This window comes from Geomesophilobacter sediminis, from assembly GCF_016458275.1.
In the GTDB taxonomy this organism is placed as follows: domain Bacteria; phylum Desulfobacterota; class Desulfuromonadia; order Geobacterales; family Geobacteraceae; genus Geomesophilobacter; species Geomesophilobacter sediminis.
In genome coordinates this window covers 1-56,697 of sequence record NZ_JAEMHM010000016.1, presented here as the reverse complement: position 1 = coordinate 56,697, position 56,697 = coordinate 1, and the positions used below count along the sequence as shown (strand labels likewise).

51 protein-coding genes, 1 tRNA gene and 1 other RNA gene (1 of these 53 only partly in view) are annotated in these 56,697 nt (G+C 63.2%); 11 read left to right on the top strand and 42 right to left on the bottom strand.

The window, feature by feature from the left end:
* The 18 genes from murC to JFN93_RS18235 all read right to left on the bottom strand — a co-directional run.
* Positions 1-563, bottom strand: the 5' portion of a protein-coding gene (gene murC, locus JFN93_RS18320) for a UDP-N-acetylmuramate--L-alanine ligase (protein WP_199385583.1). 820 nt of this gene lie to the left of the window's left edge; only the first 563 of its 1,383 coding nucleotides appear in the window; its start codon is at positions 561-563; its stop codon lies off the left edge, out of view.
* 147 nt (positions 564-710) lie between these two features.
* Positions 711-1,793, bottom strand: a complete 1,083-nt coding sequence (gene murG, locus JFN93_RS18315; RefSeq protein WP_199385582.1) for an undecaprenyldiphospho-muramoylpentapeptide beta-N-acetylglucosaminyltransferase — start codon at positions 1,791-1,793, stop codon at positions 711-713.
* Positions 1,790-2,860 carry a putative lipid II flippase FtsW gene (gene ftsW / locus JFN93_RS18310; RefSeq protein ID WP_199385644.1) on the bottom strand — a complete coding sequence of 357 codons (1,071 nt, stop codon included), beginning with the start codon at positions 2,858-2,860 and terminating at the stop codon, positions 1,790-1,792. The genes murG and ftsW overlap by 4 nt, the downstream gene beginning before the upstream one ends.
* 32 nt (positions 2,861-2,892) lie before the next feature.
* Positions 2,893-4,254 (bottom strand): UDP-N-acetylmuramoyl-L-alanine--D-glutamate ligase, encoded by a 1,362-nt coding sequence (gene murD, locus JFN93_RS18305; RefSeq protein WP_199385581.1) that lies wholly within the window; start codon positions 4,252-4,254, stop codon positions 2,893-2,895.
* 209 nt (positions 4,255-4,463) lie between these two features.
* A complete protein-coding gene (mraY, locus tag JFN93_RS18300) occupies positions 4,464-5,540 on the bottom strand; it encodes a phospho-N-acetylmuramoyl-pentapeptide-transferase (RefSeq protein WP_199385580.1) in 1,077 nt (358 codons plus the stop codon).
* Positions 5,540-6,928, bottom strand: a complete 1,389-nt coding sequence (locus JFN93_RS18295) for a UDP-N-acetylmuramoyl-tripeptide--D-alanyl-D-alanine ligase (RefSeq protein ID WP_199385579.1) — start codon at positions 6,926-6,928, stop codon at positions 5,540-5,542. Before JFN93_RS18295 ends, mraY begins: the two co-directional genes overlap by 1 nt.
* A gap of 121 nt (positions 6,929-7,049) precedes the next feature.
* Positions 7,050-8,567 (bottom strand): UDP-N-acetylmuramoyl-L-alanyl-D-glutamate--2,6-diaminopimelate ligase, encoded by a 1,518-nt coding sequence (locus tag JFN93_RS18290; RefSeq protein WP_199385578.1) that lies wholly within the window; start codon positions 8,565-8,567, stop codon positions 7,050-7,052.
* Between the two features lie 15 nt (positions 8,568-8,582).
* Positions 8,583-10,553, bottom strand: coding sequence for a penicillin-binding protein (locus tag JFN93_RS18285; protein WP_199385577.1), 1,971 nt, complete (start codon positions 10,551-10,553; stop codon positions 8,583-8,585).
* A complete protein-coding gene (gene ftsL / locus JFN93_RS18280) occupies positions 10,550-10,891 on the bottom strand; it encodes a cell division protein FtsL (RefSeq protein ID WP_199385576.1) in 342 nt (113 codons plus the stop codon). The genes JFN93_RS18285 and ftsL overlap by 4 nt, the downstream gene beginning before the upstream one ends.
* Before the next feature lie 11 nt (positions 10,892-10,902).
* Complete coding sequence (gene rsmH, locus JFN93_RS18275) at positions 10,903-11,841, bottom strand: 16S rRNA (cytosine(1402)-N(4))-methyltransferase RsmH (protein WP_199385575.1); 939 nt, start codon at positions 11,839-11,841, stop codon at positions 10,903-10,905.
* Positions 11,842-12,324: a division/cell wall cluster transcriptional repressor MraZ gene (gene mraZ / locus JFN93_RS18270; RefSeq protein ID WP_199385574.1), complete on the bottom strand. Its 483-nt coding sequence runs from the start codon at positions 12,322-12,324 to the stop codon at positions 11,842-11,844.
* Between the two features lie 257 nt (positions 12,325-12,581).
* Complete coding sequence (locus JFN93_RS18265) at positions 12,582-12,905, bottom strand: hypothetical protein (RefSeq protein ID WP_199385573.1); 324 nt, start codon at positions 12,903-12,905, stop codon at positions 12,582-12,584.
* Between the two features lie 38 nt (positions 12,906-12,943).
* Positions 12,944-13,498: a hypothetical protein gene (locus JFN93_RS18260; RefSeq protein WP_199385572.1), complete on the bottom strand. Its 555-nt coding sequence runs from the start codon at positions 13,496-13,498 to the stop codon at positions 12,944-12,946.
* A gap of 206 nt (positions 13,499-13,704) precedes the next feature.
* An RNA gene (gene rnpB, locus JFN93_RS18255) (RNase P RNA component class A) lies at positions 13,705-14,109 on the bottom strand.
* A gap of 97 nt (positions 14,110-14,206) precedes the next feature.
* A complete protein-coding gene (locus JFN93_RS18250; RefSeq protein WP_199385571.1) occupies positions 14,207-14,923 on the bottom strand; it encodes a zinc ribbon domain-containing protein in 717 nt (238 codons plus the stop codon).
* Between the two features lie 42 nt (positions 14,924-14,965).
* Positions 14,966-16,084: a Nif3-like dinuclear metal center hexameric protein gene (locus tag JFN93_RS18245; RefSeq protein WP_199385570.1), complete on the bottom strand. Its 1,119-nt coding sequence runs from the start codon at positions 16,082-16,084 to the stop codon at positions 14,966-14,968.
* 121 nt (positions 16,085-16,205) lie between these two features.
* A tRNA-Ile gene (locus JFN93_RS18240) sits at positions 16,206-16,282 on the bottom strand.
* A gap of 57 nt (positions 16,283-16,339) precedes the next feature.
* A complete protein-coding gene (locus JFN93_RS18235) occupies positions 16,340-17,470 on the bottom strand; it encodes a THUMP domain-containing class I SAM-dependent RNA methyltransferase (RefSeq protein ID WP_199385569.1) in 1,131 nt (376 codons plus the stop codon).
* 230 nt (positions 17,471-17,700) lie between these two features.
* Between JFN93_RS18235 and sucC the strand changes: the two genes are divergently transcribed.
* Both sucC and sucD read left to right on the top strand, forming a co-directional pair.
* Positions 17,701-18,870 (top strand): ADP-forming succinate--CoA ligase subunit beta, encoded by a 1,170-nt coding sequence (gene sucC / locus JFN93_RS18230; RefSeq protein ID WP_199385568.1) that lies wholly within the window; start codon positions 17,701-17,703, stop codon positions 18,868-18,870.
* Between the two features lie 18 nt (positions 18,871-18,888).
* Positions 18,889-19,764, top strand: coding sequence for a succinate--CoA ligase subunit alpha (gene sucD / locus JFN93_RS18225; RefSeq protein ID WP_199385567.1), 876 nt, complete (start codon positions 18,889-18,891; stop codon positions 19,762-19,764).
* Between the two features lie 102 nt (positions 19,765-19,866).
* Here the strand turns inward: sucD and JFN93_RS18220 are convergent, their stop codons facing one another.
* Positions 19,867-20,403, bottom strand: coding sequence for a DUF4337 domain-containing protein (locus JFN93_RS18220; RefSeq protein ID WP_199385566.1), 537 nt, complete (start codon positions 20,401-20,403; stop codon positions 19,867-19,869).
* 216 nt (positions 20,404-20,619) lie between these two features.
* Here JFN93_RS18220 and JFN93_RS18215 point away from each other — a divergent pair, with 216 nt between their 5' ends.
* Positions 20,620-21,897, top strand: a complete 1,278-nt coding sequence (locus JFN93_RS18215; protein ID WP_199385565.1) for a diguanylate cyclase — start codon at positions 20,620-20,622, stop codon at positions 21,895-21,897.
* A 225-nt stretch (positions 21,898-22,122) separates the two neighbouring features.
* Here JFN93_RS18215 and JFN93_RS18210 read toward each other — a convergent pair whose 3' ends face one another.
* The 5 genes from JFN93_RS18210 to JFN93_RS18190 form a co-directional block, all read right to left on the bottom strand.
* Positions 22,123-22,857 carry an outer membrane protein assembly factor BamD gene (locus JFN93_RS18210; RefSeq protein ID WP_199385564.1) on the bottom strand — a complete coding sequence of 245 codons (735 nt, stop codon included), beginning with the start codon at positions 22,855-22,857 and terminating at the stop codon, positions 22,123-22,125.
* A 182-nt stretch (positions 22,858-23,039) separates the two neighbouring features.
* Positions 23,040-24,845 carry a translational GTPase TypA gene (gene typA, locus JFN93_RS18205; RefSeq protein WP_199385563.1) on the bottom strand — a complete coding sequence of 602 codons (1,806 nt, stop codon included), beginning with the start codon at positions 24,843-24,845 and terminating at the stop codon, positions 23,040-23,042.
* Positions 24,846-24,949: 104 nt separating this feature from the next.
* Complete coding sequence (locus JFN93_RS18200; protein ID WP_199385562.1) at positions 24,950-25,681, bottom strand: tetratricopeptide repeat protein; 732 nt, start codon at positions 25,679-25,681, stop codon at positions 24,950-24,952.
* Between the two features lie 60 nt (positions 25,682-25,741).
* The gene (locus JFN93_RS18195) at positions 25,742-27,214 is read right to left on the bottom strand and encodes a lytic transglycosylase domain-containing protein (protein ID WP_199385561.1); all 1,473 of its coding nucleotides are present in this window, start codon (positions 27,212-27,214) and stop codon (positions 25,742-25,744) included.
* A 514-nt stretch (positions 27,215-27,728) separates the two neighbouring features.
* Complete coding sequence (locus tag JFN93_RS18190) at positions 27,729-28,868, bottom strand: DUF362 domain-containing protein (RefSeq protein WP_199385560.1); 1,140 nt, start codon at positions 28,866-28,868, stop codon at positions 27,729-27,731.
* Between the two features lie 138 nt (positions 28,869-29,006).
* Here JFN93_RS18190 and JFN93_RS18185 point away from each other — a divergent pair, with 138 nt between their 5' ends.
* The 3 genes from JFN93_RS18185 (at position 29,007) to JFN93_RS18175 (ending at position 31,578) form a co-directional block, all read left to right on the top strand.
* Positions 29,007-29,906: a tyrosine recombinase XerC gene (locus JFN93_RS18185; protein ID WP_199385559.1), complete on the top strand. Its 900-nt coding sequence runs from the start codon at positions 29,007-29,009 to the stop codon at positions 29,904-29,906.
* A gap of 114 nt (positions 29,907-30,020) precedes the next feature.
* On the top strand, positions 30,021-31,283 hold the full coding sequence (locus tag JFN93_RS18180) for a ChaN family lipoprotein (RefSeq protein WP_199385558.1): 1,263 nt from the start codon (positions 30,021-30,023) through the stop codon (positions 31,281-31,283).
* A 112-nt stretch (positions 31,284-31,395) separates the two neighbouring features.
* On the top strand, positions 31,396-31,578 hold the full coding sequence (locus tag JFN93_RS18175) for a methyl-accepting chemotaxis protein (protein WP_199385557.1): 183 nt from the start codon (positions 31,396-31,398) through the stop codon (positions 31,576-31,578).
* 239 nt (positions 31,579-31,817) lie between these two features.
* Here JFN93_RS18175 and JFN93_RS18170 read toward each other — a convergent pair whose 3' ends face one another.
* Positions 31,818-33,413: an acetyl-CoA hydrolase/transferase C-terminal domain-containing protein gene (locus JFN93_RS18170; RefSeq protein ID WP_199385556.1), complete on the bottom strand. Its 1,596-nt coding sequence runs from the start codon at positions 33,411-33,413 to the stop codon at positions 31,818-31,820.
* Between the two features lie 575 nt (positions 33,414-33,988).
* A complete protein-coding gene (locus JFN93_RS18165; RefSeq protein ID WP_199385555.1) occupies positions 33,989-36,085 on the bottom strand; it encodes a methyl-accepting chemotaxis protein in 2,097 nt (698 codons plus the stop codon).
* Between the two features lie 207 nt (positions 36,086-36,292).
* Between JFN93_RS18165 and JFN93_RS18160 the strand changes: the two genes are divergently transcribed.
* Entirely contained in the window at positions 36,293-36,763 is a 471-nt protein-coding gene (locus JFN93_RS18160; RefSeq protein WP_199385554.1) for a PAS domain-containing protein, read from the top strand.
* An 86-nt stretch (positions 36,764-36,849) separates the two neighbouring features.
* On the opposite strand, the gene bfr is transcribed toward JFN93_RS18160, so the two are convergent.
* The 13 genes from bfr to JFN93_RS18095 form a co-directional block, all read right to left on the bottom strand.
* Positions 36,850-37,323 carry a bacterioferritin gene (gene bfr / locus JFN93_RS18155; RefSeq protein ID WP_199385553.1) on the bottom strand — a complete coding sequence of 158 codons (474 nt, stop codon included), beginning with the start codon at positions 37,321-37,323 and terminating at the stop codon, positions 36,850-36,852.
* Positions 37,324-37,503: 180 nt separating this feature from the next.
* A complete protein-coding gene (gene gspN / locus JFN93_RS18150; RefSeq protein WP_199385552.1) occupies positions 37,504-38,340 on the bottom strand; it encodes a type II secretion system protein GspN in 837 nt (278 codons plus the stop codon).
* Positions 38,337-38,882 (bottom strand): general secretion pathway protein GspM, encoded by a 546-nt coding sequence (locus tag JFN93_RS18145; protein ID WP_199385551.1) that lies wholly within the window; start codon positions 38,880-38,882, stop codon positions 38,337-38,339. Before JFN93_RS18145 ends, gspN begins: the two co-directional genes overlap by 4 nt.
* Complete coding sequence (gspL, locus tag JFN93_RS18140; RefSeq protein ID WP_199385550.1) at positions 38,879-40,150, bottom strand: type II secretion system protein GspL; 1,272 nt, start codon at positions 40,148-40,150, stop codon at positions 38,879-38,881. Before gspL ends, JFN93_RS18145 begins: the two co-directional genes overlap by 4 nt.
* Entirely contained in the window at positions 40,151-41,074 is a 924-nt protein-coding gene (gene gspK / locus JFN93_RS18135; RefSeq protein ID WP_199385549.1) for a type II secretion system minor pseudopilin GspK, read from the bottom strand.
* Entirely contained in the window at positions 41,074-41,910 is an 837-nt protein-coding gene (locus JFN93_RS18130; RefSeq protein WP_199385548.1) for a type II secretion system protein GspJ, read from the bottom strand. Before JFN93_RS18130 ends, gspK begins: the two co-directional genes overlap by 1 nt.
* Entirely contained in the window at positions 41,894-42,235 is a 342-nt protein-coding gene (locus JFN93_RS18125) for a prepilin-type N-terminal cleavage/methylation domain-containing protein (protein WP_199385547.1), read from the bottom strand. The genes JFN93_RS18130 and JFN93_RS18125 overlap by 17 nt, the downstream gene beginning before the upstream one ends.
* On the bottom strand, positions 42,232-42,789 hold the full coding sequence (locus JFN93_RS18120; RefSeq protein ID WP_199385643.1) for a type II secretion system protein: 558 nt from the start codon (positions 42,787-42,789) through the stop codon (positions 42,232-42,234). Before JFN93_RS18120 ends, JFN93_RS18125 begins: the two co-directional genes overlap by 4 nt.
* Before the next feature lie 127 nt (positions 42,790-42,916).
* Positions 42,917-43,360 (bottom strand): type II secretion system major pseudopilin GspG, encoded by a 444-nt coding sequence (gene gspG, locus JFN93_RS18115; RefSeq protein WP_199385546.1) that lies wholly within the window; start codon positions 43,358-43,360, stop codon positions 42,917-42,919.
* A 47-nt stretch (positions 43,361-43,407) separates the two neighbouring features.
* Positions 43,408-44,610, bottom strand: a complete 1,203-nt coding sequence (gspF, locus tag JFN93_RS18110) for a type II secretion system inner membrane protein GspF (protein ID WP_199385545.1) — start codon at positions 44,608-44,610, stop codon at positions 43,408-43,410.
* Positions 44,591-46,150 carry a type II secretion system ATPase GspE gene (gene gspE / locus JFN93_RS18105; RefSeq protein WP_199385544.1) on the bottom strand — a complete coding sequence of 520 codons (1,560 nt, stop codon included), beginning with the start codon at positions 46,148-46,150 and terminating at the stop codon, positions 44,591-44,593. The genes gspF and gspE overlap by 20 nt, the downstream gene beginning before the upstream one ends.
* Positions 46,151-46,219: 69 nt before the next feature.
* Positions 46,220-48,139: a type II secretion system secretin GspD gene (gene gspD / locus JFN93_RS18100; RefSeq protein ID WP_407931891.1), complete on the bottom strand. Its 1,920-nt coding sequence runs from the start codon at positions 48,137-48,139 to the stop codon at positions 46,220-46,222.
* A gap of 120 nt (positions 48,140-48,259) precedes the next feature.
* The gene (locus JFN93_RS18095; protein WP_199385543.1) at positions 48,260-49,141 is read right to left on the bottom strand and encodes a type II secretion system protein N; all 882 of its coding nucleotides are present in this window, start codon (positions 49,139-49,141) and stop codon (positions 48,260-48,262) included.
* A 189-nt stretch (positions 49,142-49,330) separates the two neighbouring features.
* On the opposite strand from JFN93_RS18095, the gene mqnB reads away from it, so the two are divergent.
* The 4 genes from mqnB (at position 49,331) to JFN93_RS18075 (ending at position 53,748) form a co-directional block, all read left to right on the top strand.
* Positions 49,331-50,065, top strand: coding sequence for a futalosine hydrolase (mqnB, locus tag JFN93_RS18090; protein ID WP_199385542.1), 735 nt, complete (start codon positions 49,331-49,333; stop codon positions 50,063-50,065).
* 20 nt (positions 50,066-50,085) lie between these two features.
* A complete protein-coding gene (locus JFN93_RS18085) occupies positions 50,086-50,946 on the top strand; it encodes a 1,4-dihydroxy-6-naphthoate synthase (RefSeq protein ID WP_199385541.1) in 861 nt (286 codons plus the stop codon).
* Positions 50,947-51,027: 81 nt separating this feature from the next.
* Positions 51,028-53,196 (top strand): PAS domain S-box protein, encoded by a 2,169-nt coding sequence (locus JFN93_RS18080; RefSeq protein ID WP_199385540.1) that lies wholly within the window; start codon positions 51,028-51,030, stop codon positions 53,194-53,196.
* Positions 53,197-53,271: 75 nt separating this feature from the next.
* Complete coding sequence (locus JFN93_RS18075) at positions 53,272-53,748, top strand: septal ring lytic transglycosylase RlpA family protein (RefSeq protein WP_199385539.1); 477 nt, start codon at positions 53,272-53,274, stop codon at positions 53,746-53,748.
* Between the two features lie 150 nt (positions 53,749-53,898).
* On the opposite strand, the gene JFN93_RS18070 is transcribed toward JFN93_RS18075, so the two are convergent.
* From JFN93_RS18070 to JFN93_RS18060, 3 genes are all read right to left on the bottom strand, one after another.
* Positions 53,899-54,711, bottom strand: coding sequence for a J domain-containing protein (locus tag JFN93_RS18070; RefSeq protein WP_199385538.1), 813 nt, complete (start codon positions 54,709-54,711; stop codon positions 53,899-53,901).
* On the bottom strand, positions 54,708-55,634 hold the full coding sequence (locus JFN93_RS18065; RefSeq protein ID WP_199385537.1) for a hypothetical protein: 927 nt from the start codon (positions 55,632-55,634) through the stop codon (positions 54,708-54,710). Before JFN93_RS18065 ends, JFN93_RS18070 begins: the two co-directional genes overlap by 4 nt.
* A gap of 267 nt (positions 55,635-55,901) precedes the next feature.
* Positions 55,902-56,489: a chromate transporter gene (locus JFN93_RS18060; protein ID WP_199385536.1), complete on the bottom strand. Its 588-nt coding sequence runs from the start codon at positions 56,487-56,489 to the stop codon at positions 55,902-55,904.
* Positions 56,490-56,697: the final 208 nt, after the last annotated feature.

Below are 56,697 nucleotides of genomic sequence, written 5' to 3'. Positions count from 1 at the left end.
AAGTCGAGGTGGTCGGCGTCGATGTTGGTGACCACGGCGATGGTCGGCGAAAGGAGGAGGAACGAGCCATCCGACTCGTCCGCCTCGGCCACCAGGAACTGCCCCTGTCCGAGCCGCGCGTTGGTCCCCAGGGAGTTGAGGCGTCCGCCGATCACGATGGTCGGGTCGATCCCCCCCTTGGAAAGAAGGGTCGCGACCATGGAGGTGGTGGTGGTCTTGCCGTGGGTCCCCGCCACGGCGATGCCGTACTTCATGCGCATCAGCTCGGCGAGCATCTCGGCGCGGGGGATGACCGGGATCAGCCGTTCATGCGCCTCGACCACCTCCGGGTTGTCGTCGTGCACCGCGGAGGAGATGACCACGACCGAAACCTGGGCCACGTTTTCCTTGGCGTGACCAATGAAGATCTCGCCCCCCAGGGCGGCGAGGCGCTCGGTGATCTCGGAGCCGCGCAGGTCGCTGCCGGACACCTTGTAGCCGAGGTTCAGCAGCACCTCGGCGATCCCGCTCATGCCGATCCCGCCGATCCCGACAAAATGAATCTTTTCTATTTTTCCGTACACTGTGTACTCCTTAGCTTTTTACGTGTTCCATCCGACAGCGCGGCGGTCGGGGGGGCCCCATCCTCACCCTGCCCGTTGCCCCAGCGCTCTGGCGCGCCTCCCTTGAAGGAGCGGAACGCGGGAGACCTTTTTGGGTGAGGGCAAACCTTAAAGGTCGGCGCGGACCATTTCGGTCACGATCACCTGAGCCGCGTCGAGATGGGCCAGCGAGCGGGCGTTCCGCTCGACCTCGGCCAATGCCTCGGGATTTGCCTTGAGCCGCAGGATCTCCCCGGCCAGCACTTCCCCGTTCAGCTCCTCCTCGAGGATCATGAAGCCGGCCTTCTTGTTCACCAGCGCTTCGGCGTTCTTTCTCTGGTGGTCGTCCGCGGCGTAGGGGTACGGGATGAAGATGCACCCCTTGCCGCAGGCGGTCACCTCGGCGATGGTGGTCGCCCCGGCGCGGCAGATGACCAGGTCGGCGGCGCCGTAGGCGGCGGCCATATCCTCGATGAAGGGGGCCACGTTCGCCTTCACCCCCTGTGCCTGGTATCCCGCGCGGATCTCCTCGCAGTCCTTCTCCCCGGTCTGGTGCGTGATCACCAGCCGGTCCCGTACCGCGGCCAGGTGGGGGAGCGCCTCCAGCATGGTCAGGTTGATCCGGTGCGCACCGGCGGAGCCGCCGAACACCAGGATCCGGAACTCGTCCCCCACCTTGCGCTGCCGCTCCTGGAAGCGCCAGAGGATCTCCTTGCGGATCGGGTTCCCGGTCAGAAGGGTCCGCCCTTCCGGGAAGAGCGCCGCCGACTCGGCCATGGAGATGAAGATCCGCTGGGAGAAACGGCTCAGGATCTTGTTGGCCAGCCCGGGAATCGCGTTTTGCTCGTGGATGAAGATCTTCTTGATCCCCATGCCGCGGGCGGCGAGGAGCAGCGGTGCGGAGGCGTAGCCGCCGACCCCCAGCACGATGTCGGGCTGGAACTCCTTGAGGATCTTGCGTGACTGGGCGTAGCCGTTCAAAAGGAGCATCGCGCTCTTGAACTGTCCCCAGGTCCCGCGCCCCTTGATCCCGGCCCCGGTGATCACCCCCAGCTCGTAGCCGAGCTTGGGGAGCAGCCGTGCCTCGATCCCACGTTCGGTCCCCACGAAAAGGACCTTGTTCTCGGAGTTGGTTGCCAGGAATTCGTCGGCGACGGCGATTCCCGGGAAGAGATGGCCGCCGGTTCCCCCGCCTGCGATGATCATTTTCATGCCGGATTCCCCCTCATCCTGGTCGAAACGTTGAGGAGGACCCCCACCGCGGTGAGGGTGATGATCAGCGAGCTCCCACCGTAGCTCAGAAACGGCAGGGCGAGCCCCTTGGTGGGGACCATGCCGGTAACGACGGACATGTTGACGAACGCTTCGATGCCGATCAGGACCGCGATTCCGAACGCGAGAAAGCGACCGAAGTTGTCTTCGGCCGCTATGGCGACCCGGATGGAGCGCTGCACGAGAAGGAGGAACATGGCCGCGATGACCAAAACACCTATGAATCCGAGTTCTTCCCCGCACACCGAGAGGATGAAGTCGGTATGGGCCTCGGGGAGGTAGAAAAGCTTCTGTTTCCCCTCGCCCAGCCCCTGTCCGAAGAAACCGCCGGTCCCCAAGGCCAGCCAGGACTGGATGATCTGGAACCCGGAGTCGGTGGGATCCTGCCACGGGTCCAAGAACGCGGTGATCCTTCGCATTCGATAGGCCGCGGTGGCTACCATGAAGCAGACGCCAGGCAAAAGAACCGCCCCCATGCCCAGGATGTACTGGAGCCGGGTGCCGGCGGCGAAGAGCATGATGATGGCAACGCTCACCATGGTGAGGGCGGCGCCCATGTCGTGCTGCTTGAGCAGGATCGCGATGAACACCCCCAGGATCAAAAGGTAGGGGAAGAATCCGGACATGAACTGCCGGAGCTTCTCCTGGCGCTTGTCCAGGGAGTAGGCCATGTAGATGATCAGCGCCACCTTGGCGAGTTCGGAAGGCTGGAAGTTGAAGCCGGGGAGCCGGATCCAGCGCGACGCGCCCTTGGCGGTCCCGCCGATCCCCGGGATGAACACCAGGATCAGCAGGAAGAAACAGGTGAAAAAGAGCGGAACCGCCACCCGACGCCAGTGGTGGTAGTCGATGCGCATGCAGATGCCCATGGTGGTGAAGCCGACCAGGGCGTAGATGGACTGCCGTTTCAGGAAGTAGAAGCCGTCGTGGAATTTCTTCGCCGCCATCACCGAGGAGGCGGAGTAGACCATGACCACACCGAAGCAGGTGAGGATCACCGCCATCATGAGCACGATGATGTCATACCCCTGCAGTCGCTTCACGCATCCCCCTTGGCGGCCAGGCCGTGTACCAGGGTCTTGAAGCGCTCGGCGCGCTCCTCGTAGTTCTTGAACATGTCGAAGCTGGAACAGGCAGGGGAGAAGAGGACCACGTGCCCGGGGGTGGTTACCTTGGAGGCGATGGCGACGGCTTCCTCGAGGCTTTCGGCGAGGTGGGTCTCGGTGAGATCACCCAGCGCCTCGTTCATCCGAGCCTTGGCCTCCCCGATCAGGATCAGGTGCCCTACCCGCTCACGAACCAGCGGTGCAAGCGGCGCATAGGAACCACCCTTGTCCTTGCCGCCGGCAATCAGGGTGATCCCGGACTCGAAGCTTTCCAGCGACTTCACCACGCTGCCGACGTTGGTTCCCTTGCTGTCCTCGTACCAGGCGACCCCGTTGTGGGTAGCCACGAACTCCATCCGGTGCGGCAGCCCCTTGAAGGACTTCACCGCCTGGTAGGCGCAGTCGCCCTCGGCGCGCAAAAGGAGCGTCGCGGCGAGGCTCGCCATGATGTTGTCGAGGTTGTGCACCCCGCGCAGCTTGAAATCCGCGGTCGCGAACCGGAACACCTTGCCGCTGTGGGCGAAGGTGATGAAACCGTCGCGATAGAAGATCCCCTCGTCGAGCTCCTTAAGGCGGCTCATCGGGAAGATCCTGGCCTTGATCCTGGCGGCGCATTCGGCGACCAGCGGATCGTCGATGTTGAGGACGGCGAAATCCTCGGCGGTCTGGTTTTCGAAGATGCGCAGCTTCGCGTCGATGTATTCCTGGAAGTTCGCGTAGCGGTCCAGGTGATCCTCGGTGAGATTGAGGAGCACCGCCACATTGGGACGGAATTTCTCCACCCCTTCCAACTGGAAGGACGAGAGCTCCACCACGACCCGCTCGACCCGCTCGCCGCTGGCGGCCAGCTCGATAAGCGGATTGCCGATGTTGCCGCCGACGAAGGTATCGAAGCCGCAGGCCTTGAAGATCGTGCCGGTAAGGGTGGTCGTGGTCGTCTTGCCGTTGGTGCCGGTGATGGCGACCATGGGGGCGTCGATGAACCAGGAGGCAAGCTCCACTTCGCTCACCACGCGGCGTCCCTGGGCACGGGCCATCTCCAAGGGTTTGATGTCCATCGGGACCCCCGGGCTCACCACGATCAGGTCGGCCATGAGGAAGGACTGGGGTACGTGCCGCCCGAGTTCGTAGTTGATCTCCAGGTCTGCAAGTTCGGCGAGGGCCTCGGCAAGATCGCGTTCCTCACGCATGTCGGTGACGGTCACCTCAGCGCCGCGCTCGGCCAGAAAGCGCGTCACCGCTACCCCGGTCCGCGCCAGCCCGACCACCATGATTTTTGTGCCCTTGAGTTCCATCTCGTTATCCTTTCGTCAGCCCGGAAGGTTGCCGGGTCCGGATTTTGTCCGCCCGAAGGTGGACTGAGCAATATACCGGAAACAGCCGACGATTTCTTGCCAAAAAATCCTAAGAAACTTTCCTTTATGGCGTTCCCGCAAATCCTTCGTGGCGCTGGCCCTCACCCGGCCTTCGGCCACCCTCTCCCGGAGGGCGAGGGGAAAAAGGGTTACCTCATCTTCAGGGTCGAGATCGCCACCAGGGCGAGGATGATGGTGATGATCCAGAAGCGGACGATGATCTTCGGCTCCGCCACCCCCTTCAGTTCGAAGTGGTGGTGGATCGGGGCCATCCGAAAGATCCTCTTGCCGCGGTACTTGTAGGAGCCGACCTGGAAGATGACCGACAGGGCCTCGACGACGAAGACGCCGCCCACGATCACGAGGAGGATCTCCTGCTTGGTCAATACCGCCAGCGTGCCGAGCCCCCCCCCCAGGGAAAGGGAACCGACGTCGCCCATGAAGACCTCGGCCGGGTACGAGTTGTACCAGAGAAAGCCGAGCCCGGCCCCGACCAGGGCGCCGCACAGGATGGCGAGTTCGCCGGCGCCGGGAACGTTCGGGATCTGGAGGTAGGCGGAGAGCTTCGCGTTACCGGCGATGTAGCTGAAAAGCATGTAGGTCGCCGCGTTGATGGCGACCGGCCCGATGGCGAGACCGTCCAGGCCGTCGGTGAGGTTCACCGCATTGCTCGCCCCGACGATGACCAGGGTGGCAAACGGAATGAAGAAGATCCCGAGGTCCGGATGGATCCTCTTGAAGAACGGGAAAAAGAGTTCGGTAGAGAAGCCCGGAAGCATGTAGAGGAAGGTCGCGGCCGACGCCCCCAGCAGGATCTGCCAGAACATCTTCTGGCGGGGCGAAAGCCCCTTCGGGTTCTTTTCCACCACCTTCTTGTAGTCGTCCACGAAACCGATCGCGCCGTAGCCCACGATGATGAAGAGGAGCGCCCAGATGAAGCGGTTGCTCAGGTCGGCCCAAAGCAGCGTCGGCACCACGGTGCAAAGGAGGATGAGCACTCCACCCATGGTCGGGGTCCCCGACTTCTTCAGGTGCGATTCCGGCCCGTCGGTCCGGATCACCTGCCGTGCCTGCAGCCCTTCCAGCTTCCGGATCACCCACGGCCCCACGATGAAGGCGAGGACGAGCGCGGTGATCATCGCGTAGATGGTACGGAAGGTCAGGTACTTGAAGACGTTGAAGAGTTTGTAGCTCGATGCGAGCGGGTACAGGAGGTGGTACAGCATCAGTTGGTTCCTCCGAAGGCTTCCCGGACCGCACGGGCCACCCGCTCCATCTGCATGCCCCGCGATCCTTTTACGAATATGCAATCCCCCTGGCGCAGCCAGGAGAGAAGGTCCTTGCAAAGCTCATCGTGGTCCTGGACCAGGATCACGTTTTCCGGAGCGAGTCCCCCTTCGAGCGCCCCCCGGCGGACCTGCTCCGCCTGCGCCCCGATCAGGTAGAGACGCTCGACCGACTTCGCGGCCACCTTGCCCAGGTCGCGGTGGGCCAGTTCACTCCCCTCGCCCAGTTCCAGCATGTCCCCCAGTGCGGCGCAAAGCCGTCCGGGAATCCCCATCTCCTTCAGGGTCCCCAGCCCGGCCGCCATGGAAGCGGGGTTGGCATTGTAACTGTCGTCGACCAGGACAATGCCGGATACGTCCTCGACCTGGAAACGCTTGTCGTAGGGGACGAACTCCTCGAGTCCGCGCTGGATCTGCTCGGCGGAAATCCCCAGGGCGTGCGCCGCGGCCGCGGCAGCAAGCGCATTGTAGACGTTGTGCTTGCCGAAGGCCTTGAGCTTCACCGGGATTTCCCGGTCCGGAAGACGCAGGGTGAAGCTTTCCCCCTTGGTCCCCAGGCTCCGGACCGAGGCGCTGCTCACCTCCGCACCGCGCAGGCCGAAGCTCAGGCTCTGCACGTCCAGCGGGATGGGGAGCCGGGAAATCCGCGGGTCGTCCACGTTGTAAACCGCCCAGGCCCTCGGCGCCAGGCGCAGGAAGAGCTCCCCCTTCGCCTTGGCGACCCCTTCCACGCTGCCTAAGGTTTCCAGGTGGGCGGGAAAGGCGTTGGTGATGATCCCGACGTCGGGACCGGCGATCTCGGCCAGCCGGTCGATCTCGCCGAAGGCGCTCATGCCGAGTTCCACGACCGCCCAGCGGTGCCGATGGGTGAGCCCGAGCAGGGTCAGCGGCAGGCCGATCAGGTTGTTCAGGTTCCCCAGGGTCTTGAGCCCCTGGCCGGAGAGCGCCATGATGCAGGAGAGCATCTCCTTGGTTGTGGTCTTGCCGTTGCTGCCGGTGACGGCAACCACCGGGATCCGGAACCGGCGGCGGTGCCAGCCGGCCAGGTCACCCAGGGCCTTGAGGGTGTCGGCGACGGCGACGGCGGAAGAGCCGTTGGGCAGGGCATGGGCACCCAGCCAGCGCTCCTCGACCAGGAAGAGACGCCCCCCCTGGCCGGCAACCTGGGGCACGAAGTCGTGGCCGTCGAAGCGATCGCCAACCAGGGCGACAAAAAGCTCACCTTTCCCGACCTTGCGGGAATCGGTGGAAACGCCGGCCGCCCGGGCGACGGGATCGCCGATGATCCTCCCGCCGGTCGCCTGCGCTATGTCGCTTACGCTGAACATGATGTCTATCCTTGAAAACGGTGCAAAGCCTGGGGCGGCTTTCGGTGCCGTTGGTGCGTTTCATTGCAGTATTTCCGACCGATCGGACCGATCCGACCGGATCGGACGGTCGGTCAGATCCTTACCGCTTGGCGGCCAGGGCTGCGGCGGCTTCCTCGCGGTCGTCGAAGTGGTGCTTGACGGTGCCGAGGATCTGGTAGTCCTCGTGGCCTTTGCCGGCCAGGACGACGATGTCGCCGGAACGGGCGGCCTGGATCGCGGCGCGGATCGCGGCGCGACGGTCGTCGATGGCGACCCACCCCTTTCCTTCGAAGCCGTCGGCGATTTCCTCGGGCGCGTACTCCTTGAGGCCGAGCGGCTCGATGCCGCGGCGGATGTCCTCGATGATCGCGTGGGGCTCCTCGGTGCGCGGGTTGTCGGAGGTCACCACCGCCAGGTCACTCATCCGGGCGGCGATCGCACCCATCACCGGGCGCTTGCCGCGGTCGCGGTCGCCGCCGCAGCCAAACACGGTGATGATCCGGCCGGTCTTCAGCTCGGTCACCATGTTGAGCACGTTTTCCAGCGCATCGCCGGTGTGGGCGTAGTCGACGAGGACGGTGATGTCGCGGTCGTTGTCGACCCGCTCCACCCGTCCGGGGACCTTCTTATGCCCTTCGATGCCGCAGCGGATCGCCTCCACCGGAAGCTCAAGGGCGATGCCGGCACCTACCGCAGCCATAATGTTGTAAAGGTTGAACCGCCCCAGGAGGTCCGACTTGAGCGAAATCTCCCCGGCCGGGGTCTTGAGCGTGCAGCGGATGCCGTCAACGGTGAAATCGACGGTACCGACCGTGATGTCGGCATTGCCGTCGATCGCGTAGGTCAACACGGGTACGGTGCAACCGGCCACGAAGCGGGACCCGTAGGGATCATCGAGATTGACCACCGCGCGGCGGCGCGGCTTGGCCTGGTCCGGTGCCAGGAGCTCGCTGAAGAAGCGCAGCTTGCTCTGGAAGTAGTTTTCCATGTCGCCGTGGTAGTCCAGGTGGTCCCGGGTAAGGTTGGTGAAGACGGCGACGTCGTAGCGGCAGCCGTCGACCCGGCGCTGCTCCAGGGAATGCGAGGATACCTCCATCACCACCCCCTTCGCCCCGAGGTCGGCGAGCGCGCGGAGGGTCTGCTGCAGGTCGACCGACTCCGGGGTCGTGTTCGGGGCGGGGAACGCCTCATCGCCAAAGCGGTAGCTGATCGTCCCGAGCACCGCCGCCGGAATGCCGGCGCAGGCGAGGATCCCCTCGACCAGGTAGGTCGTGGTGGTCTTGCCGTTGGTCCCGGTGATCCCCACGACCGGGATGCCGGCGGTCGGCCTGCCGTAGAAGCAGTCGGCGGCAAGCGACATGGCGCGGCGCCCGTCGGCGACGGTGATGACCGTAGCCCCGGCAACGGCACAGGGGCGATCCGCCACGACGGCGACCGCCCCCTTACCAACCGCTGCCTCAACGAACGCAAGCCCGTCGCTCTTCTCCCCCTTCAGGGCAAAGAAGAGACCGCCGGGCTTCACCATTCGCGAGTCGTAGTAAAGTCCTTCTATTTCCAGCTGCCGCTCGCCACGAACGTCGACCGGGTCCAGACAGCTCAAAAGTTCGCTCAACTGCATGCGTCCTCCTTGGACTTAAGCGGACGGGACGAACCGCACCCAGACCTGGTCCTGGGTACTGATCCGGCTCCCCGGCGGCGGGTGCTGCTCCACGGCCCGGCCGCTGCCCTGGAGTTTAACATTGAGGCCACTTTTTTCCATGACGCGCAGCACCTGCCGCATGCTCATTCCCCTGAAATTCGGCATAGTTCCTGTTTCGACCCCGTCGACACTCCCTCCCTCTTCCATCACCGGCTGCGGGGGGGGCGCCTCCTCCCGCGGTCCCTGCTGGACCTTTTTCCGGATCCCCTTTTCCGGGGGAACTTTCAGGTAGCAAAGGGCCTGTTGTGCGATGGCACTGAAGGCCGGTGCCGCGACCACCCCGCCGTAGGGGCTGGTCTTCGGCTCATCCACCACGACGAGGATGGTGAGCCGCGGTTTCTCCAGCGGAACAAACCCGACGAAGGAGGCGGTCCGCTTGCTTGCCGAGTAGCCGTGGGTGGCGGCATCGACCTTCTGGGCGGTGCCGGTCTTGCCCGCAACCCGGTATCCTTCGACCGCCGCGTTGGTCCCGGTCCCCCCCTCGTCGACGACCCCTTCCAACATCCGGGCCACCGTCCGCGCGGTCTCCGGGGAGATCACCCGACGCTTGACCTGGGGAGCGATCTCCTTCACCACCTGGCCGGTGTCATCGACGACCTTTTCCACCAGGTAGGGGCGCATCAGGTTGCCGCCGTTGGCCACCGCCGAGACCGCCGTCGCGATCTGGATGGCCGTGGCGGAGACCCCCTGGCCAAAGGAGATGGTGGCCAGGTCGACCCCGTACCACTTGGACTGCTGCCGCAGGTAGCCGCCGGTCTCGCCGGGGAGGTCGACGTCGGTCCGGTCGCCGAAGCCGAAACCCGTGAGCGCTTGGTAGAGTCGCTCCGGGCCGAGGCGGCTCCCGATCTTGGCCGCCCCGATATTGCTGGAGTACTTCAGGATCTGCGGCACGTTCAGCGAGGCGTAGCGGTGGGTGTCATGGATGGTGCGCCCGCCGACGTTGTAGCTGCCGTTCTCGCAGTTGAAATAGTCGCGCGGCCCGATGACCCGGTTCTCCAGGGCCGATGCGACCAGGAATATCTTGAAGGTGGAACCCGGCTCGAAGGAGTCGGAGATGGCGCGGTTTCTGAGCGCCCCACCCTGGTACTTGAAGTAGCTGTTCGGATTGAAGGTCGGGTAGTTGGCCATCGCCAGGATCCGACCGGTGTCCGGCTCCATCACCACCGCGATCCCCGCCCGGGCCTGGTTCGTCTCCACCGCCTTGGCGAGTTCCTTCTCCGCGATGTACTGCACGTTCTTGTCGAGGGTGAGGTAGAGGTTGTTCCCCTTGGTGCCGCTTTTTCCCTCGGTCCCCTTCTTCTGGTCGACGTCACGCCCCAGGGCGTCCCGCTCGGTCACCAGGAAACCGGTGTTGCCGAGGATCGTCGAATCGTATTTCTTCTCCACCCCTTCCAGACCGCCGGGGTCCATGCCGGTGAAGCCCAGGACGTGGGCGGCGACCTCGGAATTGGGGTAGAAGCGCTTGCTCTCCTTGACGAAGCCGACGCCGTCCAGGTCGAGATCCCTGATCTTCTGCGCCGCTTCGGGGGGCATGCGCCGGGCGAGCCAGACGAAGTTCTTGCTGGCCTTGAGCTTCGCTTCGAGCTGATCCTTGGTCGTCCCCAAAAGCGGCGCGAGCTTCGCGGCGGCATCGGGGAGGTTTTCCAGGTTCCGGGTCTCCGCGTAGCAGGAGTCCATCTCGATGGAGACGGCCAGCGGGGCGCCGGTCCGGTCGTAGATGGCGCCGCGGCTCGGGGTGAGCGGCACCACCCGCTGGTGCTGTTTTTCAGCGATCTTTACCAGGCGGTCTTTTTGCAAAACCTGCAGGTAAAAGGAGCGCCCCAATACCAGGAGGCAGAAAAGGCCGAAGAGGGCCGCGGCCAGCCGCATCCTCACCCGGGCCCATTTCTCAGGCTTGTCGATCATCGGACCACGATAACCTGCTGGTCGGTGGGAAGCGCCATCCCCAGCTCACCCTTGGCAAGCGCCTCGATGCGGGCCGGTGCCTTGAGGGAGGCGACCTCCACCTTGAGCCGCTTGTTCTCCTGCTGCGCCTCCTTGAACTGGCGCGAGGCATCGGAAATCTTCAGGTTGAGGTCGATCACCTCGACCCGGGACCAGACGTGGAATATCGAGACCAGGGTCAAGAGGACCATGACCCCGGTCAGATAGGCGAAGGGGACGTTGTTCCAGCTCTGTCCACCTTCCACTTTGGTTTTTACCGGTGCGGCGACCTTTCCCCAGGCAACCTTGCTGACACCCATGGCACGACTCCTTAAATCTTTTCCACGACCCGAAGCCGCGCACTGCGGGAACGGGGGTTGCGTTCCATTTCCGCCTCGCCCGGACGAATCGGCTTCCCGGTCAGCACCTTGTATGCCGCCACCCTCCCGCAGACGCAGACCGGCAGCGACTTGGGACAGGTACACCCGGTGGCGGCGTCGCGGAAGCGGTTCTTGACGATCCGGTCTTCCAGCGAGTGGAAGGAGATCACCGCGCCGCGCCCACCTTTTTTCAGCAGCGGCAAAAGGGCGTCGAGCCCTTCTTCCAGGCTTTTCAGTTCCTCGTTCACCGCGATGCGCAGCCCCTGGAAGGTCCGGGTCGCCGGGTGGAGCCGCTCTTCCCACTTCGCCCTCGGAATCGCCCCCTTGATCAGGTCGACCAGTTCGAAGGTGGTGGTGATCGGGTGGGTCGCCCGCGCCTTCACGATGAAGGAGGCGATCCTTTTGGCCCAGCGCTCCTCGCCGTAGTCGGCGATGATGCGGGTGAGTTCCCCCTCGGGGAGGGTGTTCACCAGGTCCGCGGCGCTTTCCCCCTCTTCCGGGTTCATCCGCATGTCCAGGGGCGCGTCCTGCAGGAAACTGAAGCCCCGGTCCCCGGTGTCCAGCTGGTGGGAGGAGACCCCCAGGTCGAGCACGAAACCGTCGATTCCGGTGATCCCTTCGGCAGCGAGGGCCCCGGCGATCTCGGCGAAATTCTTGTGAAAGAAACGGGCCCGGTCGCCGAAGGGAGCGAGCCGTTGCGACGCCGCGGCGATTGCGGCCGCGTCCCGGTCAAAGCCGAGCAGCACCCCGTCCGGCGCACTGGCCTGGAGGATGAGCCCGGAGTGGCCGCCGCCGCCCAGGGTCCCGTCGAGATAGATCCCGCCGGAATGCGGGGCAAGCGCCGCCAGCACCTCTTCGGGAAGGACCGATATGTGCCGGAAGTCCTCCACCTACAGCCCCAGCTCGGCAAGTGCCGCGGAATCGGTCGGGAAGTTCTCCTCGTCCTGACGGCTGACCTTCTCCCATTCCGCCTGGCTCCAGATCTCCACCTTGTTCAGCATCCCCACGAAAAGGATCTCGCGCTCCAAAAACGCGCCGCGGCGCAGATCGTTGGGCACGAGCACCCGGCCCAGCTTGTCGGCGGTGCATTCGACGGCGGGGACTAGGATGGTGCGCTTGACGGCGGCAAGTTCGGCGGAGCTCAAACCGAGGCCGGTGCCGGTCTTGAGTTTCTCTTCCAGGGCCAGGAAGTCCTTGTGCGGGTAGATCGAGAGGCCATAGCTCACCGCACCGTCTGCCAGCCGCACCGGGTTGGACCTGGTGAGGAAGAAGCGGTCGTCGCCGTAGGTCTCGGCCAGAACCTCGCGAAATTTCGCGGGTAAACTGGTGCGCCCCTTGGCATCTATGGTTGTCTCGAATTTTCCTCTGAACATGGCAGTCCCGGCATTCCTTGCCACTTTATACCACTATTTACCACTTTGACGCCGAACTATACGGCAGGGTAACATTGATGTCAAGGCAAAACTGTCCCGAAGATGCGCGTAATTTGGTGATTTTTTAAGGGGTTAGTCAAAAAGGAGGGAGGTGTGGCAGAAGGTGGTAAAGCCTGATGAAAAAACCACAATGAAACCGCGGGGAAGCAAATCATGTCCATAAAAAAAGCCCCGTTGCCGGGGCGGTTCAGCTCGCTTTAGGATTTCTTCCGGTCGAAGAGGGAGACGACGTTCCCCCCCTTTTTGGCCCCACCCTTTCCCGAGGTCGGCACCGGCTTTACCGGCGGCTCGGGGGAGACCACTTTCTCCAGCATGATCGGCGTTCCCCCCATGGTGAAGGGGGCGCCGTTGACCTGGCTCTCGTCGAGAATCCAGGTGTAGACCTGGAGCGGAACGGTAAGGACCAGGAGCTTCACCTTCCACCACCCCGGCTTCACGTCGGGAGTGATGTCTTCGATCCTCGCGTAGAAAGCGGGCTTCTGATCGATGTGGGCGAGCACCAGGTCGTTGATGGTGGCCATCGGGTGAATCCTCCGTTGCTACGTCTACGTTGACGCGGTTAAAGCTCGAGAATCGATCGCGACATGAACGATTCGTCAAACCGGGAGCGCAGCGTGCGGTACAGATCGCGCAGCTCCCGTTCCAGCTGGTAAAAGCGGGCCACTTCCGGTGCGGGAAGCCGGCCCTCGATGCGGTCACAGTTGAAGGTGATGCAGTTGAACGGGCGGTACGGCGCGGGGATCAGGCAACCGGCATCACCGAGAAAGGGGCACATCCCGTTGTCGAACCGAGGCGCAAACAGCGGGACGACGTCGACCAGGTAGGCCAAAAGGTCTGCCGCGGTGAAGTGGTAGCGCCCCTTGGCGCAGCAGGCGCCCTGGCAGTCGGCGCATTGGTCGGCACCGTCGCCCTGCTCCGCGATCTGCTGCATCTGGGCTTTGACCCTCTTGAGTTTCGCGGTCAGGTCGGCGACGGCGCTTCGCTGCTCGGGATCGAGCCCCTCGAAGTGCCGGGTCACCCGCTCCACGCCGCGCTCCCAGTCACGCTGGGGGGCGGCAGGGTCGCGCTGCTCGTTGGCGGTGCCAGCGGACCGGCGTGGTTCTACCTTTGACACTTTTTCACTCAAGCATTCAGCCATTCATAACTGCCCACCCGTTCCTGGCTCCCCTCTCCTTCCAGGAGAGGGACAGGGTGAGGATGGGGGTTGTCCGTTGGAGCGGAGGAAATCCTTCGTGGCACGTTCCGCCCCCCTGCCCCCTCCAGGGGAGAGGGGAGAGACAACGGCGGAGCGGGGAATAAGCCCCCGCGCAGAAAAAATTTGGTCGAAGCAGCCCGTAAGCCGGGTTCTGTTCCCGGCCCCGGTTACCCGGGGACGGGCGATGGTCATTCATCTAGGACCGCCGTTGCCGACGGCCTCAAGCAACCAACCCGGGAGCACGGACGGGCCGCCCTTAACGCTCCCCTATTTGGTCTTGCTCCTGGTGGGGTTTACCTGGCATCCGACGTCACCGCCGGACCCGGTGAGCTCTTACCTCACCCTTTCACCCTTACCTGCCGTTGCCAGAGCCGAAGCCGAGGTTTTGGCGGGCGGACTTCTCTCTGTGGCACTATCCCTGGGGTTGCCCCCGCTGGACGTTATCCAGCACCATGCCCTGCGGAGCCCGGACTTTCCTCCCCCCGCCTTCGCACAAGGCTACGGCGGGCGGCGGCCATCTGGTCTGCTTCAACCAAAAAAGCTCGTTCGAGGTGCGACGTTCGGCGTTCGACCTGAAAGTCGGTCCACCCAAAACGTCGAACGTAGAACGTCGAACGTGTAACGGTTTTAGCTGTCCAGCTCCTGGCGCATCACCAGGATCCGCTGGCAGTGCGGACAGGTGATCACGTCGTCGGCGCGGAACAGCAGGTTGTACAGTTGCGGGGGGAGGTGCATGTTGCACCCCATGCAGTTCCCCTCGCGCGCCTCGACCACGGCGACGCCGCGGCGCTGCTCGCGCAGCCTGCTGTAGCGCTTCATCACCGAGGCGGGGAGCCCCTTGACGGTCAGCTCGCGCTGGGCAACGTCGGTGGCGATCCCGGACTCGAGGCTGGCGATCTGCCCTTTCAGCTCATCCAGGCGGCCGGCGACGTTGGCTTCCATCTCGGAGAGTTCCCCCTCCTTCTTGGAAATCTCGGCGCTGAGCTCTTCCAGCGCGTTGATCTTCTGCAGGATCTGGTCTTCCAGCTCGGCGATCAGCTTCTTCGCACCGGAAATCTCCTTGGAAACCGCCTGGTATTCCTTCTGGGTCTTGATCTCCTTCTGGTGGGACTCGGAACGGGTGATGTTGTCCTGTTCCGTGGCGAGGTTCGCCTCCAGCTGGGTCTTTTCCGCGGCCACGTTGGCGGCTTCTTCGCGCAGTCGCGCCAGCTTCTCACCGGACTCGGCAATCGACGCCTGCAGCGCCTCACCCTGGGCCAGCAGCTGCCCCTTTTCCCCGTCCAGACCGTCGATTCGCAGGTCGATCTCCTGCAGCACGTATAACGCCTTCAAGTTGTTACGCAAAATCCGCCTCCATACCTTGTATTGTTCCGAAAACGAAACGGGTCAGAGAAACCGGAACGGTTCCCTCTCCCCTTGACAGGTGATTATTTCCGCCTCGAAGCGCCGTGCTTCCAAGGCCTTGCGGAGCGCCTCGGCCAGACCGTCAATCATGATCCGTTCCGTGGCAAAATGTCCGGCGTCGACGACCGCGACCCCCAGCGCCTCGGCATCGCGCGCCTCGTGGTATTTCAGGTCCCCCGTGACCAGCAGATCCGCACCCTTGCGCGCCGCATCGTGCAGCAGTGACGCCCCGCTGCCGCTGCAGAGCGCGATCTTCTGCACCGGGCGCTCCGGGTCCCCGACCAGGCGTACCCCCTCCGCACCCAGCCGCTCCTTCACGCTCAGCGCATAGGCCTGCGCGCTCATCGGCTCCGGCAGCTTCCCGATCCGTCCCAGCCCGCGGCTTTCCCCGCGGTTCAGCACCGGGTAGAGGTCGAAGGCCGGCTCCTCGTAGGGATGCGCGGAGCGCAGCGCCGCCAGGGCCGGATTGAGCCGGTCCTTGTCGATGAGAAGTTCCAGCCGGCTTTCCGGCTCGCAGCGCGGCACCCCCACCTCCCCCGCGAACGGTGTTGCCCCGGGAAGCGCGGTAAAACGGCCCACCCCCTCCCCCTGAAAGGAGCAGTCGCGGTAGTTCCCCAGAAAGGGGGAAAACGGCGCCAGCGCCTTGAGCACCCCCTCTTCGTGCCCCTTGGGTACGAAAACCGCCAGCTTGAGGAACTCCTGCCCGCCGGTGATACGCAGCGGCTCGGTTGCCGTGAGTCCGATCCGCTCGGCGAGGAGGTCGTTTACTCCGCCGGAGGCGATGTCGAGGTTGGTGTGCAGGGAGATGATGGAGAGGTCGTGCTTGGTGGCGAGCAGGGCGAGGCGCCCGGTCTCGTCGGCGGCGGTGATCTTCTTGAGGGGGGTGAAAATGAAGGGGTGATGCGTTACCAGGAGGTTCGTTCCGGCGGCGATCGCGGCCTCTATGGCCGGGGCGCCGGGATCGAGGGCGACCATGATGCGCGCCGCGGGGGAAGAGGGATCTCCGAGCTGAAGCCCGACGTTATCCCAGGATTCCGCAAACCCCGGCGGAGCGATTTTATTAGTGATTCCAACTATATCCGATACTCTTGGTGTAATCATCGCGCTCAAAAGAAAAAGAGTGCAACCGCTTGGTGTGCACTCTTTCTCTCCACGTAGTGAGTATTTTTCCGTCTGACCAGGTGCTTTAAGGGCATCCCCACATCATCCTAAAATATGTAGATGGTGGGCCCACCAGGACTCGAACCTGGGACCGACCGGTTATGAGCCGGTAGCTCTAACCAACTGAGCTATAGGCCCTAAAGCGAAATTTCAATATAGGGGAAGGGTACCGCTATGTCAACAGTTTTTAGCTAGTTAGTAGAGCTCGTACTTGAGCAGCCGGCACTCAATGGGGCCGTTGAAAAGGACGATGCGCCGGGACGCCTTGAGCCCCACCGACTTGGCCAGCTCCAGGTTACCGGTGAAAAGATAGGCGGTGTAACCGGTGCAGCGCTGCTTCATCACGTCGCCGATCTGCCTGTACAGCGGCTTGAGCTCCTCCACCTCGCCCAGCCGCTTGCCGTAGGGGGGATTGAAGATCATGGTGCCCGCCCCGGGAGGGGGGGTAAGGTCGGCTATGGCATGCTGCTTGAACTCCACCAGCCCGGCAACGCCGGCGCGGCGGGCGTTCTCCCGTGCCATCTCGATGACCGGGGCGGAGACGTCGCTCCCCACGATCGGCGCCGGAAGGGGGTCCCGCTTCAGGCTGCGCGCTTCCTCGAGCAGCTGCCGCCACACCTTCTGGTCGAAGCCGGGCCAGCGCTGGAAGCCGAAGCCACGCCGCAAAAGCCCCGGGGCCACGCGGGCCCCTTTGAGCGCCGCCTCGATGGCGATGGTACCGGTGCCGCACATGGGATCGACGAAGGGGGTCTCCCCGTTCCAGCCGGAAAGGCCGATCAGGGCCGCCGCCAGGTTCTCCTTGAGCGGAGCCTCGTGGCGGTCGAGTCGGTAGCCGCGCCGGTCCAGCGGCGTCCCGGAGAGATCGAGACTCACCGTGCAGCGGTTGCGGAACAGGCGGACGTTGACCCTGAGGTCGGGGTCCTTGGTATCGACGCTGGGACGGGAGCCGGTACGGTCCCGGACGCAGTCGACGATGGCGTCCTTGGTCTTGAGCGCGACGAAGCCGGAGTGGGTCAGCGCGGAATCGCGCAGGCTGCATTCGACGGCCAGGGTCATGGACGAGGTGACCAGGGAGCACCAGTCGACGGCGCGGACGCCGCTATAGAGCTCGTCCGGGCTTTGGCAGGCAAACTCGGCCACCGGCATGAGAACCCGGCTGGCGCTGTGCAGCCAGAGGTTGGCGCGGTAGGCGTCGCGCAGGCTGCCGCGGAAACGGACCCCGCCGCTTTCGGCCTGGACCGAAGCCAGTTCCAGCTCGGCAAGCTCGGCGGCGAGGACTTCCTCAACGCCCTTGGCGGTGGTCACGAAGAATTCTTGTGCGGACATCTGGTACCTCGATGCAGTTTGAAGCGGCGGTGGCGTTGGTCACCGGCGTAAGGGACCTAAAGGATGCAAGGGAGATAAAGGACGTAACGAAGATCGAAGGGTGACTATACACTTCCCCGTCCAAGCGGCGCAACCAAAACCCTCCCGGCACCCCCGCGCCACCTTGTAAACAGCCGTTTCCATGATACACATGAAGGGTTTTTCCACCTTATTCATAAGGGGCGATGGTCATGAACATTCATGAGTATCAGGCCAAGGAGATCTTCACCGCCTACTCCATTCCGGTCCCGCGCGGCAGGGTGGCGCTGACCTCGGACCAGGTGGAACGCGCCGCCAAGGAGCTGGGGGGCCATTGCGTGGTGAAGGCGCAGATTTACGCCGGGGGGCGGGGCAAGGCCGGAGGGGTGAAGCTGATCCACCACCCGGAACAGGCCCAGGATTTCGGCAAGGAACTCTTCGGCAAAAGGCTGGTAACGCCGCAGACCGGACCCGAGGGGCTCAAGGTCCGCCGCATCCTCATCGAAGAAGCGGTCGAGGTGGCGCGCGAGTTCTACCTCTCCATCACCCTGGACCGGGAAACCTCGCGCTATTGCATGCTCGCTTCCGCCGAAGGGGGGGTCGATATCGAGATCGTGGCGGCGCGCAGCCCGGAGAAGATCCATAGTTTCGCCATCGACCCGACCTTGGGGCTGCGCCCCTACCAAGCGCGCAAGCTCGCCCTCAAGCTCGGCTTGACCGGCAGCATCTGCGAGGACTGCGTCACGCTGATGCTCAACCTCTACCGGCTCTGTCTGGAGAAGGACTGTTCGCTCGTCGAGATCAACCCGCTGGTAGTGACCCGCGCCGGGTGGCTTTTGGCCATGGACGCCAAGGTCAGCTTCGACGACAACGCCATCTTCCGCCACCACGATTATCCGGACATGCTCGACTACTCCCAGCTCGACCCGCTCGAGATCAATGCCGGGAAATACGATCTCTCCTACATCAAGCTCCAGGGCAACATCGGCTGCATGGTGAACGGTGCCGGACTGGCCATGGCGACCCTCGACGTCCTGAAGGAATACGGCGGGGAGCCGGCCAATTTCCTCGACGTCGGCGGCGGCGCCACCCGGGAGAAGGTGGCCGAAGCCTTCAAGATCATCCTGGAGGATACCGACGCCCTGGGGGTCTTCGTGAACATCTTCGGCGGCATCATGCGCTGCGACGTCATCGCCCAGGGGATCATCGAGGCGGCCAGCGAGGTGAACTGCACCCTTCCCATCGTGGTCCGCATGGACGGGAGCAAGGTCGATGAAGGAAGGCGCCTTCTCGCCGGCAGCGGGCTCAACGTGCAGAGCGCCGACAGCCTCGGCGACGGCGCGGCGAAGATCGTGGCGATGCTCAAACAGGACGCGGCATAACCCAGGGGGAGCGCATCCATGTCCATACTATTGAACGCGGATTCCAAGGTGGTGGTGCAGGGGATCACCGGGAGAAGCGGCCTCTTTCATACCCAGCAGTGCCGGGAATACGGCACCACCATCGTCGCCGGGGTGACCCCGGGCAAGGGAGGGATCCACATCGAGGGGATTCCGGTCTTCAACACGGTGGACGAGGCGGTCCGCTACACCGGGGCCGACGTCTCGATGATCTTCGTCCCCCCTCCCGGAGCCGCCGACGCCATCCTGGAGGCCTGCGACGCCGGTATCAAGCTTGCCGTCTGCATCACCGAGGGGATTCCGATCCGGGACATGGTGCTCGCACGCAGGGTCCAGGAGGATTCCCGGACGCGGCTGGTCGGCCCCAACTGCCCGGGGGTGATCACCCCCGGCCAATGCAAGGTCGGCATCATGCCGGGCTACATCCATACCCCGGGACGGATCGGCGTCGTTTCGCGCAGCGGCACCCTCACCTACGAGGCGGTGAAGCAGCTCACCGACGCCGGGCTGGGGCAATCGACCTGCGTGGGCATCGGGGGCGACCCGATCATCGGGATGCGGTTCATCGACGTCCTGAAACTCTTCAACGAGGATCCGGGAACCGACGCCGTTTTCATGATCGGCGAGATCGGCGGCGGCGCCGAGGAAGAGGCCGCCTATTGGATCAAGGAGCACATGCGCAAGCCGGTCGCCGCGTTCATCGCCGGGGCGACGGCCCCGCCGGGAAAAAGGATGGGGCATGCCGGGGCGATCATCACCGGCGGCAAGGGGAAAGCCTCGGACAAGATCCGGGTGCTGTCGGAATGCGGGGTCGCGGTGGCGCCCAGCCCGACCAGGATGGGGGCGACCATGCGGTCGCTGCTGAAGCTGGATTAGCGGGGAAAGCGAGCCGTGCAAAAAAGCGGGGGCACCTGGTCGGCGCCCCCGCTTTCGTCTTTGCTCAGACGGCCCCGCCGTATCGGGGCCGATCTGATGCGGTCACATGAACAGGAGAAATCCGTTGGCAAAAGAGAGAATGCCGTAGCACCCGACCGCCACCGCGATGACCCATACGTACTTCTTTTTCAAAAGCGCCGCGATCGAGGAGAGCAGGATCGCGATCTGCAGGAAGATCACCGCGACGCCGAAGGCTTGGCCATGTTTCTGGGCGTCGTTGCGCTTTTCCTCCAGCTTCTTGGCGTCAGCCTGGATCTGGGCCTTTTCCGTATCGTACTTGGCGATCTTCTTGGCGTACCCATCGATCTTCTTCTGCATCTCGGCAGCCAGCTCGGCATTGCCCCGCGGCCCCGTCGCCTTGAGCTGCATATCGAGCTGGTCCTTCTGCATTTCATAGAGGTAACCCTTGATGCTCTTGGACTGGTAGAACGCCCACTGGTCGGATGCCTGGGTCTGGTACAGGATCGAACGGGTCGAGAACCCGCCCCCCTTGAAGGTGGCCAGGGTCGCGCAGACGGCAAGGACAATGGTCGTAAGTGCCAGGTAGTTGAGCCAGGGTTCCTTTTTTTCTTCAGCCATAGATATCCTCCGTGAGTTGAGCAGTTGCGGCATTATACACGATCCCCCGCGGCGGTTAAACGGTTTCCTGCGAGACCGCGCGCCCCATCTGCGACGTTGCATTTATCAGGCGGTTCGGGTAACATTATGAATCTCAAATTGGTGTCAATTCACATGAGAACGGAAAGCACATCCTTCGCATAATTGCTATCCCTGCCCCGAGACAGGAGACGCCCCATGGGCAAATTGCTGCGCGTGTTGATCATCGAAGACTCCCCCGATGACGCCGAATTCGTCATTCGGGAACTGAAGCATGGGGAGTGGGAGATCCACGCGGAGCGGGTGGATTCGGCACCGGCGCTGGAAGCGGCCCTGCGCGATCCTTGGGATGCGGTCATCTCCGACTATGTCATGCCCGGCTTCAGCGGTCTCGAGGCGCTCGAGATACTGAAGGGGAAAGGGCTCGACCTCCCCTTCATCATGGTCTCCGGCAAACTGGGCGAAGATACTGCCGTCGAGGCGATGCGGGCCGGCGCCCACGACTACCTGCTGAAAGACAACCTTTCCCGCCTGGTCCCGGCAATCAAGCGTGAGATGGACGACGCCCGGGTGCGCCAGGAACACCGGCGCGCCGAGACAGAGCTGCGCGACAAGCTCGACTTCATCCAGGTGCTCATCGACACCCTCCCGACCCCGATCTTTTACAACGATCCCCAGGGGCGCTACATCGGCTGCAACAAGGCGTTCGAAGAGTTGATCGGGCTCAAGCGGGACGAGATCATCCATCGCAGCGTCTACGACATCCTCCCCCGCGACCTTGCGGCCCTCTACAATCGGGGCGAGGCGGCACTGTTGACCGAACAGGGAACCCAGGTAGTCGAGGGGTCGATCGACTGCGCCCGCGGGGGGCGGCGCGAGGTCATTTTCTACACCGCGGTCTTCCGGAATTCGGACGACGGGGTCGGCGGCATCGTAGGCGCGCTTTTGGATATCACCGAGCGGAAGCAGTCCGAGCTGAAGCTGCGCCACCTGAGCACTCACGACATGCTGACCGGGATCTACAACCGCGCCTACTTCGACGAAGAGCTGGAACGGCTGCGGCGGGGACGCATTTTCCCGGTATCGATCGTGATGGCGGACGTGGACCGGCTCAAGGAAGTCAACGACCACCTGGGACACGCCGAGGGGGATGCCCTCCTGAAACGGGCGGCCCAGGTCCTGCGGGGTGCCTTCCGGAAGGAAGACGTCGTGGCCCGGGTCGGTGGGGACGAGTTTGCGGCCCTGCTTCCCAACATCGACGAGGAGCTCCTGCAGGAGGCGATGGATCGCCTGAATGCCAGCCTGGAGGCGAACAACGTTGCCCATGGCCTGCGCAAACTGAGCCTTTCCATCGGATCGGCCACCGCGCACGACGGGCAGGAACTGATGGAGGCCTGGCGCGAGGCGGACGAACGGATGTATCGGGTGAAGAAGGGGCGCGGACGCAGCGAGTTCGAGAAGGCGCCGGCGGCGTGAAAGGACACGGCGGCCGCTTCCGGCTTTAGCCCCCTCGTTTTCGCTTACCCCCCTCCAAGAGCCCCCATCCTTACCCGGTCCGTCGCCCCCTTGCTCGCGCGTGCAAACCTTGAAGGAGAGCGGACCCCTTTAATCCAGCGACAATCCTTGCCCCGGCTAAACGCCAAAAGGCCCGATGACAGTGTCACCGGGCCTTTCTCTTTATCAGTTGCGGGATATTTCCGGCTAGGGCGCCAGGAGCTCCTGCCCGTCCTTGTTCCATTTGGTATCGGGATACTCGGCAGCGAGCCGTTTCAGGGTGGTCGTCCCCTTCTCGCGGTCCCCCTGCTTCAGGTACGCCTTGCCGAGGTAATACAGGTTCTCGGGCTGATGCGGCGTCTTCGGGAACTTGGCCAGCGCCTCGCTCAGGCGTTTGATCGCCGAAGGGTAGCTTCCGGTGCGCAGATAGTAGGAACCGACGTAGATCTCGTACTGGAGTTCCTTGTCGACGCAATCGTCCCGCTTCTCCTTCACCTCTGCCGCATATTCCGACTTCGGGTACTGGGCCAGAAAGGTGTCAAAGGCGGCATGAGCGCTTTTTACCGGGGTCTGGTCGGTATCGATCCCGTTGATCTCACGGTAGTGGCTGAGCCCAAAACGGTACAGCGCGTAGGCAGCCTTCTCGTGGGAAGGATGGAGCTTGCGGAAATCCTCGTACGCCGCGGCGGCCTCGATGTAGGCCTTGTTTTCAAAATGGGCGTCGGCGATGTAAAGCTCGGATTTTGTGGTCAGCTCCGCGCTGCTGTACGCCTCCTTCACCTTCTTGAAGGACTTGATCGCCTCTTCCCAGTCGTGCTTGTCGTACAGCTCGACCCCTTCCTTGAAGTTGGCCTCCGGGCTCTTCACCTTCGGGGTGGTGGCGCAGGCCGACACCAGGGCCAGCAGGACCAGCAGGGAAAACGGTTTGAGGGCTCGCAGCATGGGCTCTCCTTGCGTACGTGATTGACTTGGCAGGACGAGGTATGTCTCAGTCGGGGGGGAACCCCATCCTCACCCTGTCCCTCTCCTTGAAGGAGAGGGAACGTGAGGGCGATTTTCTTCCGGGTTTCAAGGGGACAGGCACCTGCGGAGCCAGCCCGCGAGCGTTCCCGACGTTCGAACGACTAGGCCCGGCCGGCGCGCTTGCGCTTGGTCGGATCGAGTTCCTTCTTGCGGAGCCGGATCGAGACCGGGGTCACCTCGACCAGTTCGTCGTCATCGATGAACTCGAGCGCCTGCTCGAGGGTGAGCAGCCGCGGCGGGGTCAGCTTGATGGCGTCGTCGCTCCCCGAAGCACGGACGTTGGTCAGTTTCTTACCTTTGCAGGGGTTGACTTCGAGGTCGTTGTCCTTGGCGTGCTGGCCGATGATCATCCCGCCGTACACCTCGACGCCGGCCCCCAGGAAGAGGATTCCGCGCGGCTGCAGCGCGTCGAGCGAATAGCCGGTGGTCTCCCCCTGTTCCATCGCGATGAGCACCCCGTTCTTGCGCCCGGGGATCTCCCCCTTGAACGGCGCGTACTCGTGGAAGGTGTGGGTAATGACGGCGGTGCCGCGGGTCTCGGTGAGGAGCTCGCCACGCAGGCCGATCAGGCCTCGCGCCGGAACCACGAACTCGAGGCGGACCGTCTCCCCCATCGGGTTCATGGCGACCATCTCGCCCTTGCGCGGTCCCATCCGCTCGATGATCGCCCCCTGGTATTCGGACGGCACGTCCACCACCAGGTACTCCATCGGCTCGTACTTCTTGCCGTCGACGTCGCGCATGATGACCTCCGGCTTGGAGACCGCCATCTCGAAACCTTCGCGGCGCATGTTCTCGATGAGGATGGAGAGGTGCAGCTCGCCGCGCCCGGAGACCTTGAAGGTATCCGCGTTGGCGGTCGCCTCGACGCGCAGCGAGACGTTGGTGCGCAGTTCGCGGTCCAGCCGTTCCTTGATGTTGCGCGAGGTGACCAGCTTCCCTTCCCGGCCGGCGAAGGGGGAGGAGTTGACGATGAAGTTCATCGAGAGGGTCGGCTCGTCAATGGCGACGTAGGGAAGCGCGATCGGGTCGGCCGCGGAGGCCAGCGTCTCCCCGATACCGACTTCGTCGAAACCGGCGATGGTGACGATGTCGCCGGTGAAGGCCTCGGCGACTTCCACCTGCTTGAGCCCTTCGTAGCCGAGGAGCTTGGACACGCGCCCCTTGACCATGCTCCCGTCGCGGCGGATCAAGGCGACGGTCTCGCCGGCGGTCACCTTGCCGTTGAAGATCTTGCCGGTGGCGATCCGGCCGATGTAGTCGTTGTAGTCGATATTGGTGACCAGAAGCTGGAAGGGGGCGTCCGGGTTCCCTTCGGGGGGATGGACGTTGTCCTTGATCATCTGGAAGAGCGGCTCCATGTTCTCGGAGGGGTGCTCCAGGTCGATCATCGCGTATCCCATCTTGGCGCTGGTGTAGGCGATCGCAAAGTCGAGCTGCTGGTCGGAGGCCTGCAGTTCGCAGAAAAGGTCGAAGACCATGTCGACAACCTCGCTGGGCCGGGCCCCGGGGCGGTCGATCTTGTTGATGACGACGATGGGGCGCAGCCCCAGGTCGAGGGACTTTTTCAGGACGAAACGGGTCTGCGGCATCGGGCCGTCCAAGGCGTCGACCAGAAGCAGCACCGAGTCCACCATCTTGAGCACGCGCTCCACCTCGCCGCCGAAGTCGGCGTGGCCCGGGGTGTCGACGATGTTGATCTTGTAACCGCCGTGGTGGATGCTCAAGTTCTTGGCGAGGATGGTGATCCCCCGCTCCTTCTCGAGATCGTTCGAGTCCATCACCCGCTCGGTGATCGCTTCGTTTTCCCGGAAGACCCCGGACTGCTTCAACATCGCGTCGACGAGGGTGGTCTTGCCGTGGTCGACGTGCGCTATGATGGCAATATTCCTGATTTTTTCCTGCATGACGTGCAAATGCTCCTTTGGGCTGGTGCGGCGAAAATAAAAAGACGAGCAGCCGCCCGTCTTTAAAAACAGATCAATATCGCATTAATGTGGCCGAATGGCAACTACTTTCTGATAATTCGCGGCCTTTTCCCGCCCATCTGGGCCATCGCCTGCTTCTGGATGGTCCCCAGGCTTTCCAGGTGGAACTGGAGCCACATCTCGCCGTAAGGCTTCATCTTCATCTTCTTCCCTTCGCGCAAAAGCTCCAGGTTCTGCTTGATGTTCTCGTCACCGGGAAGCTTGGCAAGCCCCTTGGCGAGCACCTCGCAGGCCTTCACCGTCTCCCCGATCTCGTTCAGGCAGTAGGCGTAGAGGCTCCAAAGCAGCGATTCCTTGGGCGAGGCGACCACCGCCTTCTCGAAGGTCTCCTTCATCTTCTCCGGCTTGTTGCGCTTCATGTAGGTGACCGCGAGCATCCCCATGGTGACCCAGTTCTTGAAGAACCCTTTTTCCAGGTAGGGAAACGCGGTGGAGAATTCGCGCTTGACGAAGTAGACCATGCCGATGGCCGAGTTGATCTGGGCCTCGACGTAGATCTGCCACTTGCCGTAGCGCAGCGCATCCTTGAGGTCCCGGATCCCCTTCTCGAAACGCTGGGCCTGGATGTCCTTCATCGCCGGCTCCATGATCTCGCTGAGCTTTTTGGTGATGATCCGGGAGATGATCAGGAAGCAGCCCAAAAAGACGATGAGAGCGGCGAGAAGGCCCGCCCACCAGTAATGGATCCCGGCCGGGACCGTTACCAGGGCGAACGCGAGGAGTGCGGCAGCTGCTGAAATGAGAAGGTTGTACATCTTTGGGTATCCCTTTCTAGGTTAGGTGATGTGCTATGGACGGACCGGATAGCGCGCCGGCTACCCTTCCGTTTTCTGCTGGAGCTTGGCGACGATGAGCTTCTTCCCCGGGCGCAGCGCCATGTGGCTTTTCATGTTGTTCCAGCCGGCCAGGAGCTTGGTGGTTACGTTGAAGCGCTTCGCCAGCGAGAACAGGGTGTCGCCCTTCTTGACGATGTAGTACTTGACGCTGGCGACCCGGGAGGCACGCGCCGGCTCGGCGCCCTGCGCCTTGGCGACCGCGGCTTTCACCGACGGGGTCTCATCCAGCTCGTCGGCCGGGATCACGATCGGGATCTTCAGGGTCCGGCCCCGCAGCTTGGTCTTGTGGCTCAGGTTGTTCGCCTCGGCGAGGACCTCGGTGGTGGTGCCGAAACGCTTGGCGACCGTCGCCAGGGTCTCCTTCTTCTTCACCCGGTAGTGCACGGTCTTGACCCGCTCGGTGTAGCGCTTCTCCTCCGGGACCTTGGCGTAGGCGGTCTCGAAGATGGAGCCGCACCCCTTGGGGATCTTCAGCTGGTACCCCGGGAAATCGGGCGGCGTGGAGGAGCGGAGCAGCTCCGGGTTCAGCTCCTTGATGTCACGGGCCGATACCCCGCAGATCTTCGCCGGGATGCGCAGATCGGTGCGCGACGGGATCTGCGCCGTGTCGAAGACGATCGGCGGGAGATAGGCGACGTCGGCAAAACCGTACTTGGCGGGCTCCTTGGCGATGATCGCCGCGGCGAGGAGCTTGGGGACGTAGTCCTTGGTCTCCCGCTTGAGGTACTCCCCCTTGGAGAGCTCCCAGAAGTCGCGGCTGTTGTACATGTTGATCGCCCGCAGGATCTTGTTTTCGCCGGCGTTGTATCCCGCGGCGGCCAGGTACCAGTCCTTGTTGAAGAGGGCGTAGAGCTCCTTCAGGTACATGGCGGCGGCGACGGTCGACTTGAGCGGGTCGCGCCGCTCGTCGATCGAGGAATCGATCCTGAGCGAGTAGTTCCGGCCGGTCTCCGACATGAACTGCCACGGCCCGACCGCGCGGGCCACGGAATAGGCCTGGGGCGAAAAGCCGCTTTCGATCATCGCGAGATAGACGAGATCCTCGGGCAGCCCCTCTTTCCTGAGCACCCCGCGCATCATCGGGATGTAGCGCTCGGAGCGGGAGAGCCAGCGGGAAAAGGCGCCGCGCGCGTCAGTTTGGAAATACTTGATGAAGTACGCAACCTTGTCGTTGAAGGTGAGCGGGATGTCCGATTGCGGGAGTTCCTGCTCAGGCAGCTTCAATTCAAAATCGTCAGACGGGGGAAGTTGGTCGGCATCGTCGATGCCGGGATCGGGTGAGGAGACCTCGAGCGCCTTCGAGAGCATCGCCTCGTTGGCTGCCAGTTGAACAGGGCGCTTTTCCCTAGGAAGCCGGTCGTGCAGATCGGCCCCGGTAGGAGCCGGCCGTTCCGCCGCACCGGCGGGAAGCGCGCAGCAAAGCGCAACGGCTAGGATGATGGCCTTTATCATAAGATGTGGTCCTCATTGCTTTAAGTCCTCAAGCGATTGGCGGTCCGCAGAAACTACGGCGGTTTCGAAACGACGAACCGCGGCAGAATAACGGAATTCGAAAAAGTTGTCAAACCTTAGGGATTTACCACCGCGGTAAGTTACTATTATCACAGTACTTATCGCATATACTGTGAGGCAGATCACAGATTTCGAACGTTATTTTGCGGCAAGGGGGAGGGAGCTCGGCCACCTGGGCGGGAAAACGAAGGGAATTTCCGGCGGAGAATTAAAAAAAAGCCCCCCGGTTTCCCGGAGGGCTTTTTCTTTGTGGGCCGCCCACCGCCGTCGCGGAGGGCTAAATACAGCAACCCTCTTTACAGTGGCTTACCGGGCGGATCATGAAATGAGAAGTCCACATATCCCTTGATCTCCTTGTCACCTTTTGGATTTGATTCCCTCACTGTGTAGTTCCTGGAGGATGGAAATTATAATAGTCTTCCCCTTTCTCATTGTCAACGAAGGTAAACTATAATTAATTTGCTCGTTTGACCGTCTTTATTAATTTAAGAAGCGTGCCGTCCTTAAGTTCCAGCGCCGCCCGCGGGCAGAGTTCCCGGCAGCACAGGCAACGGATGCAGGCTTGGTAATCGAAGGAGAGCTTCCCTCCCTCGACGGTGATCGCCTTGGGAGGACAGGCACCGACGCAGACGCCGCACAGGGTGCATTTGCCGGGCACCGCCGTCGGACGGGAAGTGAGCTGGTTGCGCAGCCGGTCTTTGAGAAACGCCGGGAGGCCGAACTGCACGTCGGAGAGATGGGGCAGGCGAAAGGGAGGTCCGGAGCGGGCCAGCTGCGGCGCGACCCCGCAGCAACTGATGGTTTCGCGGCGCGCCCCGGGGAGATCGAGCTCCCGCGCCGCGGTCTCCAGGTAAAGAAGCTCGCGCGGGATTCCCGCCACCTCGGCGGCGATCACGTCGACGGCAACGGCATTGGTCCCGGCAAAAAGGAGCCCGGTTGGCCGCGGTTCCCCGCTTCCCGGGCCGTTTCCCTCCATGGCGACGATCCCGTCCACGATGTTGAGCTCGGGTTGGCGCAACAGGTAGATTTCCAGGAGCATCCGGGCGAAAAGCCCCTTGTCCGCCCCCGCTTTCAGATGCCAGGCCGCCTTCTCCCCCCCGACCACCGACCCGAAGAGGTTTTTGACACAGCAGGTCATGGTCATCATCTCGTGGGTCTTGAGCTTGGCGAGGTTGATCAACCGGTCCGCCTCCAGGTAAGGGCGCGCCAGTTCGAAGCTGCGGAAGGTCCCCTTCCCAGCCACCGGGACCGACTCGGCAAACGGGACCAGTTCGGCGCCGGTCTCCTCAACGACGGCCAGCATCCCGGACCGTTCGGCGACCCGCTGCATCCCCCCGATCCCGGGCGAATCTCCGACCAGGGGGGTAGCGCCGGTTTCCTGCACCAGCTCGATGACCGCCCTGAGTACCTCCGGGTGGGTGGTGACCGCCGCTTCCGCCGGTTTGGCAGAGAGCATGTTCGGCTTGATCAGGACCCGCTCTCCGGGGCGGACGAAGGCCGCCATCCCACCCAGCGGCGCCAGGAGCCGGACGATCCCTTCCCGGACCGCAGCGCGGTCGTAACTGGCGACCTGTTCTATGACTACTTGATGCATATCATGCCCTTCTCCCCCAAAATTTCCCCTGCGCCGAACCCATTGGACCAATCCGTCCGACCAGGCCGATCGGCCGGATCGGCCCGGTGCGGGAAAACTGTTGTCATTTCCCGCGGCGCTGAGGTATAGAGTCATAGCATGAAAGAAGGAATCGAGCAATTCTGCACCTTTCTTGAGACCGAGCGCAACGCCTCGGCCCACACCGTCACGTCCTACCGCAGCGATCTTTTCCAGTTCGCCGCGTTCGTGGAAAAGAAGCGGGAGAACCTGGACCCGCGCGGCGTCGACCATCTCCTGATCCGCGGCTACCTGGCGCAGCTCCACAAGGGGCTCGCCAAAAGCTCCATCGGGAGAAAACTCTCCGCAGTGCGCGCTTTTTTCCGGTTCCTGCTCCGGGAAGGGAGGGTCGACCGCAACCCGGCCGAACTGGTCGCCACCCCCAAGAAGGATCAGAAGGTCCCCTTCCATCTCAACATCGATCAGGTCACCGCGCTGGTCACCTCCCCTGCGGGAGCATCGGGCCTTCCCTTGCGCGATCGCACCGTTTTGGAGCTGCTTTATTCCTGCGGTATCCGCGTCAGTGAGCTTACCGGCATGGACGTCGGAAGCTTGGACCTTGAGCTCGGGCTGGCCCGGGTCCTCGGCAAGGGTGGCAAGGAGCGCCTGGTCCCGGTCGGCCGCCACGCCCGCCGTGCCGCCGGCGATTACCTGACCGAACGGGGCAATCCCGGGCTGAACGAACCTCTGATTCTCAACGCTTCCGGCGGACGGCTCACCCGCCGCAGCGTCGCCCGCATCGTCGAGCGCCATGCCCGACTCATCGCCACCATGCGTCGGGTATCACCGCATACCCTGCGCCATACCTTTGCCACCCATCTTCTGGAAGGGGGGGCCGATCTGCGCGCGATTCAGGAGCTTTTGGGGCACGCATCCCTCTCCACCACCCAGAAATACACCCACGTCAGCATCGACAAGCTGATGGAGGTTTACGACAAGGCCCACCCCAAGGCGCACCCGCCGCAGCGCAAGGGCTCCTAAAACGTTTCCTTGAAATGTAACGCGGCCGTCATTATCATTAAACGACGGTGTCCCTGACACCACTGATCCCCCCGAGCACCCGCGGGAGGCTTCATCATCGTTTCCGGAGGTCCCATGGCCCGTCTGTTCCGCAGCATCCGTCTTCTGTCCCTGCTTTCCCTGCTTCCGCTGTGCGCCTGCAGCCACGGGCCGGTCGGCAATAACGGCAGCGCCAAGTGGGACCCGGAGTCCCCCTACCCGCTCCCCTCTCCTCCGAAGGTCGGCGAGATCGTGCACCTGCCGACCGGAAAACTGGTCAGCATGGATCAGATGCTGTCCATTGCCGCCGACTACCGGATCGTCTACGTGGGCGAGACCCACGACAACCCCGCCTCGCACCGCCTGGAGCTGGATTTTCTCAAGGGGATGGAGGAGCGCCATCCCGGGCGCCAGGCGGTCGGCATGGAGATGTTCGTCCGTTCCCAGCAGCCGGTCCTGGACCGGTGGGTCGCCGGGGAGTTGACCGAAAAAGAGTTCCTGAAGCAGGTGAAATGGTACGAGACTTGGCGTTCCGACTTCGCCTACTACCGGGAAATCCTTTTCTATGCCCGGGACCACAAGATCCCCGTGGTCGCGCTCAACGCCGAGAAGTCCCTGGTCACCGCCCTGCGCACCAAAACGCCGGAGGAGCTCCCCCCGCAGCAGCGCCTCGAACTGCCCCAGATGGATTTCAACGATCCCTACCAGCGCGCCCTGATCTCGGCCATTTTCAGCGATCACCTGAAGGGGGGACTGAAGATCGACGGCTTCGTCCGGGCCCAGACCTTGTGGGACGAGACCATGGCGGAGTCGGTTGCGAATTTCCTCGACAGCCCGCAGGGAAAGGATCGCCACCTGCTGGTGTTTGCCGGCGGGCACCACGTCGGCTACGGCTTCGGCATACCCCGCCGCGTCTTCCGCCGGATGCCGGCTTCCTACCTCCTGGTGGGAGGGCACGAGATCAACCTGGGGGCCGAGAAGCAGGACCGGCTGATGGACGTCGAAATCCCGCAGTTTCCCATGGTCCCCTACGATTTCCTCGCCTATCTTAAATACGAGGATCTGCCGGCCACCGGGGTGCGTCTCGGCGTGGTGCTCGAACCGGCCAGCGGCGGAAAAGGTGTCCTGGTCACCATGGTCGAGCCGCATTCGGCTGCCGATGCGGCCGGGATCCAGAAGGGAGACGTTATCCTGGAGATCGACGGGACTCCGATTGCCGAGAACTTCGACCTGGTGTACGTGGTCCAGCAGAAGCATCCGGGCGACCGGGGGGTGCTGAAAATCAAGCGGCAGGAGGAGATCCTGACCCTGACCGCCACCTTTGCCGCGCCGGCGACGGACCTGCATCCGAAAAAGTAACCCGCCAACCGACCACGGCACCGAAACCAAAAGAGCTGCAAGGGGGATTTGATTTTCCCGTTGCAGCTCTTTGTCTTTCTATCGGTGCGGTTCCAAGGGACAGGTACAGCAGATGGCGACGGCGGCCGAGGAGCAGACTGCGGTTACCGCGGAGATCTCCTCCAACATCCACCAGAACAACGACGTGGTCTTAGAGACCGCGCGAGGGGCCCACGAAACCGCCACGGCGGCCTCCGCCCTCTCCATGCTCGCTGACGACCTGCAGCGGATGGTGAGCCGGTTCCGGCTGGCGTAGACGGTGGAACTGCTGGTGCCCCGGCAGGGTGCCTGTGCCGTGGGAGCGCCTTCCAGCGGCGAGCGGCGATGGTCCTTCGCGCCAGGAATGGGACTCCCACAGGGTAGGCGCCAGCAGCGCTGAGGGCACCTTATCCGTTTGACGCAGCCGGAGCCCCGGCCGAAGCCCACCTTTGGCAAAAGAACAAAAAAAGCCCCGCCGTTGCCGGCGGGGCTTTTTTGTTTGCTGCGGGGCGTCTGCTATTCGCAGAGGTCGATCTTGACGTCCCAGTTTTTCAGCTTCATGGTGCCGTTGCGCTCGAGGTTGAGGTGCATCTTGAACGCGCGGTCCCACAGCTGCGGCTCGTGGCCGACTTTGCGCTTGAGGCAGTCCTTCTCGGCGATGTCGAGGTACTCGGTGAGCTGCGCCTTGTAGTCCGGGTGGGCGCACTTCTCGATGATGCGGCGGGCACGCTCTTTCGGGGCGAGGCCACGCAGGTCGGCCAGCCCCTGCTCGGTGATGACGCAGTCGAGGTCGTGCTCGGTGTGGTCGATGTGCGAGCAGTGCGGGACGACGCAGGAGATACCGGTCGGGTCGGTCTTGGACGGACGGCTCGACGGGGTGTGCATCATCTTGAGGAAGCCGTTACGCAGGAAGTCGCCGGAACCGCCGAGGCCGTTGATCATGCGGGTACCGCCGACCAGGGTGGAGTTGGCGTGCGCGTAGATGTCGATCTCGACCGGGGTGTTCATGGCGATGCAACCCAGACGACGGATCGGCTCCGGTGCGTTGGAGATGGAGAGCGGACGGAGCACGATCTTGTCGAAGTACTTGTCCATGTTCTCGAAGAAACGCGGGAAGCCCGGGGTGGCCGACAGGGACAGCGAGCAGGAGGAAGCCATGTCGAGCTTGCCGGAGTCGAACAGGTCGAGCATGGTGTCCTGGAGGACCTCGGTGTAGACGGTGAGGTTCTTGAAGGGCCCTTTGGCAAGGCCGCCGATGACGGCGTTGGCGATGGAGCCGACCCCCGACTGGATCGGGAGGAGGTTCTTCGGCAGACGACCGGCTTTCACCTCGGTGGTGAAGAAGTCGATGATGTGGTTCGCGATCGCCTCGGAGGTGTCGTCCTGCTCGGCGAAGGCGCGCCCCTGGTCACGCAGCTTGGACTCGACCACGGCAACGATCTTGGACGGATCGCAGGGGATCGAGGTGGAGCCGATGCGGGAGCCGGCGGTGGTGATGTCGAACACCTGACGGTTCGGCGGGGTGAGCGGGGTGATCAGGTCGTGGATCCCTTCGAAGGAGGGCTGTCCGGTGTTCACCTCGACGATGATCTTGTCGCAGATCATCAGGATCTCGGGGATGACGCCGCAGGAGGAGGTCGGAACCAGGCTGCCGTCTTCCTTGATCGCCGAGACTTCGATGATGGCGAGGTCGAGCTTGCCGGTCTCGGAGTCCTTGGTGTAGAAGCCGTAGCCGAGGTCCTGGGCGAAGAGGGAGAGGTGCTTGTCGCCCATCCGGATGCGCCCTTCGTTGATGCCGGCCGCGATGTTCTTGCCGGTCTGGTACGGCCAGCGGCGGTCGATCATGTCGAGCGATGCCCAGCGGTCTTCGGTCTCGGCCCCGACGGAGGCGCCGATGAAGAGGTTGAATTTCAGCTTGCCCTGCAGGCTGTTCTGTTCGACGTGGTTAGCCAGCGCGATCGGCACCACTTTCGGATAACCGGCGGGGGTAAAGCCCGACCAGCCGAGGTTCATCCCGCTCTTGAAGAAGGGGATGGTCTGCTCGGGAGTCATGACCTTGCTCAAAAGGGACTTGCATTGTACTCGGTCTTGCAGCGTACCGTACTCGGACATCTTCTCCTCCTGTTCTGTTTTAATGTTTACAGGTGTATTCCTTCCAGCAAAGACTCTTCCGTCTGCGTAAGGTAGCCTGTGACATCCCTGCCGAGGCACCCGATTGCCGGATGCGTGATAAGAACCGGGGGCGTCCCCCCGGAACCGTAACGAAAACAACGGGATTTTCCGGTCCCGACCGCCGCAAGGGGGGCTTCCGGGCAGCCGCCGGGGCGCTGCGGGAGGCCACCTCCTCGGCATACTGTATACACCGTCTGGAGCGTATACAGGACGCAATTTAATCTGAACCGCCCCCCAAGGTCAAGAATAAAATATCGTTTCGGTTGAGAATTTTCGTTTTTGAACCATTAGTGCATTCTAAACAGGCCAGCAGTGCGGCTTTTCGCATTTACGTAAACTACTCTTCATTTTTATTTTCTCCTTTCGGAAGCGTAAGGACCAGGTAAGCAGGGGGGATTGCGACATTCCGCTCCGGGAGGCTTTCGCGATGACCGCACCGGCTCCCGCCCCAAACGAAAAAGGCGCCCTCATGAAGGACGCCTTTTTTCTGTTTGATTCCGCGTAAATGGAGGTTTTCAGTGTTTGATCTGCGCCAGGTAGCCGATCCGGATCCCCCCCCAGTGACGGTTGTTGAGGTAGATCGGGGTGGACATGTCGTTGATGATCTCGCCGGTGTCCCGCATGTAGGTCTGCAGCAGGAACGGATCGGTGTTTGTCGCCGCGCGGATGCCGGTTTTATCGTTGAAAATCCGCTTGGTACGGTTCTGCAGCTTGTCCAGGTTCGGGTCCCCGGTTAAGGGCTTTGTGTAACGGAGGTTGTGGCACGGAACATAGCCGTGGTCGTCGACACAGATCGCGAACAGGACCTGGCCGTCCTGGGCCACGATCTGCTCCTGTAAAGGCGAGATGAGCTGGTCGAAGAGCTTGTCGAAGGCGGTGGAGAACTTCGGGGGATCGCAGCTCCCCAGCGGGCGGTAGTTGCGGTCGAAGAGGTCGCTCCAGGTGATCCGGTTCTCGGCAACCGCCCGCTCCACGGTGGCGATCATGTTGTCGCGCAGTTGGATGGCGAATCCCTTCATGTTGTCGTGGCGGTTCCCCACGCTGAACCGTCCCACCGTGGAAAAGATCTGTTCGGCAACCACGGTCAGGTCCATGAAGGTCTTTTCGCTGGCCTGCATGTCCTGGTGCACCGCGACGGCGGTGGTCGATACGTGGTGGATCTTCTCCGAGATGTCGTTGGTCGTGGCGCTCTGCTCCTCGGTGGCCTGGGCGATCTGGGTGATGAGCCCCGCGGTCTCCCCGGCCAGCCCCATGATCCGCTCCAGGCAGTTGCGCGCCGACATCGACTTTTCCACCCCGTCGGCCACCTGATCCTGCTCCTCGGTGATGAGCCGGGCCGCGGTGCGGCTTTCCTCCTGGATCTTGCCGATGATGTCGGCGATCTCCTTGGTCGAGGTGGCGGTCTTTTCCGAGAGCATCTTCACTTCGTCGGCGACGACGGCGAAGCCGCGGCCATGCTCGCCGGCCCGCGCCGCCTCGATCGCCGCGTTCAGCGCGAGAAGCTTGGTCTGGTCCGCGATGTCCTCGATGAGATTGATGATGTCGCCGATCCGTGCCGAGGAGGTCTCCAGGCGCTGGACGGTCCCCAGCGTCACCGTGACGTTGTCCCGGATGGTCTGGATCGAGTTGCAGGCGCTGTTGACCACCGATACCCCTTCGCTGGCCGCTGCGTCCACCTGTTCGGAGAGCTCGGCGGCGCGGTGCGTGTTGCCGGCCACCACGTTCAAGGTGGAGGCCATCTCCTCGGAGGCCGTGGCGACCGACACCGACTGGTCCTTCTGCTCGGCCGACGCGCCCACCGTTTTGGAACTGCGGGAGGCGACTTCGCACAGGGAAATGGAGACCTGTTCCGCCTGGGTATAAAGCAGGGAGACCAGATCGCGCAGCTTGGACACCATGGAGTTGATGTGGATCGCGAGCCGGCCGATCTCGTCTTCGGAGCGGACTTCGATGCTGCTGGTCAGATCCCCCTCCCCCTGCGCGATCGATTCCAGCTTCTCGGAGAAGAAGAGGATCTCGCGGACGATGGTCCTGCGGAAGAAAAGATGCGTGCAGCCGAGAATGACCAGGAAGAAGATGGCCCCGGCGACGGCGAGGAGCCAGAAGAGGTGCACCGCGCTCTGGTACCCCTGTTCCAGCGAAGAGGTGAGCAAAAGCGCCCCGAGAAACTTGGGCGCCGCGTCATGGCATCCCTTGCAGCGTTCCTCGTTGGGGAGCGGCACGATCCTCCTCAAGGTATGGATGCCGTTCTCCACCTGGCGGGACTCGGCCGGCTGGCCAGAGCTCAGCACCTTCAGGACCTCGGGATTGACCGGCGCCGATGCCAACCCGGAAGGCTTACCTTCCGTGTTGTACACCTGGAGGTCGAAGCCGTAATTTTTTTCCTTGGCTTCCTTGGAGAGGTTGACCACCGCCTTGGAATCGTCTTTCACCATGAAGGCGGCGATCTCGTCGTGGAGGACGGAGGAGAGGATCCGGCTGCTTTTTTCCTGCTGGGCCATCGTCGAGCTGTACTGCAACCAGAAGGCAAGCCCCCCCAGGATGGTCAACCCGACGAACAAGTTCAGCCCGATGATTGCCAGGATCTTGTGGGTAATTTTTTTCTTGAACACCTGCGCCCCCTTCCATGAAACGTATACGGGATATGTGCTGTGATTATCGACAGAAAGCAGGGCAGCTTTAGGGATATTTCGTACCGCTTTTCTAATCTGTTAAAGTTTCGACTATTTCTTTTTAATAGAAGGAAAATTTGATGCAGATCAAGGACCCCGCCCTGGCCGATGGTAGGATTAATTTAAGAAGCACAGAAGGGGGAACTCATGAGCGAAATCGATCGGCAGGAACTGTACCGGCAGTTGGTGGAAGAAAACAGCGACGCCCTGGTGGTCTCGGACTGCAACGGGAATATCACCGTCTGGAACCGGGCGGCGGAGCGGATGTTCGGGTTCAGCGAGGCGGAGGCGCTCGGGGCCTCGCTGGACCTCTTCATTCCCGAAAATCTGCGCGCCCGGCACTGGGAAGGGTACTACCAGGTCATGGAGAGCGGGGTCACCCGCTACGCGACGCAGATGCTCTCCGCACCGGCGCTTTGCAAGGACGGCCGGCGCATCTCCACCGAGTTTTCCATGACCATCGTGCGGGATGCGGAGGGAAAGGTTGCCGGAACCGCGGCGGTGATGCGGGACGTGACCGAGCGCTGGCAGAAGGAAAAGGCGCTGCGCGCCCGGCTGGCCGAGCTGGAAAAGCAGGGTGCGGCCCCCGCGGCGGACGGATCGGACCGATCGGTCTGACCGGAGTCGCCGCAGGACCACGGAAAAGAAAAAGGGGAGCTGGTTTCAGCTCCCCTTTTTTCGTGCCCTGGTGGCGGTGTCGCGGTTCAGTCGCCGTGCAGCTGTTCGACCAGGTAGTTCTGGATCCCCATCTGGGCGATCTGGTCGATCTGGGCCTCGATGTCGTCGATGTGTTCCTCCTCCTGCTTCAGGATCGACTCGAAGAGCTCCCGGGTCCCGTTGTCGCCGAGCTCGACGCAAAGCCGGATGCTCTCGTTGTAGCCGCGGATGGCGATCTCCTCGGAGTTGTGATCCTTTTCGTGCATCTTGGCCACGTCGGCCCCGATGTCGATCAGGCCGAGGTTACTGACGATGGGACGCCCGTCCAGGAACAGGATGCGCGCGATCAGGGCCTCGGCGTGCTTCATCTCGTCGATGGACCGCTTGCGGATCGAGTCGTGCAGGCGCATGTAACCCCAGTTTTCGCACATTTCCGCATGCACCATGTACTCGTTGATGGCGCCCAGTTCCTCGGAAAGGCGCTTGTTGAGCTCTTCGATGATCCTCTCGTTTCCTTTCATGCCGAACCTCCTAGGTATTGGATAAGGCCGCTCTGAAGCCGGAACCGGTCTCTTAAGCGCAAAGGTATGCACGATTATACAATGTGGCCGGCAACGGGCAATCAAGGAGGGAATTAAGTTGGTTTCAGGGAAGCGGAGATGCCGGGTCCGATCGGTCGGATCAGTCCCGGCAGGAATGGATCAGAGCGCGGGGTGGGCCAGGGTGCCGCGAATCGGGATGGTATAGGCGCCGGGAGAGGTCTGGTACTTCAGGAGGACCAGGAAGATGAACTTCTGCCGCTCCAGGAACTCGGGGCGGGGCATCATCTCCAGGGTCAGGTTCAGCACGGAATTGCCCGCCGGCTGCGCCAACGGCACGTCACCTTTGAGCCGGACGTAGATGCCGTCACCGTCCAGGGTGAAGCTCTTCAGGTGCGCCACCCCCCCGTCGATGCCGAGGGCTCCCCGGACGTCGCGGTATTTGGCATCGGGAAGCGGCATCTCGCCGATCTTGACCCCGGCCAGCTCCGCCCCGCTCACCTGCAACTGCAGCTCGCCGGCGGGCGCCCCCTTCTTGTCGGCCACCCGTCCCTGCAGCTTCAGCTCGCCCTTGGCTTGGGCGCCGGCGACCGAGGTGAAAAAGGGGATATCTTCGAGGCGGATCTTGCTCCCCTCGATTCCCCAACCCTTGCCTTTGCCCAGGTCGACGTCCCCCCGGACCTCGCCCGCGCCGATCCGCCCCTGGTAGCCGAGCCGGACCTTGCCGGTGAAAAGCGGCAGGATCTCCAAGCCGGCCTTCACCTGGGTCAGCTTCAGAAGCGGCCCCTTCGCCGAGGTGAGCTCCATCGCGTCGGCCTTCACCGCCAGGGGGGGCCGTTTGCCGAAGCCGGTGAAGGCAAGGGTGTAACCGGCATTCTCGGCGCCGCGCTGCATCAGACCCATGATCGCATCGTTGGGGATGAACCAGACGGTGAGCAGCACGAAGAGGACCACCCCTGCCGGTATGCCGCAGACGAGGTAGAGGGCGCGCCCTTTCATTTCCCCCCCGCCGGTGCCGGCTTGATCAGCGCGACCGTGAGGTTCAGGTCGATCTTGGACGGATCGTCGAACCGGGGCTTGACCAGCAGTTTCTTGACCGTCACCGGCCGCCCACCCTTCTCGAGCTTGTACAGCAGGTTCATCGCCTCGTTGGCGGTAAGCCCCTCGATCTTGACGTCGGCGGCATCCTCGACAAAACCGGGGAGGTCGTCTCCCTTCACCGGCTTGATCTGGCTGGAGCGCCCTTTGATCCCGGTCTCCTCGATGATCTTCGCGGGGGAGTCGTCGGGGCGGGTCACGAGCATCCGGCTGGTCAGGCGCTGGCTCACCGCACGCGCCGCCTGGTAGCGAACCTTAAGCTGCAGCATCTCGACAACGTCCGCCTCGCGCGCCAACTTTTTCTTCTGCAGGGTGGCGATCCGGCCATTCACGGCGGAAAGCCCCAGAAGGACCAGCAAAATGGCGGCAAGGACCATCCCCAGCCGAAGCCGGGTCTTCTCGTCCATCGACTTGAGGGTGCTCAGTATCTGTTCCCGGCTCATCGGGTCACCCCCTTCAGTTTGCCGCGGTAGGAGAAGGTGACGCTCCCGTCCGGACGGGACTGGACCTGGCTCACCTCGCCGCTGTCAAAGAGCTTGGCCGCCCGGGTCTTGAAGTCGTTCGCGGCCTGCATGGTGCGGGCGTCCCCTTTGAGACGGACCTCGGTGCCGTCGATCTCGGTCTCGTAAAATCCGGTGACGTCGTCACCCTTGGCGTCGGCCAGGTCCTTGAGGAGCTGCATGGTATTGCTGGTGGCTTTAGCCCCCTCCAGCTTCTTGATTTCGCCCTTTATTTCCGCCACCTCGTCGACGGCATTTTTGCGGGTCGGGAAGACCTCCCGGTAGATCCCCTTGACGGTGTTGTCCAGCGAAGTCAGGTCCTTCTGGACCAGGTAGTAGCGCACCCCCACCTCGCCGAAGGCAAGGAGGACCAGGCAGGCGGCCAGGAGCGCCGGGACGCGCAGTTGCTTGTAAAACTTGGCGGTTCCCGCGGTGTAGGCGAGCGGACCGCGACGCAGGTTGACCGCGCTCCCGTCGGCAACCGCAGCGGCAGTTGCATAAGCCCCGGCCAGGGCCACGATGGCGTGGAGGTCGTCACCGAAGGCTTCGGAAACCTCCGACGTCGGCAGGACCCGCTCCTCGGCGTCCGGCGCGTAACGGAGCACGTTTTCGACCGTGATCCCCTTGGCGATCTCGATCGCGGCCACGGTTCGTTCCAGCTCGGCTGCGCCACCGTCGGCACGCAGGGGGCGGAAGAAAAGCGGAGTCCGGTCCCGGTAGGCGGCCACCGCCTCCCCGTCGGTCACCACGCAGGTGCCGGCGGCCGGAGCCAACTTGTCCCAATGGAAAAGCGACGCGGTTACCACCTCCGGCTCGAGTCCCGCGGCAGCCAGCCGGTCGATGACATCGCTTAGCTCCTTGTTCTTGCCCCACACCGCCAGAAACTTCCCGTCGGCTATGGGAAGCGCGTCGAAGACCAGGGCATCGGTGTCGAGGAGCGTCTCCCCGCGCAGTTCCATCGGCAAAAGCTCGCGCACCTTGTCGCGGTCCGAAATGGGGAGCTCCACCTCGCGCAAAAAGAGCTGCTCCGGAGGGAGCAGCAGGATCACCCGGCGCTCCTGGACGGGCTGCCGGCGCAGGATTTCGTCGAGTTCGGTCTCGGAGGCGAAGGAGTGGCGCTCGGCGCCCAAAAAGCCGACCGTGGCCCGCTTGCGGCGGAAGGTTGCCAGGATCGCCTCGTCCTTTTTAAGCTGTATGACCAGAAGGTCCATCTAGTATTGTCTCCAGTAGAGAATGTCGGAGGAACTGCCACTGACGCGCACCACGGCTTCGGTGACGCCGACGCTTTCGCCCACGGTGGCCTGGGAGCGGATCCGGTAGACGCACCCTTGGTATCCCACCTTCAGCGACACCGCAGCGGAAACGGCATCCAGCCCGGGGACTTCGTTCAGGTTCTTGATCGGTTTGGTCTTGCGCCACTCGAGGATCCGGGACACGTAGTCGTCGGTCATCTTCGGGTCCAGGGCCGCCAGGACCTCCCTCGGCGCCGTGTTGACGTTGATCTTGGTCGAGGTTTCCGCCTGCCCCCCCCCGAACACGGTGACATACGGCTTGAGCTTCGCCACGATCTCGGGGGTGAATCCCTTTACCAGCCCGAGTTCCTCAACGGAGTCGAGCTTGTCCCCCTTGGCGTCGTAGGGGGGCTTGAGCGTGTTGTAGTAGGGCGATTTCGCACCGTTGGGCTGGGGTGCGACCGTAGGGTCGCCGATCCAGTCGACGACGGCATCGAGGAGTTCCGGGGCCAGCTTGAGCTGACGGAACAGCTCCTGCGCCATGGGGAAGTTGGTGGTGTCCGGACCTTTGGGGAGCCCGATCGTGTTCAGGTTCAGCTTCCCGCTCTCCTCCTCGATGGTGACCGTGAGTTTTCCGGTTTCGTCCTCGCGCTCCAACGGCTTGGCCCACATATCCTGAAGCGAGCTGTAGCCTGGGTGTGCGAATCCCAGCTCGAATTCGAGCAGCTTGCGGCCCAGGGACGCCCCCGACTCGGACAAAAGCCCGGCCTGCTGCGAGGCAACGAAGTTGTGGCTGTGCACCGTCCCCACGTAGGTCTCGTTGACGAACTCGACCATCAGCGCCACGAGGAGCGCGGTCACGATCAGCGTTATCACCAGGGCAAAGCCCCGCTCCCCTCGCATTATCGCGACGCTCCCGGAACCGACATTGCCGGCCCCCCCGACGGTGCGGCACCAGAGCCACCCAATGACGGCATCGCACCAGAGCCCCCGAACGACGGCGTTGAACCGGAGCCGCCCAACGAAGGAGCAGTCCCCGTCCCGGAAGGTGTGGTCCCTCCGAGCTCCGGCGTTTTCGGGACTTCTCCCAGCCCTTCCCCGATCATGGAAGGGAGCTCCTTTTGATACTTACGCATGAGCCCCGGCGAGGTGACGATGGAAGCGCTCTCGCCGCTTTTGAGGGTAATGGTGACCCGGACGCTCTGCGGCAGCTTGTTGGTAAGGCTGGTGTCCCAGCTCTTGACCCACTTGGAGCCGTCGTAGCACTCCACCAGGAACCCGTCGATGTTTTCCATCACCGGGTAGCGCACCGATTTCGGCTTCAGGTAAAGGTCCTTCGATTCCCGGGTCAGGAACAGGGCGCCTCCTTCCTGCTCCCGGACCTCGTAGCCGACGACCGCCAGATCCGACGCGGGGGCCGGATCGATGCGGGGGGGGGCAATCGTGGTCAGCGCCAGGGACGAGGTCGGCTTGCCGTAGCTGTCCCGGTCCTGGACCAAAAAGACGCAGATCGGCACGGTGGCGCTTTTCCGCACCACAAAGTAGCTCGAGGCAATCTCGTTCTGGATGGCAGCGAGGGTGGAGGAAAGCTCGCGCCGCGTTTGCAGGTTCTCGCCGCCCCGCTCTCTCGCTCGCATCACGGAGAAGTAGGTCCCGTAGAGAGCGCCGGAGAGGATCACCAAAAGCGCGAGCCCCATCAGCAGCTCGATCAGGGTGAACCCTTTATTGCTTTGCCACATATTTCACCAGGGTCAGTTTCTTCTTGCCGGCCTCCCAGCTCACCGTAAGACGGACCCGCTTCACCAGCTCATGCTCCGTCGGGAGAAGCTCGAGCTCCCAGCTCACTTCCGGGTGCTTTTGATCGGCGAAGGTCCCCTTGCTTTCGGCCTGCTGGGTGAGGAGCGGATCGGCAAGCTTGGCGCGGCCCAGCAGCACCGCGGTCGTTTCCTGCCGGTCCTCGCCGATGACCGAGAGGTGGTAGTTGAGCGAGGAAATGACGGTGAGGAGCACGCCGGCGGCGATGGCCAGCGCGATCATCACCTCGAGGAGGGTGAAACCTCTCACTTCCCTGTCTCCTTCAGATCGTCCGTACCAAGCTCCTGGTAGCCATCCTGTACCACCACCCTCCCCCCGTTGGGAAAGGCGGTTACCGTGAAATGCTTGTCCCCACCCTTCAGGTGGACGACCAGCGGTTCCGGGAGTCCGGCCGGCCCCAGCGCCACGATCGCCTCACCTTCGGTGACCAGCCCCAGCCGGGGCGCGACGACGTCCTGGATGGAGATGCCGTCCTCAATGAACTTCCGGTTCATGAACTGGTCGTCGGGGGGGAGTTCCTCCCCCTGCTGCGAGAGCTTCGCGGCCGAAAAACCGTTGTCGGCGAGGTTGAAGTGCAGGCGGTACACCCCCTTGGTGAGAGTCGCCTGGTCGTTCAGGAAACGCAGCGCCGAAGCGAGGTTTGCCGCGGATGTCTTGAGCTTGGTCCCCTCGGTGGACGGCAGGCGCGGAATGACCAGCGCGGCAGCCATCGCGAGGATGACGATCACCACCATGAGCTCGATCAGGGTGAAGCCCCGCTCCCGTTGGAAGCGCGCTCTTTGTAGACTGTCCGTTACCGGCATCACGCCACTTTTACCTCCCTCCCCTTCAAGGGGAGGGTCGGGGTGAGGATGGGGTTCGTGCAGCAGGTAGCGCCGCTCCCCATCCCCTTCCGGTCCTCCCCCTTGAAGGGGGAGGTACGAGAGGTTGTTACTTCATGTTCCAGCTTTCGATGTCCGCGTTCTTGCCGTCGCCGCCGCGGGCCCCGTCAGCGCCGAAGGAGAAGAGATCGTAGTCGCCGTGCTCGCCCGGGGCGATGTACTTGTAGTCGTTGCCCCACGGGTCTTTCGGGACGTCCTTGGTTTCGAGGTAGCCGCCGTCCTTGTACTTGGCCGGGATCTGACCGGTGGTCGGCTTGGTCACCAGGGCCTGAAGCCCCTGCTCGGTGGTCGGGTAGTTGCCGTTGTCGAGCTTGTAGAGTTTGAGAGCGGTCTCGAAGTTCCGGATCTGGACCTTGGCATCGGAGATCTTGGCATCGTCGCTGCGCCCGATGATCTTCGGGCCGACCAGGGCGGCCAGGATGCCCAGGATGACGATGACGACCATGAGTTCGATAAGGGTAAAGCCTCGACTGTCTTTCACGGTTTTGAACATTGAATGACCCTCTCGTGCGTTGGATGTTGTTCTTGTTGTAAGTAGCGCTACTTCACCAGCTCGTTCAGCTGCATGATCGGCAAAAGGACCGCGATCACGACGAAGCCGACGCAAAGCCCCATCCCCAGCACCAAAAACGGCTCCAAAAGGGCCATCGACTTGGTGATGGTGGAGTTGAATTCCTTTTCGAAGGCGCCGCCGGCCTTCATCAGCATCTGGTCGAGCTCGCCCCCCTTCTCGCCCACCGCCGCCATGTGCACCAGAAGCGGCGGGAAGAGCGGGCTCCCTTTGAGCGCCGAGGAGAGGCTTCCCCCCTGGATCAGGGTCTCCTTCGCCTCCTGGATGAAGCTCCGGTACTCGCGATTCACCACTGCTTCCCCGGTGATCTCCAGCGCCTTGATGATCGGCACCCCGCTGGCCAAAAGCAGCCCCAGCACCTTGGCAAAGCGCGAAAGGACCAGGCGCCGCCAGAGGTTCCCGATCATGGGGAACTTCAGCAGCACGCGGTCCCTTCTCCTGAGAAACCTCTCGTCCTTGGACGCCCTCTTGAATACGGCCACCGCGCCGACCGCCAGGATGGCGAGGATCCACCACCCCTTCCGGATCCCGGTGCTCAGCTTGATGAGGACCACGGTGATCAGCGGCAGGGCCGCCTTGTTCTGCTCGAAGACCGCCGCGATCTTGGGCACGACGAAGGCCAGCAGGAAGAGCATCACCGAGGTGCCGACCACTACCATCATGCTCGGGTAGACGAGCGCGGTGGTGATCCGGCTGCGCACTTCGGCCTGGTCCTCCTGGAACTCGGCGAGCCGCTCCAAAACCACCTCGAGCGCACCGCTCGCCTCGCCGGCGGCAACCATCCCGACGTAGCTTTGGCCAAAGACCGCCGGCTCCGCGCCAAGCGATTCGGCAAGCCCCTTACCTTCCGCCAGCCGGTCCCGCACCCGTCCTAAGACCCGTTTCAGCTCACCCGGCGCTTCCTGTTCCCACAAGGTCGCCACCGCCTCGTAGACCGGGACGGCGCTCCCCAAAAGCGTGGCCAGCCGCCGGGTAGCCAGGGATAGCTCCGGAACGCTGACCCGGGAACGGAAAACGCCCTTGCTCCCCTTCTCGTCGGCCGGGGCGATCTCCTTGGCGTAGAGCCCCTTCTGCTTGAGCTGGACCCGGGCTTCGTTGAGGGTCGGGGCGTCGACGGTCCCGGTTACCTCGGCGCCGCCGGTGTTGAAGGCGCTATAGCGAAAGGTCGGCATAGTCCTCCTGGGTTACCCGCAGGACCTCCTCGATGCTGGTGATCCCCGCCGCGGCCTTGGCCAGGCCGTCCTCGCGCAGGGTGCGCATCCCCTTGGAGATGGCGTACTCCTTGATGACGCCGGAGGGGGTCTTCCGGATGATCATGGAACAGATCTCCGGATCGATGGGGAGGAGTTCGTAGATGCCGATCCGCCCGGTGGTCCCCAGGTTGAAGCATTTCTCGCAGCCGCGGCCTCGGTAGAGAACCGGCGGCAGGGTGACGCCCGGGTAGTCGCGGTCCGGCCGGTACTCTTCCTTGCAATGCGGGCAGATCACCCGGACCAGGCGCTGGGCGAGCACCGCCGACAGCGAGGAGGCGACCATGAACGGCTCGATCCCCATGTCGATGAGACGGCTGACCGCGGTGGCGGCGTCGTTGGTATGCAGGGTGGAGAGGACCAGGTGGCCGGTGAGCGCCGCCTGCATGGCGATCTCCGCCGTCTCGGCGTCGCGGATCTCGCCGACCATGACGACGTCCGGGTCCTGGCGCAGGATGGAACGGAGCCCGTTGGCGAAGGTGAGCTCGATCTTCGGGTTCACCTGGATCTGGCCGACCCCCTTGAGCTGGTACTCGATCGGGTCCTCGATGGTGATGATGTTCTTTTCCGGGGAGTTGATCTGGCTGATCGCGGCGTAGAGCGTGGTGCTCTTACCGGAGCCGGTCGGGCCGGTGACCAGGATGATGCCGCTGGTCCGGGAGAGGAGCCGCTCCATCATCTTGTCGTTTCCCTCGGAAAGGCCGATCTCGCGCAAGGTGAGGATGCCGCGCTGCTTGTCGAGCAGCCTGAGCACCACCCGCTCGCCGAAGAAGGTCGGGATGAGGGAGACGCGGATGTCGACGTCGCGACCGGCGACCTTCACCTTGAAGCGGCCGTCCTGGGGGAGGCGTTTTTCGGCGATGTTCAGCCCGGACATGATCTTGACGCGGGAGGTGAGCGCCTCCTGGACCAGCTTCGGGGGGGAAAGCATCTTGTAGAGGAGCCCGTCGATCCGGAACCGGACCTCGAGCTCGCGCTCGAACGGCTCGATATGAATGTCGCTCGCCCGCTCCTTGACCGCCTGGAACAGGATGGAGTTCAAGAGCCGGATCACCGGCGCCTCGTCGGTGAGCTCCATGAGGTCGCGCGGCTCGTTGAAGGAGGTGGCGACGTCGGAGAGCTCTTCCCCTTCGAGTTCCTCGACGACCTCCTGGGCCGATCCGGAGAGCCGGGAGTAGATCCGGTTCACCGCCTCAAGCACGATCGGCCGCGGCACCGCGATCAGGTCCACCGGCTGGCCGAACAGCCCGGCGAGTTCGTCGATGGCCAGGAGGTTCGCCGGATCGGCGCAGGCCGCGACGATCCGCCCCTCTTCGTCCCGCATCGGGAGCAGGGCGTTGTTGCGGGCGAACGCCAGCGGGATCCTGCCGACCAGGGCGGTGTCTACCCGGCTGTCGTCGATCTCCCCCATAAAGGGTATGCCGAGCCTTTCGGCGATGGTTTCTAAGCTGATGTCTGTCATGTCTTATTCCGTCGATCCGACCGATCAGACCGATTCAGTCGGATCCGACGGCTCGGTCCGATGTGAGGGTTATTTCTTCAGCTTGAGCGTCTTCTCGATGTCGGCGGACTCTTCGTTCTTCATCGCGGCGCCGAACTCCTGCTTCTGGTTCACCGACACGTCCGCCATGTCCCGGGCGTCCTTGATGATGCGCGGGGTCAGCATGATGAGGAGGTTGGTCTTGTCATGCGAGACGCTCTTGCTCTTGAAGAGCCATCCCAAAACCGGGATGTCCCCCAGCAGCGGGACCTTGCTCTCGGTCACGTTGTCCCGGTCCTGGATCAGGCCGCCGATCACCACGGTGTCGCTGTTGCGGACCACGACCGAGGTCTTGGCGGAGCGCTTGGTGGAGCCGAGGTTCGGCGCGGCAGCGGTCCCGAAGTCCTTCACCGCCGAGATCTCCTGGTAGATGTCGAGCTTGACGTAGTCACCCTCGCTGATCTGCGGCTTGATCTTCAGGATGATACCGGTGTCCTTGCGCTCGATGGACTGCTGGGAAAGCCCGGTCGAGGTGAGGTTGGTCGCGGAGAGAAACGGAACGTTCTCGCCGACGAAGATCTCCGCCTCTTTGTTGTCGCTGGTCATCACGTTCGGGGTGGAGAGGATGTTCGCCGCCCCCTTGCTCGCCAGCGCGGAGAGGACCACGGTGAAGTTCGCCGGAGAGGTGAGGTTGAAATTGGTGGTGCTCAGCCCAAGGCCGCTCAGCGCGCTCAGGCTCGACGCCGTGGTGGTGTTGGTCCCGAACGGATCGAACTGGGCGAAGGTGGAAACGGAGCCGTTGCCGCCCCCCCCGAAGAAGCCCCACTGAACCCCGAGGGCCTTGGAGCGGTTCATGGAGACCTCGGCGATCATCGCCTGCACGAAGACCTGGCGGCTGCGCCGGTCCAGCTTCTGGATCACCTGGACCAGGTTCTGGTAGTCGGTGGGGGAAGCCATGACCACGAGCGAGTTGGTCGCCTTGTCCGGGGTGATGCTGATCTTGCCCCCCTCGAACGGGGATGCCTGCGGCGCGGCGGCGCCGGCGGCAGGAGTGGCGGGGGCGCTGGTACCTTTGACGACCCCTTCGAGCACCTTGGCCACCTCGGCGGCCTCGGCGTTTTCCAGGTAGTAGACGTTCACCTTGCTGCTGGTGGTCGGCGGGACTACGTCAATGAGCGATACCAGCCTGCGCACGTCGGCCTTGTCGCGGTCGCTGCCGAAAACGATGAGCGCGTTCAGCCGGGTGTCCGGGACGACCGCGCTGCCGCCGGCCGCGCCGGCTCCCGCGGTGGCGCCGGTTCCGGTCGCCGCCGCCTTGGCGCCCCGGCCGCTCAGGTAGTCACGCACCACGGTAGCGGCACTCTCGGCGGAGGCGTTTTTCAAAAAGATCAGTTCGGGACGCTCCCGGGTCTGGTCGGCGTCGACGTATTTCAGGATGCCGAGGATCTTCGGCATGTTGAGGGCGGAGTCGACCAGCAGGATCATGTTGGAACCCGCGATCGCGGAGATCTGGCCGTCCTTGGAAACCAAAGGCTGCAAGAGGCTCACCGCGTCCTGGGGAGCGACGTGCGCCAGCGGGATCACCCGCGCCTGGTAGGTATCGTTGACCGCGGTCCGCTCGCCGTCGGCCAGCACCCGCATCCCGGTCTGCTTGGCGGCGGAGGTCGGGATGATCTTCATCACCTTCCCCGCCTGGACCACGGTGAACCCCTTCAGCTCCAAGACCGAGGTGAAGACGTTGTAGGCCTCTTCATTGGAGAGCTTGGTCGGGGAGAAGATGGAGATCTTCCCCTTCACCCGGTCGTCCATGATGAAGTTCTTCCCGGTCAGGTCGCTGATGAACTTCACCATGGTCGCGATGTCGACGTCGGTGAAGTTGAGGACCACCCCTTTGGCGAAAGCGGGCAGCGGCAGGGAAAGTGTCATCAGCAGAACAAGCGTCGCTAGGCGCTGAAAGATGCGGTGTTTCAAAGGAAACCTCCCGGGATCATAAAACACGTTCGACGTTCAACGTGGGACGTCTATAAAAGGAGCCGTCGGACTCGCAGCAAAAGGCGCTTCCATGGCAGCTGTTGCAAACAACTCCCCGGACTAGCGGATGTCGTAATTGAAGGTGGTCGGCTGGCCGTCCCGGATCATGTCGAGCTTGATCCGGCTCTGCCCCTTGAGCGATGCGAAGGACTGGATCGCCTTTTCGGGGGAGTCGATCGGGAAATCGTTCACCCGGAGCAGGACGTCGCCGTTTCGGATCCCGACCGTGCCGAAAATCCCCTGCGGCTTGACCTCGGAGGCGCGGAATCCTTCCACCTTGCCGTCCTTGACGCTGGGCAGGAGCCGGGCGTCGGTCATCGCCTGCCCGATGTTGTCCAGCGCCGCGTTCAGGGCGCGCGCGTCCACCACGTAGTTGCCGGCGCCGGTCGGGGCGGCGAGCCCCGGCGTTCCGGCGGCCGGTGCTCCCGGTTTGGCCGCCTCGGCGACGGCGTTCGGGGTGAGGATCTTCACCCGTTTGCCCCCCACCACGATCTCGGCGACGTCTTTTTTCACCGCGACCAACGGTCCGGCGGAAAAGACCATGTCGCCCAGCCGGAAGACGCGCTCTTCATGGGTGGATGCCTTGACGATGAGGGCAAAGGTCTCGCGGAAGGAGCCGACGGCGGTACCCAGCAGGGTCAGGTCGGAGACGGAAGGGGCCGCCGGCGCGGCGGCACCACCTTTCCCGGCCGGTGCGGCCAGGGTGATCGGAGTGAGTTTGCCTTGGGTGGCCTTGCCGAAAAGGCCCTTTTCCAGGATCGCGGAGAAGCTGAGGAGGTCCTCCGCAGCCGGTGGCGGGGGGGCGGGGGCACTACTCCCTGCGGCCCGGCGCGGGAAGAGCGCGGACATCTTGAAGCTGACCAGATCGGATGCAACTAGTGCAAGCACGGCGAGAATCAGGAGGGCAAGCAGTAGGTTGAGCGGCAAGAGCCATCGCTGCATGAAAAACCCTTGTAGTTAGAGTGCGCAAGAAATGGGCAGAACTGTCTGAATATATTCAATACGTCCAAGCAATGCAACAAAAAAGGGGGTGCGGGGGCCCCGCCGTCCGGAGCTCTCTCTTGAGTTGACGATCTCGGCTATGGTACACTTCGACGTCCGTCAAGCTCATTCAGTTCAGGAGGCGCTGCCATGTCCCCCGTCATCGTCACGGCATCGACCGAAATGGAGGTTTCTCTCCTCATTTCAGGATGTTCCGCGCTCCCGGTCGCCGGATTCGACCATCCCGGCGTGTACCGGGGTGAACGCGGCGGCTCCGAGGTCATCATCGGGATCACCGGGATCGGCAAAGTCAACGCGGCGTACGCCACCACGTTACTTCTGGAGCGGTACACCCCGCGCCTTCTCGTCAACACCGGATGTGGCGGGGCGTTCCCCGGGAGCGGCCTTGGTGTCGGCGACCTCGCCGTGGCGTCCTCGGAAAGCCTCGCCGACGAAGGGGTGCAGACCCCGCAGGGTTGGCGCGGCCTCGACCTGATCGGCATCCCGGTTTTCGAGAAGCGCGGGGAGAAGGTATTCAACGAGATCCCGCTGGCCCGGGACCTTGCCGAACAGGCCCGTTTCGACGCGGAAACCCGCGGCTACCGGACCGCACTGGGCGGCTTTCTCACCGTGTCGACCTGCAGCGGCACGGCTGTCCGCGGCACCGAGATGCTGCAGCGCTTTCCCGGCATCTGCGAAAACATGGAAGGTGGCGCGGTGGCCCAGGTGGCGCTCATCTACGGGGTACCTTTCCTGGAGCTGCGCGGGATCAGCAACCTCGTCGAGGACCGCGACTTCCGGCGATGGAACCTGCAACTTGCGGTGACCAACGCCCAGCAGTTTCTCCTCACCTACCTCGACAACCTGAACGCGCGGCAGCAATAGCAGAAAAAGGTGCAATAAAAATGAACACTTGCTCTACCAACACCGCTACGCCCCTCACCCTGGGCTTTTCCCCCTGCCCCAACGACACCTTCATCTTCCACGCCCTGATCCACGGCCTGGTGGACGCGGCGGGGCTTCGCTTCACCGAGCGCCTGGAGGACGTGGAGACCCTGAACCGCCTCGCCCTGGACCGCGCCCTCGACGTATCCAAGGTTTCCTACCACCTGATGGGCCGCATCCTCCCCGACTACGTTCTGCTCCGCTCCGGCGGCGCGCTGGGGCGGGGCTGCGGCCCGCTGCTCGTTGCCCGCGCCGATCTCGATCCTTCCCGGCTCGCCGGCAAGAAGATCGCCCTCCCCGGCCGCTATACCACGGCAGCGCTGCTCTTGCGTCTCTACGACCCGACCCTTACCGACTTCGTGTACCTCCCCTTCCACGAGATCATGGGCGCCGTCGCCGACGGCTCGGTCGACGCCGGGGTGATCATCCACGAGTCCCGCTTCACCTACGCCTCCTACGGCCTTACCCAGCTTCTGGACCTGGGAGCCTGGTGGGAAGCCGATACCGGGCACCCGATCCCGCTGGGGGGCATTGCCGCCAAGCGCTCCCTGGGGGGCGAGACCCTGCGCGCCATCGAAGACGCCCTCACCGAAAGCGTTCGCCACGCCTTTGCCCATCCCGCCCTGCCGCACCCCTACATACGGGCCCACTCCCAGGAGATGAGCGAAGCCGTCTGCGATGCCCACATCAAGCTCTACGTGAACGACTTCTCGCTCACCCTCGGCAGTGAGGGTGAGCAGGCGGTGCAGTACCTTTTGCAGCGTGCCACGGCAGCCGGCATCATCCCCCCCTCTTCGGAGCCGCTTTTCACCCCCCGGTGACGTGCAGCGAAATTCCTCAGGTTTTCCCTATTCGCGCCGATAAGCCAATGAGCCACACAACGTACGTGGAGGTCTTACCGGATGTCCGAGCAGTTGAAGTCCCCGAACATAGCGTTCGCGCTCGCGGCTTTTGCCCTGGCGTGGCTGGCAGTGGCACTCCTGGGAAGCGTCTTCGCCTCTCCCTTTTTCCTCTGCACCTTTGCCGCGCTCCTCGTCGGGGTTGCCGCCTTCATGGCAACGCTCATCGATTCCCAGCGCCGCCGCGCCGAGGCGGCCTGGAAGCGGGCCGAGGCCCGCTGCGCCGCCGTGCTGGAGGCTGCGGGGGACGGACTTTGCATCATCAACGGGAAAGAATCCCTGATCAAGGGAGTAAACGCCCGCTTCACCGAAAAGTGGGGGACCGCCTCCCCCGCCGGCAAACTCCTCTCCGACGCGCTGCGTGATCCGGAACTCGCCCGGGCCGCGGCGAACCTCCTCGCCGCATCCTCCCCCTGGGCCGCGCCGGTCGAGGTGGAAGGGACCGACGATGGTCCGCTCCTCACCGAACTGCGCTGCCTCCCCCTTCCCGCGACCGGTCGCGAAGCCGCTGATTTCATCCTGGTCCTGCGCGATCTCTCCCTGGAAAAGCGCTGCCAAAAGCTGGTCGAGGCGGCACGGGAGCCGTACCGCACCCTGCTGGAACACGTCGGCACCGCCATGGCGGTCGTCACGCCCGACGGCAAACTCACCCTGAGCAACCAGGCGGCCCGGGAGCTCACCGGCTACTCCCGCGAGGAAATGGAAGGACGTCTCCTCGCCGACCTCGCCGACCCGGAATCGCAGCAGGAGCTTGTGAAACAGTGGGGAGAGCCGGTCTCCGAAACCGCCCGCGACGCCTTCCATATCCGGCTCAGACACCGCAACGGCAGCGAGATGTACGTCGGCGTGGAAAGGGCCGTCATCCCCGGCTCCTCCGACCTTCTCGTTTCCCTGCGCGACAGTGCCGCCGAGCGGCAGCTCGAAGACGAACTGCGGGAAAGTCGGGCGACCCTCGCCCTGCTCCAGCGGATCTCCCGCATGGGGACCTGGGAGTGGGACATCGTGAACGACACGATCAGCTGGTCCGAGGAGATGTACCGCATCTTCTGGGTCGACCCGGCCCAGCAGCTCCCGACCTACGAGGGATACCTGAACATGGTCCATCCCGGGGACCGGGAGCAACTGATCCAGGCAATCAACAACGCGCTCTACAACAAGAAGCCCTACAACCTCGACCACCGGATCGTTCTCCCCGACGGCTCGGTCCGCGCCATTTCGGGACGCGCCGAGGTGACCTACGATGCCAAGGGAAATCCGTTGCGCATGGTCGGCACCAACCAGGACATCACCTGGCGCGTGGAGGCCGAACAGGCGCTGCGCAGCTCGGAAGAGAAATTCTCCAAGGCGTTCCACGCCAGCCCCGACTCCATCGTCATCACCCGGGCCGACGACGGCACCTACATCGACGTGAACGAGGCGTTCCAGGAGATGACCGGCTACACCCGCGACGAGGTGCTCGGCAAGAGCAGTTACGCCGACCTCAAGCTCTGGGTCGACCCGGACGCCCGCATGATGATGCTCAAGCTGATGAACCAGTTCGGGCACGTCCGGAACCTGGAGGTCCGGTTCCGGGTCAAGTCGGGGGAGATCAAGGAACTGCTCTGGTCCGCCGACGTCATCGAGTACGGCGGCGAAGCGTGCCTCATCGCCATCTCGCGCGACGTTACCGAGCAGCGCCACCTGGAGCAGGAGCTTTTGAAGAGCGAAGCGAAGCTCTACATGAAACACGAGGAGCTGAAGAACCTGTTCCAGCAGATGGAGGGAATCCGGCGGGAATGGGAAGAGACCATGGACTGCATCAGCGACCTCTTCATCCTCTCGGACCAGTGGGGGAGGATCCGCCGCTTCAACCGCGCGGTGGAGGAATTTACCGGCATGGCCCATCGCGACATCGTCGGGCGGGACTGCCTTGCCTTTTTGGAGGAGCTCGGACTGCGCAGTCACGTGGAAAACCCGGGAGTGGAGCTTTTCCACGAAACGACCGGGAGATGGTTCGTGGTCAAGCGCTACGCCTTCCCGCACAGCGAGGCGGACAGCACCACCCGCGAGGTGGTGATCATCAACGACACCACCGACATCGGGCGCCGCAACGAACCGGCTTCGACGGTTACCCTCGAAACCGCGCCGAGCGCCCCCGCGGAAAACCTACGCGATATCGGTACCTTAGAGTAAAACCAGCCCCTTTTCCCTTGACTTAAGCCCGGTGGATGTGGTATATGATCACCTCGCCCAACAAAGGAGGTGCGCATGGCATCTTTCGAGCGGAGCGGCAAGATGGTGCGGATTCTGGCCATTTGCCTCATGCTCCTCCCGATCCACACGCTTCCCCTGCTGGCTGCCGAAAAAACTGCTACACCCAGCGAAGTAACGCAAGTAGCGCCAGAAAAGAAAGAAACGGTAGAAAAGAAGGAATCTGTAGTAAAGAGGCTCATTGGGGTGGCCTCCTACTACGCCAAACGTTTCCAGGGTAGAAAAACCACTTCGGGCGTGCGGTACCATCCGGACAAGATGACCGCAGCCCACCAGAGTCTCCCGCTCGGCACCAAGGTGCGGGTGACCAACCTGGCAAACAACAAGGAAGTGACGGTAGTAGTCAATGACCGTTGCCGCAAGAAGAGCGTCCCGTTCATCGATTTATCGCGGGCTGCGGCAAAGAAGTTAGGGTTCTTCGGCGCAGGAAAGGCAAATGTTTCCATCCATGTCCTGAAAGACGACGAATCCTAGAAACCAAAATACATCGGGCGAAAACGAGAAAAAGCCGGGGAGCGATCCCCGGCTTTTTCTTTTGCCTCTCTTTTTCCGCAAGCTCCTCGGACTCCCCCTATTGGCAGAGGGGACTCATCCGGTGACCCAGACGCCGCCAACGCCCCGCCTCTATTTCCCCTTCCGCGACCCCTTCTCCGGGATCCCCTGGTTGAACCGGTGCATCTCCCGGAGATGCTTGTTCAGCTCCCACTCGGTCAGATAGCCCTTCCCGACGAAGTACCTCCCGACGTGCGTCTGCATCATCTTCTGGTGCAAAAGGAGCACCCCCATCTGCGCCTCGGAGAGGAGCCCGAGCTTCACGGCCCTTTCCCCGAAGGTCCCCGGGATCTCGGTCGCCGCCCGGATGACGGAGACGAAGTGCGGCTCCAGGAACCCCCAGGCGACCGCGAGCTGCCCGATGGGGGGGCGCATGTCGCGCTGCCACATGAGCGCCTTCACGATGGCCGAATAGGGAATGACCCCTTTGTAATACAGGTAGAGGCCGAATTTGAGCCGGTAGGTCGGCAGCGGTCCATCGTAGTAGACGTCGTCCGGGTTGCGCGCCGGCTTGGGAATGACCGGGCGCGGCCTGAAAACCCGCTCCCCCTGCTGCTTCGGGCGGACCTCCTGCGTTGCGGCCTGCGGAGTTGCCGCCGGCCGGTAGGCCTGGCTCCGCGCCGGGGTCCTGATTTCCCGCTCCCGCACGAAGGCGCACAAAAGCTCGTAGGCGTTGTTGATCCTGCGGAACTGTTCCGCGGCCATTGCCGCCCGCGCCGGCTCGGCGCAGCAGTCCGGATGGCACTCCTTGGCCAGCTTCCGGTAGTTGCGCTTCACCGTGAGCACGTGCAGCTTCTGGAGGAACTCCTGCTGGATCAGCGCCCCCGGGAAGAGGATGCGGCAGGCATCCACGACCTGTGATTGGGTGAAATTCTTAGGCGTCAATATACAACCTCCCACCCCCCCGATGCTCCCCGAACCACGGCCAGTCGCGGCGGGAAGAGCTGGGAGAGGAGGATTCCCAGGCAAAGCTGGGCGTCATCCTTGACCTTCTCGATGACTTCAGGATGGGCAGGGCGAAACAGGTTGCCGGATTTGCCGCGGATGACAACCTCGGCGTTTCCGGTGGTCAAAAACTCCAGCTGGTCGGCGGCAAGCGTGACGATGCGCAGGCCGGCGGCATAGCCCTGGTCGAGACACTTACCCTTGAGGATCTCGGCGATATCGAGCTCCGGGCTTTTCGCCAGAATCCGGTAGGCGGCCGAAAAATCCGGGCGAAAGGCCGCGGCGCGCTCCTCGACCAGCTGGATCAGTGCCTTTCGGTCCGCCTGGGTCAGCGCGGTAACCGGGGCGTTATGATGCCAGGGGAGGTCGGGGGCAAAGTCGGCCTGGAACTCCCGTTCGAACTCGACCGGCCCGGGCCCCTTCTTCTCCTGCACTCCTTCGTCGGCCTGGTTGGTTTCCCTGAGGCGCCCCGCGCTATCTTCCTGCTTGGTGGTGGCGTCGGTCACCGACGCCCAGCGGAACTGGGCCCGGTAGGCCAGGCTGGGATCGGCGGGCTGGAAACGTACCCGAATCCGGTTTCTTCCCTTGCGCAGCACCGGTCCCAGGGATTTCGCCGGAATCCAGACCGAAGGACCGACCTCCCGCTCGTCGAAGAGAACCGGAACCGAGTTCTTGGCCACCTCCGGCTCGCTGACCAGAACACCGTTGATATAAACCTGGGCCGCACCGGGGACGGTTTCCACCTGGTCCGAAGTTGCCGGCTCGCCCACAAACGGGGTGAATTTGAACTCGACGCTGAGTACCGTGGCGGCCGCCAGCGAGGGCCAAGCCAGGAGCAGGAGAAGAGCTACGATCTTTTGCATCCACTTCCTCCTTAGCATCGAGCGTGTCCACTCAAGTGATTAGCCGATTAGATCAATCTTCATACCAGGGGACCGGTACCTCCCTCTCCCTCTGGGGTCGCGCGCGGGAGCGAGCTTGCGACGGTCAGGGTGAGGGAATTTCCCACGAAGCCCCCTCCCTCACCCGCCCGATGGGCACCCGCTCCCGGGAAAAGAGGAAACATATGAAGATTGGCGCTCATCCGGGTTCATTATGCTTGCAGCCCGGCGTTGCAATGAAGAGCAATTCTAGCGGTAGATAATGATACCGCCAATGGAGGCTGCCAAGATTATGAACGCCGGGTTGATCTTGGTGAACGTAAGCACCGCGAAGGTGACCGCCACGATCAGGACCTTGTCCCAGCCGATGGTCATCGCGCTCCCCCAGCTCTGCTTGCTGACTCCGAAGACGGCATAGGCCATGTCATAGGCAGTCCAGAGCAGCAGCGCCACGACTACCGGGCGCACCACCTTGAGGGCGCTGGCGATCGCGGGACTCTCCTTCACCCGGAAGAAGTAGACCACCATGATGAGCATGAGAAGGGTGGTGGGAAGGACGGTGCCGGCGGCCGCGGCAACCGCACCGGGGACGCCGGAGAGCTTGTAGCCGATGTAGGCGGAGACCTGCGGCGCGATCGGGCCAGGCAGGGCGTTTCCGACCGCGACCGCGTCGGCGAACTCTTCGGGAGTGACCCACGGCACCGCGGCGGCCGCACCGGGAGGGGTCCAGACCGCTCCGACCGCTTCACGCTGCATCAGCGCCAGGGAGGCCGGTCCGCCGCCCCAGGAAAAGATGGATACCCGGGTGAAAAGCCAAAAAATCTTCCAGATCAACATCTACCGCTCCTTCAATACTGCCTTGGCCCTACCGCCACGTGGGCACGCCGTGGGTAGGCGCCCTTACGGTAGGGGTGCAGCATGCTGCGCCCGCAAGACCAGTTAGGTCCCCTTTAACAAAGGGGGATTTAGGCAGTGTTGTCCGGTTAGCTTTTTGCTTTAAAAAAGTTGTTCAGTACAGTCATTTTTTTCTTGACGTCTGCGTAGA

Excerpts from the sequence above, each read along its gene's own strand:
- ftsL (WP_199385576.1), bottom strand. The coding sequence starts at position 10,891 with ATGGGTGTCAGCAAGGTTGCCTGGGGAAAGGTCGCCGCACCGGTAAAA.
- JFN93_RS18085 (WP_199385541.1), top strand. The coding sequence starts at position 50,086 with ATGAACACTTGCTCTACCAACACCGCTACGCCCCTCACCCTGGGCTTT.
- JFN93_RS18180 (WP_199385558.1), top strand. The coding sequence starts at position 30,021 with ATGGCCCGTCTGTTCCGCAGCATCCGTCTTCTGTCCCTGCTTTCCCTG.
- ftsW (WP_199385644.1), bottom strand. The coding sequence starts at position 2,860 with ATGATGGCGGTGATCCTCACCTGCTTCGGTGTGGTCATGGTCTACTCC.
- JFN93_RS18130 (WP_199385548.1), bottom strand. The coding sequence starts at position 41,910 with ATGTGGCAAAGCAATAAAGGGTTCACCCTGATCGAGCTGCTGATGGGG.
- JFN93_RS18185 (WP_199385559.1), top strand. The coding sequence starts at position 29,007 with ATGAAAGAAGGAATCGAGCAATTCTGCACCTTTCTTGAGACCGAGCGC.
- JFN93_RS18265 (WP_199385573.1), bottom strand. The coding sequence starts at position 12,905 with ATGGCCACCATCAACGACCTGGTGCTCGCCCACATCGATCAGAAGCCC.
- JFN93_RS18080 (WP_199385540.1), top strand. The coding sequence starts at position 51,028 with ATGTCCGAGCAGTTGAAGTCCCCGAACATAGCGTTCGCGCTCGCGGCT.
- JFN93_RS18095 (WP_199385543.1), bottom strand. The coding sequence starts at position 49,141 with ATGCAGCGATGGCTCTTGCCGCTCAACCTACTGCTTGCCCTCCTGATT.
- JFN93_RS18060 (WP_199385536.1), bottom strand. The coding sequence starts at position 56,489 with ATGTTGATCTGGAAGATTTTTTGGCTTTTCACCCGGGTATCCATCTTT.
- JFN93_RS18120 (WP_199385643.1), bottom strand. The coding sequence starts at position 42,789 with ATGCCGGTAACGGACAGTCTACAAAGAGCGCGCTTCCAACGGGAGCGG.
- JFN93_RS18245 (WP_199385570.1), bottom strand. The coding sequence starts at position 16,084 with ATGATTACACCAAGAGTATCGGATATAGTTGGAATCACTAATAAAATC.
- JFN93_RS18065 (WP_199385537.1), bottom strand. The coding sequence starts at position 55,634 with ATGCAAAAGATCGTAGCTCTTCTCCTGCTCCTGGCTTGGCCCTCGCTG.
- JFN93_RS18290 (WP_199385578.1), bottom strand. The coding sequence starts at position 8,567 with ATGCAGTTGAGCGAACTTTTGAGCTGTCTGGACCCGGTCGACGTTCGT.
- mraZ (WP_199385574.1), bottom strand. The coding sequence starts at position 12,324 with ATGTTCAGAGGAAAATTCGAGACAACCATAGATGCCAAGGGGCGCACC.
- JFN93_RS18200 (WP_199385562.1), bottom strand. The coding sequence starts at position 25,681 with ATGTACAACCTTCTCATTTCAGCAGCTGCCGCACTCCTCGCGTTCGCC.
- gspG (WP_199385546.1), bottom strand. The coding sequence starts at position 43,360 with ATGTTCAAAACCGTGAAAGACAGTCGAGGCTTTACCCTTATCGAACTC.
- gspK (WP_199385549.1), bottom strand. The coding sequence starts at position 41,074 with ATGCGAGGGGAGCGGGGCTTTGCCCTGGTGATAACGCTGATCGTGACC.
- murD (WP_199385581.1), bottom strand. The coding sequence starts at position 4,254 with ATGGAACTCAAGGGCACAAAAATCATGGTGGTCGGGCTGGCGCGGACC.
- JFN93_RS18075 (WP_199385539.1), top strand. The coding sequence starts at position 53,272 with ATGGCATCTTTCGAGCGGAGCGGCAAGATGGTGCGGATTCTGGCCATT.
- bfr (WP_199385553.1), bottom strand. The coding sequence starts at position 37,323 with ATGAAAGGAAACGAGAGGATCATCGAAGAGCTCAACAAGCGCCTTTCC.
- JFN93_RS18175 (WP_199385557.1), top strand. The coding sequence starts at position 31,396 with ATGGCGACGGCGGCCGAGGAGCAGACTGCGGTTACCGCGGAGATCTCC.
- JFN93_RS18215 (WP_199385565.1), top strand. The coding sequence starts at position 20,620 with ATGGGCAAATTGCTGCGCGTGTTGATCATCGAAGACTCCCCCGATGAC.
- murG (WP_199385582.1), bottom strand. The coding sequence starts at position 1,793 with ATGAAAATGATCATCGCAGGCGGGGGAACCGGCGGCCATCTCTTCCCG.
- JFN93_RS18160 (WP_199385554.1), top strand. The coding sequence starts at position 36,293 with ATGAGCGAAATCGATCGGCAGGAACTGTACCGGCAGTTGGTGGAAGAA.
- typA (WP_199385563.1), bottom strand. The coding sequence starts at position 24,845 with ATGCAGGAAAAAATCAGGAATATTGCCATCATAGCGCACGTCGACCAC.
- JFN93_RS18145 (WP_199385551.1), bottom strand. The coding sequence starts at position 38,882 with ATGAGCCGGGAACAGATACTGAGCACCCTCAAGTCGATGGACGAGAAG.
- JFN93_RS18295 (WP_199385579.1), bottom strand. The coding sequence starts at position 6,928 with ATGTTCAGCGTAAGCGACATAGCGCAGGCGACCGGCGGGAGGATCATC.
- gspN (WP_199385552.1), bottom strand. The coding sequence starts at position 38,340 with ATGAAAGGGCGCGCCCTCTACCTCGTCTGCGGCATACCGGCAGGGGTG.
- mqnB (WP_199385542.1), top strand. The coding sequence starts at position 49,331 with ATGTCCCCCGTCATCGTCACGGCATCGACCGAAATGGAGGTTTCTCTC.
- sucC (WP_199385568.1), top strand. The coding sequence starts at position 17,701 with ATGAACATTCATGAGTATCAGGCCAAGGAGATCTTCACCGCCTACTCC.
- mraY (WP_199385580.1), bottom strand. The coding sequence starts at position 5,540 with ATGCTGTACCACCTCCTGTACCCGCTCGCATCGAGCTACAAACTCTTC.
- gspE (WP_199385544.1), bottom strand. The coding sequence starts at position 46,150 with ATGACAGACATCAGCTTAGAAACCATCGCCGAAAGGCTCGGCATACCC.
- JFN93_RS18285 (WP_199385577.1), bottom strand. The coding sequence starts at position 10,553 with ATGATCGACAAGCCTGAGAAATGGGCCCGGGTGAGGATGCGGCTGGCC.
- JFN93_RS18210 (WP_199385564.1), bottom strand. The coding sequence starts at position 22,857 with ATGCTGCGAGCCCTCAAACCGTTTTCCCTGCTGGTCCTGCTGGCCCTG.
- sucD (WP_199385567.1), top strand. The coding sequence starts at position 18,889 with ATGTCCATACTATTGAACGCGGATTCCAAGGTGGTGGTGCAGGGGATC.
- JFN93_RS18220 (WP_199385566.1), bottom strand. The coding sequence starts at position 20,403 with ATGGCTGAAGAAAAAAAGGAACCCTGGCTCAACTACCTGGCACTTACG.
- gspL (WP_199385550.1), bottom strand. The coding sequence starts at position 40,150 with ATGGACCTTCTGGTCATACAGCTTAAAAAGGACGAGGCGATCCTGGCA.
- JFN93_RS18170 (WP_199385556.1), bottom strand. The coding sequence starts at position 33,413 with ATGTCCGAGTACGGTACGCTGCAAGACCGAGTACAATGCAAGTCCCTT.
- JFN93_RS18195 (WP_199385561.1), bottom strand. The coding sequence starts at position 27,214 with ATGATAAAGGCCATCATCCTAGCCGTTGCGCTTTGCTGCGCGCTTCCC.
- gspF (WP_199385545.1), bottom strand. The coding sequence starts at position 44,610 with ATGCCGACCTTTCGCTATAGCGCCTTCAACACCGGCGGCGCCGAGGTA.
- JFN93_RS18190 (WP_199385560.1), bottom strand. The coding sequence starts at position 28,868 with ATGCATCAAGTAGTCATAGAACAGGTCGCCAGTTACGACCGCGCTGCG.
- JFN93_RS18235 (WP_199385569.1), bottom strand. The coding sequence starts at position 17,470 with ATGTCCGCACAAGAATTCTTCGTGACCACCGCCAAGGGCGTTGAGGAA.